The sequence below is a fragment of the Anaerococcus sp. NML200574 genome (assembly GCF_026131665.1).
Lineage (GTDB): Bacteria > Bacillota > Clostridia > Tissierellales > Peptoniphilaceae > Anaerococcus > Anaerococcus kampingae.
In genome coordinates this window covers 1-54,625 of sequence record NZ_JAMXSM010000011.1, presented here as the reverse complement: position 1 = coordinate 54,625, position 54,625 = coordinate 1, and the positions used below count along the sequence as shown (strand labels likewise).

General features: G+C 34.6%; 50 protein-coding genes. 40 read left to right on the top strand and 10 right to left on the bottom strand.

All coding sequences use genetic code 11. From position 1 onward, the window contains the following. The first annotated feature begins 170 nt into the window (after positions 1-170). The 6 genes from NH286_RS06290 (at position 171) to NH286_RS06265 (ending at position 6,944) form a co-directional block, all read left to right on the top strand. The gene (locus NH286_RS06290; protein WP_106459924.1) at positions 171-620 is read left to right on the top strand and encodes a hypothetical protein; all 450 of its coding nucleotides are present in this window, start codon (positions 171-173) and stop codon (positions 618-620) included. 45 nt (positions 621-665) lie between these two features. Further along, a complete protein-coding gene (locus NH286_RS06285; protein WP_265237659.1) occupies positions 666-1,937 on the top strand; it encodes a serine hydrolase in 1,272 nt (423 codons plus the stop codon). A 13-nt stretch (positions 1,938-1,950) separates the two neighbouring features. Beyond that, on the top strand, positions 1,951-2,868 hold the full coding sequence (locus NH286_RS06280) for an RluA family pseudouridine synthase (protein WP_265237657.1): 918 nt from the start codon (positions 1,951-1,953) through the stop codon (positions 2,866-2,868). 70 nt (positions 2,869-2,938) lie between these two features. After that, entirely contained in the window at positions 2,939-4,468 is a 1,530-nt protein-coding gene (locus tag NH286_RS06275) for a YifB family Mg chelatase-like AAA ATPase (RefSeq protein ID WP_265237655.1), read from the top strand. After that, positions 4,468-5,643: a GspE/PulE family protein gene (locus NH286_RS06270; RefSeq protein ID WP_265213029.1), complete on the top strand. Its 1,176-nt coding sequence runs from the start codon at positions 4,468-4,470 to the stop codon at positions 5,641-5,643. Before NH286_RS06275 ends, NH286_RS06270 begins: the two co-directional genes overlap by 1 nt. Before the next feature lie 8 nt (positions 5,644-5,651). Further along, positions 5,652-6,944 carry a S41 family peptidase gene (locus NH286_RS06265; RefSeq protein WP_265237653.1) on the top strand — a complete coding sequence of 431 codons (1,293 nt, stop codon included), beginning with the start codon at positions 5,652-5,654 and terminating at the stop codon, positions 6,942-6,944. A 32-nt stretch (positions 6,945-6,976) separates the two neighbouring features. On the opposite strand, the gene NH286_RS06260 is transcribed toward NH286_RS06265, so the two are convergent. Continuing rightward, positions 6,977-7,864 (bottom strand): ABC transporter ATP-binding protein, encoded by an 888-nt coding sequence (locus NH286_RS06260; RefSeq protein WP_265237651.1) that lies wholly within the window; start codon positions 7,862-7,864, stop codon positions 6,977-6,979. 115 nt (positions 7,865-7,979) lie between these two features. On the opposite strand from NH286_RS06260, the gene NH286_RS06255 reads away from it, so the two are divergent. The 7 genes from NH286_RS06255 to NH286_RS06225 all read left to right on the top strand — a co-directional run bounded on the left by NH286_RS06255 (position 7,980) and on the right by NH286_RS06225 (position 18,828). Then, complete coding sequence (locus tag NH286_RS06255) at positions 7,980-8,321, top strand: hypothetical protein (RefSeq protein WP_106459931.1); 342 nt, start codon at positions 7,980-7,982, stop codon at positions 8,319-8,321. 44 nt (positions 8,322-8,365) lie between these two features. Continuing rightward, positions 8,366-10,873, top strand: coding sequence for a hypothetical protein (locus NH286_RS06250; RefSeq protein WP_265237648.1), 2,508 nt, complete (start codon positions 8,366-8,368; stop codon positions 10,871-10,873). Between the two features lie 98 nt (positions 10,874-10,971). Further along, positions 10,972-11,667: an isoprenyl transferase gene (locus NH286_RS06245; RefSeq protein WP_265237646.1), complete on the top strand. Its 696-nt coding sequence runs from the start codon at positions 10,972-10,974 to the stop codon at positions 11,665-11,667. Beyond that, positions 11,664-12,443, top strand: coding sequence for a phosphatidate cytidylyltransferase (locus tag NH286_RS06240; RefSeq protein ID WP_265237644.1), 780 nt, complete (start codon positions 11,664-11,666; stop codon positions 12,441-12,443). Before NH286_RS06245 ends, NH286_RS06240 begins: the two co-directional genes overlap by 4 nt. 9 nt (positions 12,444-12,452) lie before the next feature. Beyond that, positions 12,453-13,469 (top strand): RIP metalloprotease RseP, encoded by a 1,017-nt coding sequence (rseP, locus tag NH286_RS06235; protein ID WP_321160850.1) that lies wholly within the window; start codon positions 12,453-12,455, stop codon positions 13,467-13,469. Positions 13,470-13,481: 12 nt separating this feature from the next. Beyond that, the gene (gene ispG, locus NH286_RS06230) at positions 13,482-14,540 is read left to right on the top strand and encodes a flavodoxin-dependent (E)-4-hydroxy-3-methylbut-2-enyl-diphosphate synthase (protein WP_265237640.1); all 1,059 of its coding nucleotides are present in this window, start codon (positions 13,482-13,484) and stop codon (positions 14,538-14,540) included. After that, a complete protein-coding gene (locus NH286_RS06225; protein WP_265237637.1) occupies positions 14,530-18,828 on the top strand; it encodes a PolC-type DNA polymerase III in 4,299 nt (1,432 codons plus the stop codon). The genes ispG and NH286_RS06225 overlap by 11 nt, the downstream gene beginning before the upstream one ends. 46 nt (positions 18,829-18,874) lie before the next feature. Here NH286_RS06225 and NH286_RS06220 read toward each other — a convergent pair whose 3' ends face one another. Next, complete coding sequence (locus NH286_RS06220; RefSeq protein ID WP_265237635.1) at positions 18,875-20,170, bottom strand: sensor histidine kinase; 1,296 nt, start codon at positions 20,168-20,170, stop codon at positions 18,875-18,877. After that, a complete protein-coding gene (locus NH286_RS06215; protein ID WP_265213048.1) occupies positions 20,171-20,866 on the bottom strand; it encodes a response regulator transcription factor in 696 nt (231 codons plus the stop codon). It lies immediately after the preceding gene. A 127-nt stretch (positions 20,867-20,993) separates the two neighbouring features. On the opposite strand from NH286_RS06215, the gene NH286_RS06210 reads away from it, so the two are divergent. The 3 genes from NH286_RS06210 to NH286_RS06200 are packed head-to-tail and all read left to right on the top strand — an operon-like array spanning position 20,994 to position 23,354. Beyond that, a complete protein-coding gene (locus NH286_RS06210) occupies positions 20,994-21,887 on the top strand; it encodes an ABC transporter ATP-binding protein (protein WP_265237634.1) in 894 nt (297 codons plus the stop codon). A gap of 1 nt (position 21,888) precedes the next feature. Next, positions 21,889-22,641 (top strand): ABC transporter permease, encoded by a 753-nt coding sequence (locus NH286_RS06205; RefSeq protein ID WP_265214560.1) that lies wholly within the window; start codon positions 21,889-21,891, stop codon positions 22,639-22,641. Between the two features lie 8 nt (positions 22,642-22,649). Then, complete coding sequence (locus NH286_RS06200; RefSeq protein ID WP_265237633.1) at positions 22,650-23,354, top strand: ABC transporter permease; 705 nt, start codon at positions 22,650-22,652, stop codon at positions 23,352-23,354. 64 nt (positions 23,355-23,418) lie between these two features. Here the strand turns inward: NH286_RS06200 and NH286_RS06195 are convergent, their stop codons facing one another. From NH286_RS06195 to NH286_RS06170, 6 genes are all read right to left on the bottom strand, one after another. After that, positions 23,419-25,656 carry an FtsX-like permease family protein gene (locus NH286_RS06195; RefSeq protein ID WP_265237632.1) on the bottom strand — a complete coding sequence of 746 codons (2,238 nt, stop codon included), beginning with the start codon at positions 25,654-25,656 and terminating at the stop codon, positions 23,419-23,421. Beyond that, on the bottom strand, positions 25,656-26,351 hold the full coding sequence (locus NH286_RS06190) for an ABC transporter ATP-binding protein (protein WP_106459944.1): 696 nt from the start codon (positions 26,349-26,351) through the stop codon (positions 25,656-25,658). The genes NH286_RS06195 and NH286_RS06190 overlap by 1 nt, the downstream gene beginning before the upstream one ends. A 176-nt stretch (positions 26,352-26,527) precedes the next feature. Continuing rightward, a complete protein-coding gene (locus tag NH286_RS06185; protein ID WP_265237631.1) occupies positions 26,528-28,219 on the bottom strand; it encodes a vWA domain-containing protein in 1,692 nt (563 codons plus the stop codon). Further along, entirely contained in the window at positions 28,212-29,096 is an 885-nt protein-coding gene (locus NH286_RS06180; protein WP_265237630.1) for an AAA family ATPase, read from the bottom strand. The genes NH286_RS06185 and NH286_RS06180 overlap by 8 nt, the downstream gene beginning before the upstream one ends. 1 nt (position 29,097) lies before the next feature. Then, entirely contained in the window at positions 29,098-29,412 is a 315-nt protein-coding gene (locus tag NH286_RS06175; protein WP_265237629.1) for a hypothetical protein, read from the bottom strand. A 53-nt stretch (positions 29,413-29,465) separates the two neighbouring features. Beyond that, positions 29,466-30,920 (bottom strand): carbon starvation protein A, encoded by a 1,455-nt coding sequence (locus NH286_RS06170; RefSeq protein WP_265214574.1) that lies wholly within the window; start codon positions 30,918-30,920, stop codon positions 29,466-29,468. A gap of 254 nt (positions 30,921-31,174) precedes the next feature. On the opposite strand from NH286_RS06170, the gene rimP reads away from it, so the two are divergent. The 13 genes from rimP (at position 31,175) to recA (ending at position 45,100) form a co-directional block, all read left to right on the top strand. Continuing rightward, the gene (rimP, locus tag NH286_RS06165) at positions 31,175-31,618 is read left to right on the top strand and encodes a ribosome maturation factor RimP (RefSeq protein ID WP_265214576.1); all 444 of its coding nucleotides are present in this window, start codon (positions 31,175-31,177) and stop codon (positions 31,616-31,618) included. An 11-nt stretch (positions 31,619-31,629) separates the two neighbouring features. Further along, positions 31,630-32,895 carry a transcription termination factor NusA gene (nusA, locus tag NH286_RS06160; protein ID WP_265237628.1) on the top strand — a complete coding sequence of 422 codons (1,266 nt, stop codon included), beginning with the start codon at positions 31,630-31,632 and terminating at the stop codon, positions 32,893-32,895. A 55-nt stretch (positions 32,896-32,950) separates the two neighbouring features. Continuing rightward, entirely contained in the window at positions 32,951-33,217 is a 267-nt protein-coding gene (gene rnpM, locus NH286_RS06155; protein ID WP_106459951.1) for an RNase P modulator RnpM, read from the top strand. A gap of 9 nt (positions 33,218-33,226) precedes the next feature. Then, complete coding sequence (gene infB / locus NH286_RS06150) at positions 33,227-35,368, top strand: translation initiation factor IF-2 (protein WP_265214580.1); 2,142 nt, start codon at positions 33,227-33,229, stop codon at positions 35,366-35,368. 3 nt (positions 35,369-35,371) lie between these two features. Then, positions 35,372-35,755: a 30S ribosome-binding factor RbfA gene (gene rbfA / locus NH286_RS06145; protein ID WP_106459953.1), complete on the top strand. Its 384-nt coding sequence runs from the start codon at positions 35,372-35,374 to the stop codon at positions 35,753-35,755. Further along, positions 35,736-36,701, top strand: a complete 966-nt coding sequence (locus NH286_RS06140; protein WP_265237627.1) for a DHH family phosphoesterase — start codon at positions 35,736-35,738, stop codon at positions 36,699-36,701. Before rbfA ends, NH286_RS06140 begins: the two co-directional genes overlap by 20 nt. Further along, positions 36,698-37,582 (top strand): tRNA pseudouridine(55) synthase TruB, encoded by an 885-nt coding sequence (gene truB / locus NH286_RS06135; protein ID WP_265214583.1) that lies wholly within the window; start codon positions 36,698-36,700, stop codon positions 37,580-37,582. Before NH286_RS06140 ends, truB begins: the two co-directional genes overlap by 4 nt. Then, positions 37,572-38,516: a bifunctional riboflavin kinase/FAD synthetase gene (locus NH286_RS06130; protein ID WP_265214585.1), complete on the top strand. Its 945-nt coding sequence runs from the start codon at positions 37,572-37,574 to the stop codon at positions 38,514-38,516. The genes truB and NH286_RS06130 overlap by 11 nt, the downstream gene beginning before the upstream one ends. Before the next feature lie 106 nt (positions 38,517-38,622). Then, positions 38,623-38,886: a 30S ribosomal protein S15 gene (rpsO, locus tag NH286_RS06125; protein ID WP_199792137.1), complete on the top strand. Its 264-nt coding sequence runs from the start codon at positions 38,623-38,625 to the stop codon at positions 38,884-38,886. A 41-nt stretch (positions 38,887-38,927) separates the two neighbouring features. Further along, positions 38,928-41,075, top strand: coding sequence for a polyribonucleotide nucleotidyltransferase (locus NH286_RS06120; protein ID WP_265237626.1), 2,148 nt, complete (start codon positions 38,928-38,930; stop codon positions 41,073-41,075). A gap of 75 nt (positions 41,076-41,150) precedes the next feature. Continuing rightward, positions 41,151-43,418 carry a DNA translocase FtsK gene (locus tag NH286_RS06115; RefSeq protein ID WP_265237625.1) on the top strand — a complete coding sequence of 756 codons (2,268 nt, stop codon included), beginning with the start codon at positions 41,151-41,153 and terminating at the stop codon, positions 43,416-43,418. Continuing rightward, positions 43,418-43,948 carry a CDP-diacylglycerol--glycerol-3-phosphate 3-phosphatidyltransferase gene (gene pgsA, locus NH286_RS06110; RefSeq protein ID WP_265237624.1) on the top strand — a complete coding sequence of 177 codons (531 nt, stop codon included), beginning with the start codon at positions 43,418-43,420 and terminating at the stop codon, positions 43,946-43,948. Before NH286_RS06115 ends, pgsA begins: the two co-directional genes overlap by 1 nt. A 93-nt stretch (positions 43,949-44,041) precedes the next feature. Continuing rightward, the gene (recA, locus tag NH286_RS06105; RefSeq protein ID WP_265237623.1) at positions 44,042-45,100 is read left to right on the top strand and encodes a recombinase RecA; all 1,059 of its coding nucleotides are present in this window, start codon (positions 44,042-44,044) and stop codon (positions 45,098-45,100) included. 45 nt (positions 45,101-45,145) lie between these two features. Here recA and NH286_RS06100 read toward each other — a convergent pair whose 3' ends face one another. Beyond that, positions 45,146-46,180, bottom strand: coding sequence for a DNA polymerase IV (locus tag NH286_RS06100; protein WP_265237622.1), 1,035 nt, complete (start codon positions 46,178-46,180; stop codon positions 45,146-45,148). Between the two features lie 71 nt (positions 46,181-46,251). Here NH286_RS06100 and NH286_RS06095 point away from each other — a divergent pair, with 71 nt between their 5' ends. From NH286_RS06095 to NH286_RS06045, 11 genes are all read left to right on the top strand, one after another. Next, positions 46,252-46,500 (top strand): RNA-binding S4 domain-containing protein, encoded by a 249-nt coding sequence (locus tag NH286_RS06095; RefSeq protein WP_106459963.1) that lies wholly within the window; start codon positions 46,252-46,254, stop codon positions 46,498-46,500. After that, on the top strand, positions 46,490-46,981 hold the full coding sequence (locus NH286_RS06090; protein WP_265237621.1) for an FtsB family cell division protein: 492 nt from the start codon (positions 46,490-46,492) through the stop codon (positions 46,979-46,981). Before NH286_RS06095 ends, NH286_RS06090 begins: the two co-directional genes overlap by 11 nt. Beyond that, entirely contained in the window at positions 46,965-48,326 is a 1,362-nt protein-coding gene (gene tilS / locus NH286_RS06085) for a tRNA lysidine(34) synthetase TilS (protein WP_265237620.1), read from the top strand. Before NH286_RS06090 ends, tilS begins: the two co-directional genes overlap by 17 nt. After that, positions 48,316-48,885 (top strand): hypoxanthine phosphoribosyltransferase, encoded by a 570-nt coding sequence (gene hpt / locus NH286_RS06080; RefSeq protein WP_265237661.1) that lies wholly within the window; start codon positions 48,316-48,318, stop codon positions 48,883-48,885. Before tilS ends, hpt begins: the two co-directional genes overlap by 11 nt. A 39-nt stretch (positions 48,886-48,924) precedes the next feature. Further along, positions 48,925-49,416, top strand: a complete 492-nt coding sequence (locus tag NH286_RS06075; protein WP_106459967.1) for a DUF986 family protein — start codon at positions 48,925-48,927, stop codon at positions 49,414-49,416. 61 nt (positions 49,417-49,477) lie between these two features. Then, positions 49,478-50,269, top strand: coding sequence for a type III pantothenate kinase (locus NH286_RS06070; protein ID WP_265237619.1), 792 nt, complete (start codon positions 49,478-49,480; stop codon positions 50,267-50,269). Next, the gene (gene dusB / locus NH286_RS06065; RefSeq protein ID WP_265237618.1) at positions 50,247-51,245 is read left to right on the top strand and encodes a tRNA dihydrouridine synthase DusB; all 999 of its coding nucleotides are present in this window, start codon (positions 50,247-50,249) and stop codon (positions 51,243-51,245) included. Before NH286_RS06070 ends, dusB begins: the two co-directional genes overlap by 23 nt. Continuing rightward, complete coding sequence (gene greA / locus NH286_RS06060; protein WP_106459970.1) at positions 51,214-51,687, top strand: transcription elongation factor GreA; 474 nt, start codon at positions 51,214-51,216, stop codon at positions 51,685-51,687. Before dusB ends, greA begins: the two co-directional genes overlap by 32 nt. A 9-nt stretch (positions 51,688-51,696) precedes the next feature. Further along, positions 51,697-53,610 carry a lysine--tRNA ligase gene (gene lysS / locus NH286_RS06055; protein ID WP_265237617.1) on the top strand — a complete coding sequence of 638 codons (1,914 nt, stop codon included), beginning with the start codon at positions 51,697-51,699 and terminating at the stop codon, positions 53,608-53,610. A gap of 63 nt (positions 53,611-53,673) precedes the next feature. Continuing rightward, positions 53,674-53,955, top strand: a complete 282-nt coding sequence (locus NH286_RS06050) for a CD1845 family protein (protein WP_039880650.1) — start codon at positions 53,674-53,676, stop codon at positions 53,953-53,955. Between the two features lie 84 nt (positions 53,956-54,039). Next, on the top strand, positions 54,040-54,625 hold a 586-nt coding region (locus tag NH286_RS06045), incomplete at its 3' end, for a replication initiator protein A (protein WP_265237616.1).

Below are 54,625 nucleotides of genomic sequence, written 5' to 3'. Positions count from 1 at the left end.
AACAACAATAGCTAAAACAAGCCGATTGTAACCGGCTTATTTGCCATGCTCAAATTTAAACTCTAATTAACAAGGAGAAAAGTAAAATTAATTTGCTTTTCTACTTGACTTTTGTTAGCAGGTTTTTTTGCTTATTTACGATAAAGTTATCTTAAAAGAAGGGATAGGCAATGAAAAAATCACTTAAAATTTTTATAATAATATTTATAAGCATCATTGGTCTAATTGCGATTTTCAACCTAGCTTTAAATATACTTAGGGAAAATTCTCAGCTTAAAGACCTAAAAGAAATAGGAGATAGGTTGTCTTCTTATAAGTTAGAATATTATAGTGAGCGTGGCTTTGGAAATGATAGGGAGGATGTATATTCCTTTAGCCTAAAAGATGCAGATGATATAAAAGATTTTAAGGAAGTTAATGAATTTTTTGAAAAACGCTATGAAAATCTCACTGACCTTATAAAAAGAGAAAATCCTGACCACCATATCCTCAATGACCTTGAGAAATTTAGGCAAAATTACGATATTTATTATATGGACCTAGATCTAATGAGTGAAGAAAAATTATATTTTTATTCTCCAAAGACTAATAAGGGCTTCCTAATTATTTTCACTATCTAGACTTTGATAAGCATAATGTGATAAGATTAGTAATAAGGAGAATATATGAAAAAGATTTTAAAACTAAGTCTACTAATACTGGGACTTTTTATAAGTTTTGGGACAAGGGCCTTTGCAGATGAAAATACTTTAAAAAATGACATTTACGATGCAATATATAAAAACATTGATGGAAAGCTTACTTATGACATAAATATAAAATCAATCGGTGGAGAAAGTGATGTTGATATAAGGATGTCAAATGCTGATACGCCTTATCTTCCATCAGCATCGACTATAAAAATTTTCATAGGTCTTGCCATGAGAGATGCCATATATGATGGAGATTTTTCTTATACTGATGATATAAAAGAAGACCTTGACCTAGCCTTAAGAAATTCAGATAATGATGCAACAAACCGCCTCATAGAAAAATTAGGTTTTGATAGGATAAATAGAGCGATTTTTAAATATACTTTGTCAGATAAAACTAGGCTTAATAGGCTAATGCTTGGCCAAGGAGATGAAAATATAACAAACTCTAAGGACCTAACTAAGGGACTCATTGAAATTTATAAGTCAAATGATGAAATATCTAAAGATATGATAAAATCAATGGAAGATTCATCATCAAAAAGAGTAAAGCTTTTAAAAGATATAAATCCAAGCTTATATTGCCTAAACAAAACAGGCGAGCTAAAAAATATTGAAAATGACTTAGCCCTTATAAATACTGTCAAATCTAGCTTTATCATAAGCCTGTTGACAGAAGATAGGGCAAATCTTGGTCGTGATATGCAAATAAAGCTCATAAATAACTTAGGTTTAGAAATAACAGAGGCCTTCGTTAATTATGATAAGGATATGACTCTTCTTAAGGAGCATAAAGAAAGAGCAGAGATTTCTAGGATGGATACGACAGAGAAGAAACTTGCCTATGCAATTTATAAAAATCAGATAAGTTATGATGCAGCAAGCCTTTTATTAAAGACAAATTCTGTTGATAATATTAGAGAAAATTTAGAAAGATCAAACAAGAAATCAGAATATTTAGTAATAAGAGCAAGTGATAGCCTCGCCAAGCTTACAAAAAATAAAATAGAAAGTAAGGATGATAGGACCCTTAACCTCATAAGACTTATTTATACAGACAAGGAAGATATTAGCCAAATAAATACCAGCCTTGCCTTAGCCTTTTATAACAACAACAGGAGCCTAGAAGCTGCAAAGACTCTTCTAGAAAAATCTCCAAGGGCAAGTCTTGATATTAGGTCAAAGTTATTGGCTAATATCAAAAACTCAGAAGAAATGGTAGAAAAAGCCAAAAAAATCCTATAGAAAAGAAATAAACATGATATTAATTGCAGATGATACGATAAGAGTAGATAAGTATATATCCGACGAACTTGATGAAATACCAAGGGAGAAGATAAAAGACTTTATCAAGGATAAGCTTATACTAGTAAATGAAAATCAAATAAAACCATCTTTCAAGCTAAAAGAGGGCGATGAAATCTTTATCGACGATAGCCTATTTGAAGTACCTGAATTAATAGCAGAAGACATCCCCCTAGATGTGGTCTATGAAAATGATGACTTTGCAGTCATTAATAAGCAAAAAAATCTCATAGTCCATCCGGCAGGATCAATTGTGACTGGAACCCTTGTAAACGCCTTGCTTTTTAAGTATGGCTATGAAAACCTCTCCCACATAGGTGGCGAAGATAGGCCAGGCATTGTTCACAGGCTTGATAAGGATACGACTGGACTTATGGTAATTGCCAAAAATAACGACTCCTACCGCTACCTTAAAAATCTTTTCGAGACTAGAAAGGTCAGAAAGGAATATTTGGCTATAGTCTTTGGCAATTTTAGGGAAAAATCAGCCAGGATAGAAAATTTTATGGGCAGAGACCCCCACAATAGGAGAAAGATGGCGGTTTTAAATTTAGGGAGAAAAGCCATATCTGAATATGAGGTCCTAAGCGAAGTCGAGGGATTTTCCCTAGTTAGGGTTCATATAATAACAGGCAGGACCCATCAAATAAGGGTCCATATGACAGATATCAACCATCCCCTCCTAGGAGATCCAGTCTATGGCAATTTCAAGCACAAATTTAACCTAGACCATCCACTTCTTCACTGCACCTACCTTGCCTTTGAAGATAAAAATGGAGAAAAATTAGAATTTAAGCAAAGGCCACCAGAAGAATTTATGAAGTATCTAAATATTTTAGGCCTTGATGAAGAGAAGATAAAAGTTGAGTGAAAGCTCAGCTTTTTTAAATGCTTAAAAGTCTTAAATTTTATGATATAATTATATAAGACAGGGGGTTAATATGTATTCAAAAACTAATACAACTTCACTAATTGGCCTTGAAGGGAGATTGGTGGAGGTTGAAAGCGATATAACAAGCGGCTTGCCAAAATTTAATATAGTCGGCCTGCCAGATTCATCGATAAATGAAGCCAAGGATAGGGTCAGGGTTGCCCTAATAAATTCCGGCTACAAATTTCCAGCTGGAAGGATTACCATAAATTTATCACCAGCTGACTTAAAAAAGGAAGGCACACAACTAGATTTGCCTATTGCCATTTCCCTCCTAAGCTCTATGGGCATCATTGAAAGGATAAATGATGACCTTATCTTTCTTGGAGAACTTTCTCTAGATGGGAGAATTATGCCAATTAGGGGAGCTCTTGCCATGGTTATTTCTATGAGAGAAAAGGGCTTTAATAAATTTATAATTCCTTACGAAAATAAGGATGAATGTGCCATTATCTCTGATATAGAAGTCTATCCTTTTATGAAGTTAGAAGAAATTGTCGGCTTTCTAAATGGAGATATTAGCAAAAGTCCCTATAAGATAAATCCAGCCCTGCTTGAAGATAAGGTATCCTATGACTATGATTTTAAGGATCTTAAGGGCCAGGAAAATCTCAAACGTGCCCTCCAAATAGCAGCTGCTGGAGGCCATAACCTACTCATGATAGGAGCTCCAGGATCTGGAAAGACCTTCTCAGCCAAGCATTTACCAACAATTCTTCCAGATATGAGCTTTGAAGAAAGGGTGGAGGTTACAAAAATTTATTCTATAATGGGACTTCTTGATAGCGGTCATCTTGTAAATGAAAGACCTTTTAGGGCACCCCACCACTCATCAAGCCAGGTAGCCCTCATAGGTGGCGGCCATTCGGTGCCAAAGCCTGGTGAGATAACCCTAGCCCATAGGGGAGTTTTGTTTTTGGATGAGTTTCCAGAATACCAGAAAAATGTTATCGAAGCTTTGAGAGAACCCCTAGAAAACAAGGAAATAAACGTGGCCCGCGCCCAGGCTAGTGTCAAATATCCTTCAGATTTTATCCTAATTGCAGCCATGAACCCATGTCCATGCGGCAATTATGGCAATCCACTTAAGGAATGCACTTGCTCCATCAATGAGATTAGAAGATATTTAAATAAGATTTCTTCCCCAATCTTAGATAGGATCGACATCCACATAGAGATAAAACCTGTCAAATACGATGATCTAAGGGGAGATACTAAGTCCAAATCATCAGCTGAGTTAAAAAGTGAGGTGGTAAGGGCAAGGGAAATTCAAAGTGCTCGATACAAGGACGAAAAAATAAAGACCAACGCCCTGCTTTCAACCAGACAGATGAAAAAATATATCAAACTAAGTCCAGACGTTGAAAAAATCGGTCAAGTGGCCTTTAACAAATATAATTTTTCGGTAAGAAGCTATAACAAAATTCTTAAGATGGCTAGAACAATAGCAGATCTTGAAGCAAGCCCAGAAATCACCCAAAAGCACCTCTTAGAAGCCATTAGATACAGGTCCTTGGATGATAAGTATTGGAGCGTATAATGCCTGACCAAAGAAAGATTTTATCCGATATAGATGGCTTTATCAACGATTTATTAAGCCATGCTATAAGGGAAAATGCATCTGATATCCATATCCAACAAGAAGAAACTTATGGCAAGATTAGATTAAGGATAGATGGGATTTTGTTTGATATAATGAGGATTAATAAGACAAATGCCGAAATGCTTATATCAAAAATAAAAGTGGAAGCCAAGATGGATATTTCAGAAAAACGTCTCCCACAAGATGGGGCATTAAAGCTAGAGAATTTTGAAAACATCGACTTTAGGATATCAACCCTTGCCACAGTCAATGGTGAAAAGTTAGTCCTAAGAATCCTTTCCTTAGAAAGATTTAAAAATAGGGCAAGGCTTCTAGGCTTTTCTGATAATTCTAAGGAAAAATTACAAAAGGCAATTAGTAAAAAAAGCGGCATGGTCCTAATAAGCGGGCCAACAGGCTCAGGCAAGTCCACCTCCCTCTACGGCCTACTAGAAAGCCTAAATACAGAGGAAGTAAACATAGTTTCAATTGAAGACCCAGTTGAATATAAGATAGAAAATATAAATCAAATATCAGTAAAGGAAAAAATCGGCTTAACCTATCCCAAAATTTTGAGAGCTATCCTCCGCCAAGATCCGGACATAATAATGATAGGCGAGATAAGAGATAAGGAGACAGCAGCCATAGCTATAAGGGCGGCCATAACTGGTCATTTAGTCGTGAGCACAACTCACACGACTGATGCCCTCTCAGCCTTAGTAAGACTAAAAGACTTAGGAGTAGAGGAATTTCTCATAAGATCGGCCATAAATGCACTGGCCAGCCAAAGGCTAGTCAGAAAATTATGCACCTGCAAAAAATCCGACACCATGACAGACTTCGAATATGAACTAGTAAGCAAATACCTAAGGGTGGATAGAAATAAAAAAATCTACAGACCTGTAGGCTGCCTAAAATGCAAAAAAGGCTATATAGAACGCCAGGCAGTAGAAGAAGTAATCCTAATAGATGATGAATTCAAAGAAATACTTAAAAACTACGGCCTAGAATCAAAGGAACTAAAGGATAAGCTAAAAAAAGAAAAGTTTAGACCTATGATAACAAATGGCCTAATCCAAGTAATGGAAGGTGATACTTCTTTTGAGGAAGTGTTATCCGTCCTTGATTATTGAGGGAAAATATGAAAAAATTAAAAATAATTATGGGCCTTTTGGCTTCAATAATAATAGGAATTTCCCTATCTTTCTTATTAAGAAGTAAAGAAATTCATTTTGATTATGAAGTTGATGCTAAATATTATTCTAAAGACCAAAGTCCTTTTGAAAATGACTTTGATTATGCTTTTGACACCTTAGAAAACTACTATGCCCTTTTTTATAGAAATGGAACCTATGATTTTTTGGAAAGGCGAAGTGACTATAAGAAAGAAATAGAAAACATAAGTACCGATAGGGAATTTTTTGACAGGATGAATAAGATTTTAGAAGACTTGGGTGATGGTCATACCAATCTATTAGATAGTGAAGAATCTTATGACATGAAAGCGACCTTTGTCTTATCCAATAAGGAGGCAGAAGGAAAAGTAAATGTTGATTTGATAAATTATTTGTTTGGGACAAAAATATCACGTTTCTTCGATAAAGTTTTTAAAGAATCTAGGGCTGCTACAAAAAATCTAATTACCCAAGACATAAATAAGGACATAGCCTACTTAAAAATTAGGGCAATGATTGACCCAGGTACAGCTGATTTTGAGGAGGATTTGGAGCTTTTGAAAACTTACTTAAAAAAATCAAAAAATAAAAAGGCTTTAATTATTGATCTTAGAGGCAATGGTGGGGGCAATTCTGCTTATACAGATAGCTATTTGTATCCGATGATTTTAGGGAAAAGAGATTTTAAAGATAGCCATGAGTATATCCTATTTAGGTCAGATGAGGTCTTTAAGTATGATCCCCAATATCCGGAATTAAAGGATTCCATAAAGAAAATTAAGGAGTCAGATTTTAAATATTTAGAAGATAATATTCCTTTTCTTAAGAAAGATAAGAAGATGATAGATAATATCAGAAAAAATTACACCCACATAATCTTTAATCCGGGTCTTGAAAATGCTGGCGAATTTGGAGATGAATATAAATTTAATGGCAATCTCTATCTTTTGATAGATGAAGATGTTTATTCATCAGGCCAAATAGCAGCCCACTTTTTTAGGGATAATAAGCTAGGAACAATTATAGGGGAAAAGACAGGAGGAGATGGTATAGGGACAACACCAGCCATGGTAAAACTCCCAAACACTAAATACATCCTAAGATTCTCCCACGAGCTTGGCTTTAGGGAAACAGAATCGATGGAAGAATCAACCTACACCATCCCAGATATAGATATTCCTAAAAAAGATCAATCAGAAATTCCTTCTAATGATGGGTGCGTCAAAAAAGTGATAGAAATAGAAGCTCAAAAAAATTAGCCCACAAAATTAAAATAGTCTGTGGGCTTTTTTTACTTTATGGCAAAAATTTCCTTGTACCTATCCTCAGCACCCAGCTTACTTGTTTGAAATTTGTTTATTTCAAGATTTGACCTTGTAAGGATATTCATAAAATCTATATACTTATCTTCTGCCATATTTATTTCAAGAATACTTCTTTCAGGATTTTCCACAAATTTGAATTTTTCATTCCTTTCCAAGATGTTTTTAAAGACTGTAAGATTTTCATGATTTTTAAATCCTAACAATACTTTTAATTTCTTAAAATCATTAATATTTTCATAAATAAGTCCACCATCTTTTATAAAGAGGATATCATTTGTAACCTGGTCTATTTCTAGTAGAGAGTGTGATGATATTATTAGGGTCTTACCATTTTTATGAAGGTCTGTAATAATATGTCTTGTTTTTAGGATGCTTGTAGGGTCTAGGCCATTAAGAGGTTCATCCATTATAATAAGGTCAGCATCCGGCATTATAGCCATGGCAAGGAGGAGGTGTTGTTTCATACCTAGAGAATAGGAGGCAACTTGCTTGTCGATATAAGAGCCAATATCTAAAAAATCAATCACATAGGAAATTCTATTTTCATCAAGCTTATGGCTTTCTTTTATAAATTTCAGATGGTCAAGACCAGTCAGATAGGGATATAGTATCGTATTATCTTTAAGGATTGACATTTTTTGAAAAACATCAGGCTTTTTATTGGAAATGCCAAAAATATTTATCTTCCCCTTATATGGTATAAGGTTTCCTATACAATTTATGAGGGTAGACTTACCTGCGCCATTTGGACCTACTAGGCCTAGGATTGTAGGCTTTTCTAAATCAAAAGAAATGTTTTTTAAAACCTTGTTTTTGCCATAAGATTTTTCTAAATTTTTAATAGATAGGATCATAAACCCTCCTTTACAAATCCTAATACGTTAGTATAGTAATAATATATCGTATTATTATCTTTTGTCAATATTTATCTCGTAGATAGGTCTATGCCCTACACAATTAGGAGAGATTATGAATAAAATAAGAAAAATAATAATGATTGTACTAATGTTTGCATTATTACCTTTAGTAAATGTTAATGCTGAAACTGAAGTTAAAAAAGATACAGAATTTACAACAGGTTATAAAGCTGAAAAAGCTTATAGGTCAAAAATAGTTAGAGCAATGACACGTATGGCTCCTGATAAAGTCTATTATAAAAAACTTGAAGGAAACTATCTTTATGAAGGCTGGCTTTACTATGAAAGCTTTATTGGTATAGAGGAGAGCAGTGGATTAGGGTTATTTGTATATGGCGGCTATGTAAATGCTTACCCAAAGAATGATGTAATGAATTTGACCGTTGATAGATAGTTAGATTAAGGGCATAGACTTTTCTAATATAGGAAGGAAAAATTATGAAATTTGAATTTAAAAAGCTAATAAAAAATAAAATTTTCCTTATTTTTATCCTTGCTAGTCTTATCTTTGCCCTTTTTATCTCTTTTATCAAAAAAGCAGATATTGATTATTTTTTAATTGACGGTTTGGAAGATGTGAATGTACTTGACAGGGTATTAGAAAAGGATAATAATCTTTGCTTTAAACTTTCTGATACCTATCCACCCACTACGGTTTGGCAAGGAGTGACAGATGATTTTAATAAAGATTACCAAAAGATTGTTGGCCAAATTGATTATGATGAAATGGTTCTTTCAAGTGATGAATATCTAGGGGAAAATCCTCCTATTATGAGAGCATCATTTTTCGAGGATATCTTAAATTTTATTGATAAGTATAAGCTTAAGACAAGCCCTCTAAATGAGCAAAGATTAATATTCTTAAGGGATTTTTATAAAAATATTGAAAATAAAGACTTAAGTCCAGATTCATTTATAAAAAATATAAGAAAGTCAAGTCAAAATATTTTTTATTCTAATATCAAAATATATTTCGGCTTAGTTCCTGTCCTGTTAATAAGCCTATTTGTAGGTGCAAGCCTTAGTAGGGATTATGAAAATGGTCAGGCCTTTTTAAAATTAACTTCTATCAAGAAAAGGATTTGGATTTTGCTTGATAAGCTTAGCTTAGGACTTTTTCTAGCTTTTATATATTTTCTTACAATTGTACTAACATCATTTTTAATAGGTAAAATCAAGGGGGATTATGATTGGATTTTTACCTTACCAATAGGAAGTTTTGGGGAAAATCAAAACCAGGTTGTTTTTGCTGGATTTCTATGGAAAACTTTTCTTATCTTTATGGCAAGAGTGTTTTTCTTTAGTAGTGCCTTTATAAGCCTGGGACTCATTTTTAAAAATACCAATATTTTCCTAGAAACTGCGGTATTTATTAGTGGAATTTTGGGTGCTTTGACTGAATTTGCTGAAAAATTACAGAATATCTATAATCCATTTTATTTTTCCTATTATGATTTTATTCTCGGCAGCAAAAAATTAATGGGGAATATAAAAGGAAGGGTCGATTTTTCTTACCAAAGCCCAAGTTTTAAATTAAGCCTTATAGGAATTTATCTAATTTTCGGGATATTATTTTTGATAATTGCTTATGGTTTTATAAAATTTGCTAAGGGAAAGATTGGTAGAAACAAAATTAAAAAAGAAAGAATAAAGGTTAAGGATTTACTTTCTTTTGAAAAACTTAAAATAAAATCTTTTAGCAAAAATACAGGCCTAAGCTTCACTCTTATCGCACTTATATTACTAATTTTCTCTATAAATCTAAGGTCAAAAATGACAAGCAAAGATTTTTATGCTTATAAAAATACCTTTATGAAGATTGCCATGATAAGAGATGGGGCAAATTTTATTGAAAACTCTAATACAAGTGATAAAGGTGAGGATCCCAACATAGCTTCTAAGGCAGAGGCCTATATGGATAAGCTTAATGACTTGGATAAGCTAAAGGAAGCTTCTGATTCGGAAAATTTTTATAAAATTTTGTCAAAAGCTAGCTTATTTGCTGAAAGTCTTGGTGATGAATTAAACCCAAATCTTACTGATGAGCACTTTAAGGTTTCTGAGGGAAATTTGATAAATGGAAAGATATCTGAGTTTTCAAAACAAGCCAGCCATAGTTTCAGAAAAGAGCTAATAAGTAGAGATATCAAGCCTATGAATTTAATTTATGATAGGAGCCTCACTTATTATGATAAGTTAAAAGATAAAAGGGTTTTGGATGCTGCTATAAAGGCTCAGATACCTAAGGATACTTCTTCCTTTATCTTATTTTTAAAGCTTATAAATGAATATAAACTTCCTATCCTTCTTATAATGATATGCGTATTTATCTATGGAGGGGCTTATAAGTATGAATTTATAAATGAAAATTCCTATGATTTATTAAGGACCCAGCCTCTTGATTTAAGAAAAGTCTATGATAAAAAGTTTCTAGCAAGCCTTTCTTTTTGCCTTAAATTTTTACTAGTGACAAGCCTTGTGATTGTAATTATGGGGATTTTGAATGACCCTAGGAAAACTTTAAATTTTCCTATTTTAAAATATTTAGGAAGGGTAGCTAATCCAAATCTTGCCATAGACTATTCAAAGGATTTTACCTATATTTCTCTTGGTAGATACCTATTAGATACGATGATCTTAAGCCTATCTTTGCTAATGTTTTTGCTAAGTCTTGTTCAATTGCTAAGCCTTATTGTTAAAGATATGTTTAAAACCTATATAGCCCTAGCTTTTATAATTTTTGTGATGTTTTTAATTTTATACTTGTTTAGGTCCTATTCATATTTAAATCCTCTAACTTATTTCTTAGCTGAAGAAATTGTTGATGGCAGCCTAAGTGTAAAATATGGTATAATTCATTTTGATAGCTATATAGGATCGATTTACCTTATTTTGTTGGGAGTTTTAATCTATGTAATAGGAAGGAAATTAGCAAGGATAATTTGATAATAAGTTGGCAGCTTTTATATAAGGCTGCCCTTATTTTTTATAGAAAATTAGCCAGTCTTTGAGTATAATGTCTAAAGAAATTTAAGAGAGGACTTATGACTGAATTAAAAATACCATCCCATCTTGCTATCATTCTTGATGGCAATGGAAGATGGGCTAAGAAACAAAATAGGCCTAGGACCTTCGGCCATAAGGAAGGTGCGGAAAATGTGATTAGGATTGCAAGGTCTGCCAAGAAGTTTGGCATTAAGACTTTGACTCTTTATGCATTTTCTACAGAAAATTGGAAAAGACCCGCTAGTGAGGTCGGATTTTTGATGGATTTGCTTATTAAATTTGTAAAATCCAAACTTGATGAACTTATTGCAGAAGATTGTAAGCTTAATTTCTTGGGAGATATTTCTAAGCTTCCAGAAAAAACAAGAGAAGCTTGCCTTTATGCCTTGGATAAAACCAAGGATAACAAGTCTCTGCTTATAAATATTGCCCTTAATTATGGGGGTAGGGATGAGCTTGTCCATGCATTTAGAGAAATTATGGCCAAGGGATATGGTCCTGATGATATTACAGAAGAGATGATTTCTGATAATTTATATACATCAGGTCAATCTGACCCAGACCTTTTGATTAGACCTGGCGGTGAGCTTAGGCTTTCTAATTTTCTAATCTATCAGATGGCTTATACAGAGCTTTATTTTACAGATGTTTTGTGGCCAGATTTTACTGAGGATGATTTAAGGGAGGCAATCCTTGAATTTACTAGAAGAGATAGAAGATATGGTGGCTTATGATTAAGTTTTTAAACAGGGCCTTTGGTGGTGCTGTAATTTTAACACTTTTGATTTTAATAACTTATTTGGGCAGGATTCCCCTTGCTCTTGGGGTGGCAGCTTTTTCTTATATAGCCCTTCATGAGATGGATAAGGCCCTTAGTAAAATTAAACTTCGCCTACCTATGAAGTGCCTTTATTTTACAAATGGAATAATCATGCTTGCTGCCTTTATAAATAATTCTGATATTTATATAGCTTCGATTGTGGTTTCGGTTTTGTATTTATTTATGTACATCATCCTAACTGGCCACTACAGCCTTTATGATGGCTTTGCTGCAGCCTTTGTCATGCTCTATGTATCATTTTTGATCTCTCACATCCTAAGGATAAAGAATGTGTCCTATGTGTGGATGCTATATATTACAGCTTGGGGATCTGATACCTTTGCCTATCTTGTTGGCAGCATATTTGGTAAACACAAGATGGAATGGATGGCTCACATTAGCCCAAATAAGACTATTGAAGGGTCAATTGGAGGAATTGTTGGAGCTACGATTTTAAATATTGTCTATTGCCATGAATTTGGCCTTGACACTTATGTTAGAGAGATAGTTATTTTTACAATTATTGCTGCGATTATGTCACAAATAGGGGACTTGATTGCATCTTATATTAAAAGACAAACTGGAATTAAAGATTTTGGTAACCTAATACCAGGCCATGGTGGCATCCTTGATAGGTTTGATTCTATCATGTTTATTGCCCCTGTCCTTTATCTTTTTTCTAGGATTTAAGGAGAATTGATGAGAATATTAATAGCGGTAGTACTATTTTTGCTACTAATTGTATTTCACGAGTTTGGTCACTTCCTTGTGGCCAAGCTTTCTGGAATCAAGGTAAATGAGTTTGCAGTGGGCATGGGGCCCCTTATTTTTTCTAAAGAAAAGGGAGAGACCCTTTATTCTTTAAGGCTAATCCCAATTGGCGGCTACTGTGCCATGGAAGGTGAGGATGAAGAATCGCCAGACCCTAGATCTTTTGATAGGGCACCAGCTTCTAAGAGATTTCTTACAATCCTAGCTGGCCCTGTAGCTAACCTTATTATAGCTATCCTAGTCTTTATGACTGTGGGCCTTATGGCAGGGATAATTACTACTTCAATAGGGGATTTCACAGAAAATTCACCAGCTAAAGAAGCAGGCATGGAAGTAGGAGATCAGATAAGAAAAGTTGGAGATAAGGATATCAAAGATTTTACTGATATTTCCGCAGGAATTGCTGAATTTTATAAGGATAAGGATTATGATAAGCCTATCACAGTTCAGTATTATAGGGAAAGTTCAGATAGTCTTACAGCTGTAGATTTGAAGGTAGAAGTCAAAGATGATTCTGCCTATATTGGTATAATGCCAGCAAGAAAGAGGCCAGGATTTTTTGAAGCGATAGGCCTTGGTTTTAGTGAAACTTGGAAAAATATCAAGATGATTTTTACAGTTCTTGGTAGACTATTTACAGGAAAAATTGCCCTAGGAGCCCTATCAGGTCCAATTGGAGTCCTAAAGGAAATGGGCAACCAAGCCAATAACGGCCTTGCCAATCTCTTATACTTTTTAGGTTATATTTCTGTTAACCTAGCAGTTTTTAACCTACTTCCAATACCAGCCCTTGACGGGTCAAAGCTTTTGACAAGTGGGATAGAGATATTGACAGGCAAGAAAATAAACAAAAAAATCGAAGAGAGAATCACCATAGTTGGATTTATCCTCCTAATGGGACTTATAATTTTGGTAAGCATAAAAGATATAATTAATTTATTTTAAAAGGAAGGCAAAATGAGAAGACAAACTAGGAAAATTTTTGTAGGAGATGTTGCTATTGGAGGCGACTCTCCTATTTCTATCCAATCAATGACAACAGCAAAAACATCCGATGTAGATGCAGTAGTAAAGCAAATCAGGGCCCTTGAGGCTGAAGGATGCGATATATCTCGCTCAGCCATCAATACCATAGAAGATGCTAAGGCCATCAGAAAAATTAAGGAAGCAACAAATATTCCTTTTGTAGCAGATATACAATTTGATTACAAGCTTGCTCTAGCAGCTGTAGAAAATGGCTGTGATTGCCTAAGATATAATCCAGGCAATATTGGAGGTAAGGATAAGGTAGCTCTTTTAGTTGAAGAATGCAAGAAACGCTCAATCCCAATAAGGATTGGGGTAAACTCAGGTTCTGTTTCAAGAGAAATTGTCGATCGCTTTGGGGGAGTTAATAAGGATTCCCTTGTGGCAAGTGCCCTTGAAGAGGTTAAAATCCTTGAAGAGATGGATTTCCACGATATAAAAATATCTGTAAAATCATCTGATGTAAATACCATGATAGATGCCTATAGGCTCTTATCTTCAAAGGTTGACTACCCACTTCACCTAGGAGTAACAGAGGCAGGACCTCTTTATCAAGCCCTTGTCAAATCATCAATTGGTATAGGTTCTTTATTAAAAGATGGGATTGGCGATACGCTTAGGGTTTCAATCACAGGTGATATTGTAGAAGAAGTTAAGGCTGGCAAGGCAATTCTTAAGGCCCTAGGCCTAAGGCGAGATGGGCTTGATATAGTATCTTGTCCAACTTGCTCAAGAACTACCGTAGACCTTCCAAATATTGTTGCAGAAGTTGAAGAAAAATCAAAGGGCCTTAAGGTAAATGCTAAGGTTGCAATCATGGGTTGTCCAGTAAATGGACCTGGAGAATCAAAGGAAGCTGACTATGGAATTTCTGCAGCAAATGGCATGGGATTCTTGTTTAAAGATGGAAAGACCATCAAGAAAGTAAAGGAAGAAGAAATAGTCGATACCCTAATAGAAGTTTTGAAAGAAAAGCAAGATGAGAATTGACCTGGGCTCTTTAATAAAAGTTGAAAAAGAAATTTTTTATATAATTGAAGCGACCTATTACAAAAAAGAAAATAGGCTCCACCTTTTGATAGAAAGCGAAGACCCACTTTTAAGCAACAAAGAGGAAGACCTAAGAGAATATTTTTCTGACATGGACCTTTCTATAAGCTATAAAAAAATAGAGATAGAAGAGCCCCATGAATTAGAAAATATAAATGAAGATCTTCCTGAAAATTTAGGGGATAATTACGATTCGTTTGCGGATGATTTTGAAGAAGAAATTGACTATATGGATATACCTCCTGATGAAGACTTAAAGCCTAGTAAGGATGATGTGACAAGTGATGATTTTCAAAATATTGACCGAGGACCTGAAAAAGTAGAAAATGAGCCTTGCAAGTCAAATAAGGAAGAAAGTTTTTCTCAAGAAGAAAAAACTGAAACGGAAGAAATTCCTCAAAAGGAAGAAAATCCTAATGAACAAGACTCGGCAGAAGACCTAAAAAAAGCTAAGGAAGCCAAGCTCCAAAGGCAAATTGCCAATGCAATTTCTATCCAAAACTCGGCCAAGGAAAAAATCCAAAATCAAAAGCCAGCAGAGGATGGTCTAAATTTTGGTAGAAAACAAAAGTTAGATCCTATAAATATAGAAGATCTCTATGATAAAAAGGGCATGGCAAATGGCCTAATAGGAAGGATCTTTGGTCTTTCATGCTTTGAGACTAAAAATGGATATTTCATCTACACCTTTGACCTTGAAGATAAGACTGATGCTATATCTTGTAAGATTTTTGCCAATAAAAATAACAATTATAAGCTAGAAGGCCTTAAGGATGGGATGGCAGTCCAGGTTGAAGGAACTCTTAACTTTGATGACTTTGCCAAGGAAGATGTCTTTACCATTAATTCTGTAAGGGAGGCTCTGATTGGTAAGAAAGTTGACCTAGCAGCTGACAAGCGTTTTGAGCTCCAGCTTCACACCAAATATACCAACCTCGATGGTTTTGTGGATGATGGAGACCTTTTAGGCACTCTTACAGACTGGGGCTGGGATACAATAGGTATAACCGATACAGAAAATCTCCAAGTCCTACCAAATATCTATGACAAGTATAAATCAAAAGGTATCAAGGTTTTGCCAGGTGCAGAGCTTTTGATGGTAGAAGATGATCTTAGGATTCTTACGAATTTATCAGAAAAGGATCCGGCAGATTTTAAAAAGCTTGAAGAAGGATCCTTCGTAGTCTTTGATATCGAGACAACAGGTCTTTTAAGATATAGGGATGCCATTACAGAGATTGGTGCAGTTAGGGTTGAAAATGGAGAAATAACCGAGACTTACAACCAGCTAATAAACCCTGAAAGGATGTTACCTGAAAAAATTATAGAGATAACAGGCATAACAGATGCCATGCTTGCCGATAAGCCAAAGATAGATGAGGTCTTGCCAGGATTTTTAGAATTTTGTGGGGATGCAATCCTAGTTGGTCAAAATACTGACTTTGATGTTGGATTTATTAGGGTCAATGCCCAAAGATTAGGACTTAAATTTGACCCAGTCTACCTAGACACCTTGCCAATGGCTAGGGCACTTTTTGATGATATGGGCAAGTTCTCCCTAGATAAAATAGCTAGAAAGCTTGAAATCCCAGCTTTTAACCACCACAGGGCAAGCGATGATGCTAGGGCTACAGCCCAAATTTTTATCAAGATGTTTGAGATGATTACTAAAGAAGAGGGCATAAGCCTTCTAAATATCAATTCTCTAACGACTAATTATCCAAAGGCCAAGCACAAAACCTATTCAGTCTTAGCCTATGCCAAGGATAAGATAGGTCTTAAAAATCTCTACCAACTAATTTCAGAATCAAGGATGAACCATATAGCAAATGGTGAAGCGAGGACTCCTTTATCTACGATACTAAAATATAGGGAGGGCCTAATTTTAGGCTCTGGTGGATCTGAAGGAATCCTTGTCGATTATCTAATAAATCAAAGGTCTGACAGGGATATAGAAAAATATCTAGGGCTCTTTGATTTCTACCAGGTTGAACCCCTATCTATCTATGAAGACATGATAGAAAGTGGGAAAATAGATACCAAAGACCAGGTAAGGTCCATAAATGAAAAGATAATTGCCTATGGAAATCGCGATAAAAAGCTTGTAGCAGCAACCGGTGGGGTAAGATACCTAAATCCAAGGGACTATAAGCTTAGAAATATCCTAAAGAAGGGTTCCTTCTTCTTCTATAAGGAAAATCGTCCCCTATATTATCTAAGAACTACAGATGAGATGCTTAGGGAATTTGCTTATTTGGGTGATAAAATTTCTTATGACCTTGTCATCGCAAATCCTAAAAAAATTGCAGATCAGATTGAAGATTTAAGGCCAATTCCACCTGGCACCTTCCCTCCAAAAATCGAGGGGTCTGAAGAGATGCTTAGGGAAACTTGTTTTAGAAAGGCCCATTCAATCTATGGAGACAAGCTACCAGAAATTGTCGAGGCAAGGCTTGAAAAAGAGCTTAACTCCATTATTTCAAATGGATATGCGGTCCTTTATATCATAGCCCAAAAGCTAGTTAAAAAATCTAATGACGATGGCTACCTTGTAGGATCTAGGGGATCGGTTGGTTCATCATTTGCAGCAACCATGGCTGATATCACAGAGGTAAATCCACTTTGCCCTCACTATGTGTGCCCAAATTGCAAGCACTCAGAGTTTTTCCCAGAAGACCTCTTGGGTTCTGGTATAGATTATCCAGATAAAGCTTGTCCAGAATGCGGGGCAGAGATGAAAAAAGATGGGCACAACATACCTTTTGAGGTATTTTTGGGTTTTGAAGGAGATAAGGAACCAGATATAGACTTAAACTTCGCTGGTGAATACCAACCTACAATCCACAAATATACCGAAGAGCTCTTTGGTAGGGGCCATGTATTTAGGGCAGGAACAATTGGCAAAATCCAGGACAATACAGCCTTTGGCTATATCAAAAAATACATGGAAGAAAATAACCTAAACCTAACCAATGCTCAGATTAGAAGCTTTCAGAGGGGGCTAAAGGATGTCAAAAGGTCAACTGGCCAGCACCCGGGCGGCCTTATAGTTGTGCCAAATGATATAGATGTTTTTGATATAACCCCAATCCAGTATCCAGCAGACGATCCGAGGGGAGATATAAGGACCACCCACTTCCCATATTCAGTAATGGAAGAAACCCTCCTTAAGCTTGACCTTCTAGGTCACGATGTGCCTTCAATTATAAGGGCCCTCCAGGATTTAACAGATACAGATCCTTTAAATATAAAGATGGATGATAGTAATGTCATGAAGATATTTTCATCTACAGAGCCTCTTAAGATTAAGCACGACTTTTCAAATAATGACATAGGAACTCTTGGCATACCTGAGTTTGGAACAAACTTTGTAAGGGGCATGTTAAAGGATACCTATCCTAAGAAATTTTCAGAGATGGCTAGGATTTCTGGTCTCTCCCACGGAACAGACGTGTGGCTTAACAATGCCCAAGACCTTGTAAAATCAAATACCGCATCCTTTGACGAAATAATTTCAACTAGGGATGATATCATGAATGCCTTAATCACTGAAGGCCTTGATAAGAAAAAATCCTTCCAAATCATGGAAAGGGTCCGTAAGGGCAAGGGCCTTGATGACGAGACTATTGCCTATATGAAGGAAAATGGGGTCAAGGATTGGTATGTGGAATCTTGCCTAAAGATAAAATATCTTTTCCCAAAGGCCCACGCCGTTGCCTATTGTCTGATGTCTTATAGGATAGCCTACTACAAGGTTTATTACCCAGAAGCCTTTTATGCTTCATATTTTAATTCCAAGCTAAATGACTTCTCCTATTCGACAATCCTATCTGGCTTTGATGCTGTAAGGTTAGCTCTTGATTCCTACAAGGATAGGTTTGACCTTACCCAAAGGGACAATGCCATAAAGACAGTCTTAGAAGTAGCTGAAGAGATGCATGCTAGGGAGATAAAAATCAAAAAGGCTGATATCTACAAGTCAGATGCTAGGAAGTTCTTGATAGAAGATGGGGCAATTCTACCACCACTTGCGGCAGTGGATGATGTAAGTGAAGCCATGGCAAAGGACATAGTAGAAGAGCGTGAAAAGGGCAATTTTATATCAATAGAAGATCTAAGGTCTAGAACTTGCCTAAATAAAAACGCCATCAAAAGCCTAAAAGACTTGGGAATCATAGATGGTATCCAAGAAGAAAATCAAATGAGCCTATTTGATGGCTTGTTCTAAAATAAAAAAGCTGACCCCAAAACTATTTTAGGGCCAGCTTTTTTATTTATTCTATATGGTAAAAGATAAAAGATATCTCAAGGCCAGGCTTTTTATTTTCAATAAGAAAAGCACCGTCATGCAATTCGGCGATTTGTTTTGAAATAAAAATCCCCAAACCATGTTTGGTTATATTGGTCAAATCTTCCTCATTAATTCTCCTAATAAGGTCATAAGAAATACCGCTACCTTGATCACTTATTGTAATAATCAGCTTACCATCAGGATTTGTGAGCCTGACAAGAATCTCCCCTTCTGTATAAGAAAGTGAATTTTTTAGGATATTTTCAAGCATTCTATAAAATAAATTCTCATCCATTCTTATTTTTAAATCGCTCACTTCTAGCTTATTTTCAAAAATAATTTCCCTATCAGGATTCTCATTTAGCTTATCGACAATTACTTTTCTAATAATTTTGACAGGATTTTTAGACTTAAAGTCTTTTTTGTCAATATTTGAAAGGGACATGGTAAGGTTTAGGCCTTCTAGGATATTTGAAATTTTTAGGACTTGGTCTTGGATATTTTGGATATCGAGGTCATTTTTATTGTTTTTGCTAACTTCCCAGGAAATCTTAGCAAGAGGAGTTCTTACATCGTGGCTAAGACCCCTAATCCACTTGCCTTGAGCAATTTTTAGATTGTTGAACTTTTCATTAGCCTTGTTTACAGAAACAGCAAGATCTTTCAAGTCTCCATATTCATCTAGCCTTTCAAAATCATCTTCGTAGAGCCTATCAAGAGCCTTTTGAAAGGGGAGGGTATTTTTTAAGATATTTTTGATATCAATCATATAAAAAATATAGACAAGGGCTAAAAACAAAATTACAAATCCTATAAAGAGTTTTACATTAAATATTAGGTTCTTATAATTGTAATAATTAAAGGGAAACTTGTCTAAGGAATTTTTAGGATAGGCAAAAATTATCAGCCCATCGTCTAGGATGTAGGTAAATACGGGATAATCAGCTAGATAATATCTTGTAAAGCCTGCCACATCAGTGATTTCAAATTTATCCTTGACTTCCTTTGGCTTGGAAAAAGATTCTATGACCTTCCCATACTTATTTATTCTTATAGCCCAAATATCATTTTCTTTAAGGAATTCCTTATTTGTATCATTAAGGTAGGTCCTAGTTTTATTAGTTTCTACATAAGAAAAAACATCGTTAGGATTTGGGTATTTATTGTTAAGCCTGTAGTTTAGGTAGAGGAAGGTCATAAATAAAAATATTAGGAAAAATAGCAAGACCAATATTCTGATTACAATTTTCTTAAATCTTTTTAAAATATAGTCAAACATCTAATCCTCTTTAACAAGCTTATAACCAAGGCCTTTTATGGTTATCAAAATCTTTGGCTCTCTAGGATTATCCTCAAGCTTTTCCCTTAGCCTATAGATGTGGGTTATTAGAGTGTTTTCATAACCATAGGAATCTTCCCAAATATGATCTAAAATCCTATCTATAGAGACAATCATATTTATATTTTCAGATAAATAGGCTAGGATTTTGTATTGGGTGGCTGTAAGGGCGATTTCCTCGCCATTTTTGATGAGGACACCCTTGGACATATCAAAAATTACCTTGCCTAAATTTATTTTATCAACAGATTTAACTTTTTTACTTCTTCTTAAGATAGCATCTACTCTCCAAAGGAGCTCTTCAGGGAAGAAGGGCTTGACTAGATAGTCATCGGCTTTATTTTCAAAGCCTTCTTTTCTGTCATCAAGGCCATCTAGGGCAGATAAAATTATAACAGCCATGTCTGAAGTCTTTCTAATTTCCCTTAACAAATCAAAACCACTCCCATCTGGAAGCATCAAGTCTAAAACAACCAGGTCAATTTTTAAATTTGAAATTTTAAATCTAGCTTCCTTTAAGTTTTTGGCAGTATAAACTTTTTTAAATCCCTTATCCTTCAAAAAATTATATAAATTTTCTAGTAAGGTCTTTTCATCATCAACCACTAATATTGAAAAATTACTCCTTATATCCATCTAAGCCTCCTTGTTATCCTTATTATACACCAGACTCGAGCTTTATTTGCTTTTGTGATGTAAAAGTGACCTAACTAAAACTTTATCTTTATCAGGTCTTGGTATTATGGTTTTAGGAGGAATGATTATGAAAAAAATACTTGAAGTTAAAAATTTACAAAAATCATATAACAATAAAAAGGTCTTAGATATCGACTCTTTAGAAATTGAAGAAGGTGCAATTTATGGCCTAATAGGAAAAAATGGAGCAGGAAAATCTACTTTAATGAAGAGTATCTTGGGTCTTGTCAAAAAAGATGGAGGCCTTGTTAAGGTTTTTGGTCAGGAAGTAAATCCTAAGAACCAAAAAGATTTAAACAAAAATCTAGGTGCTTTAATCGAAAATCCATCCTTTTATGACCACCTAACAGGCTATGAAAATCTTGAAATAATATGTAAGCTTAAGGGGATAAAAATAGAGGAAATCCCAAAAACCTTAGCTATGGTTGGCCTTAATAATGTAGGCAAAAAGAAAGCAAGAGAATATTCACTTGGTATGAAGCAAAGACTAGGCATTGCTATGGCCTTAATCGGAAGCCCTAAGCTTTTAATCCTTGATGAGCCGATAAATGGTCTTGACCCTCAAGGAATAGAGGAGATGAGGAACTTATTTAAAAATCTTGTCAAAAACACTTCTACAAGCATCTTGATATCTTCACACATTCTTGATGAAATGGAAAAAATAGCTACTCACATAGGAATCCTGATAAATGGAAATTTGACCTATAATGGAAGCCTAGAAGATTATAGGAAGCTTCATCCACCATTTATATCCTTACTAACTTCAGATAATAAGAAGGCCCTAGGGCTTTTGGGTCTTGGTCAAGATAGGATGATGGATAAAAAAATTATTTTAGGTAAGATTTCAAATCAAGACATAGGAGATATTGTAAATTTCCTCCATGGCAAGGTTGATATTTACAGGATAGAGGAAGAAAAAGAAAGTCTTGAAAAGCTATTTATAGAAGAAAGTAGGTCATAAGATGGCAAACTTAGAAAGAAAAAAATATAAAAGGCTTGGAATAAATTTCTTGATGCTAATAGTATTTTTAGGGCAGATGTTAATAGTCCTAGGAGCAAGTTTTAATAAGTCTTTTCCTCAAAGCTCTTATCCACTGGCTTACATTTTAGACACCTATTTATTTATTTCTTTGCTGATAAATCCAATACTAATATCATCATTAGTAAAAAAAGTAATAGAGATTGAAGAAAAAAATAAGATGTGGCAAATGCAGATAATCCTTGGAGAAAAAGTTGATTCCATACTTTTTGATAAATTTAAGATTTTAGCTTTAAGGCTAGTTTTCTTACAAATAATAGAAGGACTAGTATTTTTAAGCCTAGCAAAAAGATCAGCTAATTTTAATTTTAGCGGTGACATGGCCTTAAGGTTTGTACTTGTAAACCTAACAGCCCTTATAATAAATTTATTTTTCGTAAGTTTATTTATGATTATAGAAATGAAGAGTAAAAAAGTCTACACCCTATCATTTTTATCAATAATAGGAGGCCTTACCGGCATAATAACAATGCTTAGTTCAGAAACTTTATCTTTTGTAAATCCCTTTGCCTGGATGGCAAGTCTACTAAATATTTCTTATGTAAATGAGGGAGGTAAATTTATCCAGGTATTAAATCCGATAAATTTCTATACGCTAATCATTTCCCTAATATTTCTACTAGGAAGTCTTTATTATTTAAAATCCATGAAATCTTATAGCTTATACAAGGACTAGGAGGAAAAATGTTAAAATTAGAGATTAAGAAAATAAAATTTGTAAATATCTTGCTAGTAAGCTTAATAATTCCTTTACTAGCCAATGCCTTTGGTCTTATAAATTATTTGGGGAATAAAGGTGCCTTAACTAATCAGTGGCAATCTTTGTGGACACAAGTAAGTTTGTTTTACTTTTCCTTTTTCTACATCCCCTTAATTGCAATAATAATTGCAAGCCTATGGGCAACAGAACACAAGGCGAGCCTTAAATTTATAAGGCTAAGCCCAAAGAAAAATATAGACTTTGTAATAGCTAAGTTAGGTCTAGCCTTTATCCTAGTAAGCCTTTGTCAAATATATTTCCTAGGTCTATTTTACCTTTCTGGCAAATTCATAGCAGGCTTTGCAAGTATTGACTTTAGCATATATCTTTACTATATGATCCTGTCCATACTTTTATCCCTTCCTATAATTGGGATATTTGGAGCCCTTGCTATAAGGATTAGGTCCTTTGGGATAATAGTCCTCTTATCAACTATCTTTACAATCTTTGGCTTTGCCACAGCCTTTAAGTCTTTAAAAATTGTAGGACTTAGCTTTTTGGCAATTGAAGCCAATAATTTAAGATATATCGGTATCAATGATTTGGCCTTATTAGCTCTTTTTGGCCTTGGGGAGATAATTATTTCCCTATACCTATCTGATAAATTTTTAAAATTTGAAAATAAATGATTTCAAAATAAAACTGCCCTCCTTAAGGAAATTTAGGGGGCAGTTTCATATTTTTCACAATTCTTTATCCATTAATAACTTTTAATTCCTTAACCATATCAATTTTTGAAATCTTAATCTTTTCCAGTAGTTGAACTATTATAAATATAATTAGGCTTAGAGCGATTGCTTTTATGAAGTTAGATAGGGGAATATTTACTTCTACATAGGCATCTAGTTTAGTAAGGGCATAGCTTGTCATGAGTCTAATTAAAAAGTCCATGACAGGTATCATTACGATTTCAAATAATATAAGGATTAGAAAAATAGGATTAGTATAAATAGCCGCATTTTCTTTATCTCTTATTCCAAAAACTTTAAGATAGGATATATTTGTCTTAGATTTATCTATTATTAGGCTTGTTACAAGATAAGAAATTATTAGGTAAAAAGCTAGGGAAATAAATAGCAGACTATCAAAGACTCCGCCAAAGGAATCTAGGAAATGAGTCATAAATTTATTCATTTCTTTTTTATCAATTTCGTTAACCAAGAGATTTTTGTCGATATTTAGGATTTTATCAGACCCATAGGCATTAAAATATTCCTTTTCTTGACCTATTATTTTATTTAAGTCCTCTCTTTTACCTATGATTTGGAATTTAGTATTGTTTTTTTCTATAGCTTTTACCTTTAATTTTACTTTTTTATTATTGAAGTTTTCTACAGCCTTGATTTCATCATCTATTTTTAGTTTATATACCTTAGCAAGACCATTTGAAATTATTATATCATTAGGACTAAGGTCTTTTATATTTAGGTCCTTATATTTAGAATCAGGATCTACTCCCAGACATTGGATTTTTTTCATATTAAAATCTGCTAACTCAAAACTCATCATAGAGATTTTATCGGCTTTGATGTTTGGATCAGGAGCTTTTATGATGTAAGTATGTTCGTATTTCATCGAATCCTTCACTTTTTGTGCATAATCTGTAAAGACAGGTTTAACTCCTAGAGAATAAATTAAAAGTATATTTGCTAGGCCTATTCCAAAGATTAGACTAATAATATTTGCTTTATTTGCAAGTAAAACTCTAATTCTAAACTTGTTAATGAAGGAGAACTTATCAAGTTTTATCCTCATTTTTGCTTTAGGTGATTTTATTGTATTTCTAAGAAAGTCAATAACCTTGCCTTTAAGTGCCTTTCCAATTACAAGGTAATTGATTATTAAATATATCAAAAGTGGGATAAGACTTGTAAGGAAAAATGACCTTAAGTTAAATGAAACTACAAATTTTGGCAGGTCATAGGACTTGTAATAAAGATCTGTATAGGTCTTGTATGTATGGCTATAGGCGATTAAATTACCGATAAGGGATGAGATTAAGCTAATGAAGATTGGCATTAGCATATAGTTTTTTTCTAGCTCTCGTTTTTTATAGCCTGAAGCAAGTAGGGTACCAATTATTGGAGCTTCTTCTTCAATCATACTTTTAACCTGGATTGCACTTATAAAGGCAATGGCTAAAACCAAAACTACCATAATTGCAGTCATCATAGGCACATCGCCACCCATATCTTCTATGAAATATCTAATGCAGTGATTATCATAGTTTAATAGAGCATCAATAACCATATTTTTTTGATTAACAATTTTAATGATATCTTTCTGCTTATCTCTAGCCTTAGACTTTGGTAAATTTTCTTGGTCTTTGTAGGAATATTGGTAAGAAATTTGTTTAGATAAATCTTTTAGTCCATCTTTGCAAACAAGACCTACACCAAAATAGCCTGTATCCATTACTATGTCGGAGTTATTTTTAAGAAGGGTTGAATAATCAGGAAGTGCTATAAGACCAACTATATTAAAACTTTTTCCTTCAAGTTTAACCGTATCTCCTACTTGTATTTTATTTGCCCTGGCATAGTTTGCAGAGATAGCTAATTCATTTTTATCCTTAGCCAGCCTTCCATCTAGTATAGATGGAATATTTATCCTATCTCTATTTTCAAAAACTCTTATTTTTTTATTATCAGTAGATTTGGCGTTAACATAAAAATTTTCATAAAGACTGATATTTTTAGTTTCTATTTTTGTTTTTGTATCTTCATCTAATTTTTCAAGGCATGTAAAGTTACCATCTTCGACCTTTCCATTTTCTATAAGTTTGTAATAGATTTTTTTTGTTGAATCTTGTGCTATAAAAAATGATGAAGAAAAAATTATTATAAAGCAAAGAGCAAGGAAAATCGGCAAGACTCTTGATGGGTGAAAGTAAATTTGCCTGTAGGCTCTTTTATAAATTGGGTTTTTCATTACCAGGTTACATCCTTTGCTAGAATTTTTTCATCATTTTTAAGGTAAGATTTAACCTTGCCATCGTGGATTTTTAGAATATAATCGCACATTTTGCTTATCTGAACGTTGTGGCTAGCAATAAGAATTGTTGATTTATATTCCTTGTTCATTTTTTCAATCAAATTCAAAACGTCTTTTGCACTTTCATAATCAAGGGCGCCTGTAGGCTCATCACAGATTAAAATCTGTGGACTTTTGATGAGGGCTCTAGCAATCGAGGTTCTTTGGGCCTGCCCACCTGATATTTCATTAGGATATTTGTATAATTGATCCTTTATTCCCAAATCTTCAACAAGCTTATCTATATCAAGGGGATTTTTTGCTAAATACTTGCCTAATTCAATATTTTCTAATACATTTAAGTCGCTGATTAGGTTGTAAAATTGAAAAACAAAACCTAACTTATCTCTTCTATAGGATTCCAAATCTTTCTTGGTCATATTAGAAAGGTTTTCCCCATAGATATCAACTTGGCCTGAATCAATTGTTTCAATACCACCTATAATATTAAGTAGGGTAGACTTGCCTGAGCCTGAAGGTCCTAAAATACAAATTATTTTACCATCTTCAATTTCAAGGTCAATATTTTTTAAAACGTCAATTTTCGATTGGCCTTGCCCATAACTTTTACATAAATTTTTAATTTTTATCATAAGACCTCCTTTGAATATGATAATCTTTATCATAATTATATCACCATTGGAATATCCCTACAATATGTAAATATATATTTTTTAATTAAGAATTTTTCGACTAAAAAAGCTATTAAATTTTACCATGTATATATAAACCGGAAAGGTTTATATGATAAGGCATTTAATTTAATAGCTTATTTTTCTACTTTTGATATTTGTTTTTTGATAAATTTGCCGGCAGCAGACGATATTCCAGCTGGATCATCTATTTTTATAAAATTGTTGCGATAAAGGACTTTAGCATTGTCTAGCTTATTGCCATTTATGATAGCCGCTATACTAAGGCCCTTTTTTCTTAGATAGGCCAAACTTTTTTTGGTATCATCAAGGGCAGGCTCTTCTTGGTAGGGTTTATTTAACTTAAAGCCATCGCTAATTAAAGGTTTTAGGTCTTGGGGATTGGCATCTGTTAGTATTAGGCTTAGGGTGTTTTTGATATCCTTATCTAAAATTGCCCTGTAGGCCCTAAAGATAAGGCCGTCCCTATTCCAACCCATGGCCTTAAAACGAAAGATTTTTTTCATCTCTGTTTTATCATCATAATCCTTGAGTATGGATAAAATAGTAAAGTCATTTACAGTTTGAAAGGCTATGACTCTGTTTAGGATATTATTATTTTCTAGAGATTTAGCTAAAATATAGGCTTCTATGGCAACCTCTGATTCCTTATCGAGGAGGGAGGCAGACCCATCTATTAGGAGATCTACCTTCATAGATGGATTAGCCTTGAGGGTATTTTTCATAAAAATTTTTGCCCTGTCTGTAATTTCTGCCTTGTAGGCAAGCCTTGGCACAAGCCTACCTCTTTGGCTTAGGTCTTGGTCAAGTGAGCTGGTTAGATTTAGTTTTAGCTTGATTTCCTTAGATAGGACAGAGATGGCCCTAGTATAGGATGCCTTATTAGCTTTAAATTTTAAAAGGTGTCTTGCTATGGTCTTTTTATTGAGGTCTTGGTCAAGGTCCTTGTCATTTTCGTCGATTCCCTTAGAAAAGAATAACTTTGACCTCTTGTGGCAACCTGTGCACAAATCCCTTTCAATGCCAAGTCTAATCTCTTCATCAAATATTGACTTGCCAAAAGTCTTTTTTATAAAATTTAGACTTGCCTTACGTTTTTTATTTCCATAAGCAAGGATTAGGCTAGCAAAGCCGTGAGATTTTTGTCCTTTGGCCTTAAAATCAGCTGGCATGTTTGATCTTTCAAGGCTAAGCATACCTGCATTTTCAAAAAGTGATATATTTAATGATGGAAGATTTTTAAGAATATTATTTTCCTTATATCCTAAATATTTTTCAAATAAATTTTTAACTCTAGCTTCTAGATTATCATTATTTGTATCTAATTTTAGCTTTAAAAGATTATATAGGTCCCTATCTTTTTTGGAAAGATTAGGATTTTTTATATTTAGGATCTCCTTCATTCTAATTTCTTCTAGGCGGTAGATTTGATTTTGCCTTAGGGCAAGGTTTCTCCTTTGCAAGTCATACCTATCATCTAGAAATTTTTCTGCATATGTCTTTCTAAGAGATTTTAAAACAGTCCTTTTGGATACTTCTTTATTATAGGCGAAGTCTTCTAAAATATAAATCAGGGCAAGGTCGTACTTATCCCTTTTAATATTATAGGCCCAAGAGTCAAAGAGCTTTTTAATTTCCTTATAACCTAGATATTTAATTGCAAGGCCAATTATTAAATTTAGGTAAAAGTCAGGGTTTCCATCTATATTTTCACCTATTATAAAATTGTCAAAGTCATAAGACTCTGCTCCTGCCCATTGGAGGTTGTTTATTCGGTTTTCATTTATCTCTTTGTTGTATTTATTCATTGGTCATATCTTTGTGATAAATATCATCCTTAAATCTTGCCTTTAGCAAATCTTCTATTAGACCTGCTTCATAGTCATCAAAGACCTTATTTACAAGACTTAGTCTCATAGCTTCCTTTAATTCAAGGCCTTCTTTAACTAGGTCAAGGCCATCAAACATTCCTCTTAAATCTGGAGCACTTTCAGAAATTTCGTGTGCCTCTGCCTTATCTTTTAGGTCCCTAAAAAGGTTTGCAAGATCTATAATGTAGGAATCTTTCAAATAAGGATAATGGGTTTTAATTAGGTATTTTAGGTCATCATCAGAAATTCTTGGCATCTTTATGATGACAAATCTTGATAAGAGGGCCTCATTTAGGTCGCGAGTTCCTTCGTAGCCGTAGTTCATGGTTGCTATAAAGCGAGTGGCAGGGTGTACTTTTATTAGCTTATAGCCAGGTACATCAATAATTCTTCTGTAATCTAGGACTGAGTGGAGGACTGCCATGGCTTCATTTTTTGCCATATTTATTTCATCAAGAACTGCAAAGCCTCCATGAGTACTTGCAAGACTTATAGGCCCTTCCCTAAAAATAACACTTCCTGATCTTAAGGTGTCATCTCCTATTAGGCTTGAGGCATCAAGGCTTAGGTGGAAGGAAACATTCCGCATAGGCCTATCAAAAAGATAGGCCAAATTTTCTGCAAGGACATTTTTGCCTGTGGATTTTTCACCAACAAGCAATATATTTTTACCAGAAAGTATGGCAGAAATTGCCTGGGTTAAGACCTTATTGCCCATATACCTAAATTTAGGATTAGGAAGCCTTGATTTAAGGTCATCTGCAAGAGGGTATTTGTTTTTAAAGTTTTCTATTTTTTTATTAATTTCATCCATTTTATCTCTCGATTGTGTTGATTTCATTTTTTATATAAAATTTTTTAAAAGATCCTAGGCCAAAGGCTGATATTTCAATTTCCTCATCGTCTTTTATAAAGGCATAGATATTAGGATTGACGTAAATTTCAATATTTTCATCCTCATATTTATGGTAGCTTTCAAGCTTGCCTACTTGCTTTGTGCTTACATCAAAATCTACAGTTCCAATTGTGCAGCAGGATTCCTTGCTATCTAGGTCAGGATTAATAAATAAGGCCTTAATGTCTTTTTTAGCTGCGAATTCTTTTCCTTTTTTATCTAATTTTATTTTCATAAGTCTCCTTCTTGTATAGAAAAAAGGTGGCCTAAGCCACCTTTAAATTTATCTTAGTCTAAAACTATTGATTCAATTCTAGATCTATTCTTCTTTCCACATCTTACTACAAACCATGCATAAGCAACGGTAATGACAGCTGCTATTGGATAAGCAATTGTGTAAGGTTGTCTAAATCCTATTGGGTCAGCATTGATTATAAATGAGAATACTATGAAGCAGTAGAACATACCTGGTATAAGTGTAATAAAGTAGTTTTTGTTATTATACATTAGGTAAATTGTTGCAACTGCTAGGGCAAAGATTGCTACGAATTGGTTAGTAAATCCGAAGTATCTCCAAAGAATGTTAAATCCATTAGGATTTGATTTTGCAAAGTATAGGATAGCTGATGCTGGAATAAATAGACAAGCAGCTAGACCAGCTCTTTTTGAACCATTTCTTTGGTCTATATTTAATTCTTCTGAAATTATTAGTCTTAGAGATCTAAATGCTGTATCACCTGATGTGATAGGAAGTGCGATTACACCTACTACTGCTAGTAGACCACCTATATTACCCATAAAGAATTTAGAAATATTACCAACCATGATTGTACCAGCTGTATCTAGTGGAGCTTCTCCTGTTGAGAAAAGAACCATAGCACCTGCTGCCCATATCATAGCTATAAAGCCTTCTGCTATCATTGTAGAATAGAAGGTTGCCCTTGCTTCTTTTTCACTTTTAACAGTTCTTGATACAAGGGTTACTTGTGAACCGTGGAAACCTGATAGGATACCACAAGCTACAGTAATGAAGAATGCTGGGATGAATTTTTGTCCCTTTGGATGTTGAGCTAGAAGTCCTTGACCTTCAAAGGATAGGTGAGCTGAACCTTTCATAAAGATACCGATTAAAACGCCAATAGCTGATATGATTAGGAAAGCACCAAAGATAGGGTAGATTCTGCCGATAAGCTTATCGATAGGCATTACTGTTGATAGGATATAATAAGCAAATATTACAGCATATATAATCCAAATTACAGTGCCTTCTGGTTCTTTACCAAGTACAAATTTAGCAATTAAGTCACCAGGTGTATAAACAAATACAACACCAGTTAGGAGTAAAAGAACAGCAATAACAATATTGTAGAATTTTCTAACTCCATCGCCTATGTATTTACCAACTAATTTTGGAACTTGGCTACCACCATTTCTCATTGAGATAAAGCCTGTCATGAAATCATGAACTGCACCTGCAATAACACAACCTACTGGAATAGCAATAAAGGCAATAGGTCCAAATAAGATACCTTGGATAGGTCCAAGAATAGGGCCTGTACCTGCTATGTTAAGTAAGTTGATAAGCCAGTTTTTAGCCTCACTCATTACTACAAAGTCGACACCGTCGGCTTTTTTAACTGCTGGAGTTTCTCTATCGTCAGGTTCTAGTTGACTTTCAACATATTTTGAATATAGAAATCCTCCTCCAAATAAAATTATAAGTCCAATAATAAATAATGTCATAATATCCTCCTTCATTTATTATCTTATATTTATTATAAAACATTATTTTTAAAAAAGCAATAGTCTATTGTAAAATGGACCTTACAATCATTTTCATAATAATATAGAATAATGTAATATAATTCATTAATGGTCTTATAAATTATGTATAATGAATAAATTAAAATATTGAAATCATCTTGATTTAAAGTATAATTATCTTAGTAAGAAGTGGGGCGCAAATTCCACTTTTTTTTAATGTTAGGGGGAGTGGTATGAATTTAACTGAAAAATTAAAAGAATTACTAAATGATGATATAGAAAATTTAGGCTATGAACTCGTTGATATAGAGTTTATAGGACCTAAGAATGAAAAGAGACTGATTTTCTATATATATAATGAAAGCGGCATAAACATAGACGACTGTGAAAAGGTAAGTACTTTTTTGGATGAGAAGCTAGATCAACTAGATTTAATTTCTACTTCATACTACTTAGAAGTATCCTCTCAAGACTTATCAAGGCCACTAAAGACTGACAGAGACCTGATTAGAAATATGAATGAGCTACTTAAGGTAAAACTTAAAGATGGCAGTGAGCTTATAGCCTTCACAAAAGAGGTCAATGCTGATAACATTTTATTTATAAGTCAAGATGACGAGGAAATTAAAATAGATAAGTCTGATATCAAAGAAATTAAAATTGAGATAGTATTTTAAAAGGAGAAGTTATGAACAAAGACTTTATGGCAGCCCTTGATGAGCTTTGTAAGGATAAAAATATTGAAAAAGATGTAATCCTTGAAGCCCTAGAAAAGGCGCTTGTAAAAAGTTATCAAAAGAATTATGACAATCAAGAAAATGTTGATGTAGTCATAGACCACGAAACGGGTGAGATAGGGGTATTTGCCCTAAGAGAAGTAGTTGATGAAGTAGAAGATAAGGTAAGCCAAATCAGTCTAAAAGATGCAAAAGAAGTAGACCCTACTCTTAGCATAGGTGATGTGGCCAGGATAAAACTTGTACCTAAAAACTTCGGCAGGGTTGCAGCCCAAACTGCAAGAAATATCGTAATACAAAAGATAAGAGATGCCCAAAGAGAAACCCTATTTGGAGATTATCTAGACAGAGAAAATGAGCTTATAACAGGCTCTATTCAAAGACAAGATAAATATAATGTCTATGTTAACCTCGATAAGATAGAAGGGATTGTTCCACTAAAAGAGCAAGTTCCTAATGAGGTCTATGCTCCAAATGAGAGAATGAAATTTCTTATAAAAGAAGTAAGAAACTCAGGAAAAGATCCTCAAATAGTTCTATCTAGAGCAAGCGAAAACCTAGTAGTAAGACTTTTTGAGCTAGAAGTACCTGAAATAACTGATGGTATAATAGAAATTTACTCTATAGCAAGAGAAGCTGGCTCTAGGACAAAGATGTCTGTATATTCAAATGACGAAACCATAGATGCTGTAGGAGCCTGCATTGGCTATAAGGGAGCTAGGGTAAATTCAATAGTAGAAAGTCTTCAAGGCGAAAAGATTGATATAATCAATTATTCAAAAGATGCAGAAACTTTCATATCAAATGCCCTATCACCTGCTGATATAATCAAAGTCCTAATAAATGAGAAAAATAGACAATCTCTTGTAGTAGTAGATGATAGCCAACTTTCACTTGCCATAGGCAAGGAAGGTCAAAACGCTAGACTTGCAGCAAGGCTTACAGGTTGGAAAATCGACATAAAATCAGAGTTAGAATTTGATAGCCTAAGCCAAGAAGAAATCGATGATATCTTAGGCTTAAATGATGAAGAAGAAATCATTGAAAATAATGATGAAGTAAGTGACGAGAGCCTAGCTGAATCTGCCGCAGATGCTGAAGAAGATATAGTAACAGAAGAAGCTAACACAGATTTAGAAGAATCTGATGAAGATGAGGCTGATGAGGAAGATTTTTTAGAAAATCTTGACCAGGCTGATGAAAGCCTTGAAAACTAGGCCTTATGCTAAAAACTTTATAAATGAATAATAAATATTCAATTTGAGGTTAAAAATGAAAAAAACTCGAAAGATACCACAGAGAAAATGTATAGTATGTGGTTCTCTAAAAGATAAAAAAGACCTTCTTAGAATAGTAAATAACAAAGAAGAAGGAATCTTGATAGATGAAAGTGGAAAAGTAAATGGAAGAGGCGCTTATGTATGCAAAGATGAAGCATGCCTAAAGGGCCTTAGAAAGTCTAATAAGCTAAACCAAGCCTTTAAAATGAAAATAGATGATGATATTTATGAGGAGTTAGAAGCTTATGAAGTAAAATGAGGTGATTAAATGGCTGACAAAATAAGAGTATACGAATTGGCTAAAGAAAATGGGATGGAATCAAAGGAAATGATTAAGATTTTAAACGAAGAGTTTAATCTAAATATCAAATCCCATATGTCAATGATTAGCGGAGAAGACCGCAAATTAATAAATGAATATCTTACAGAATTAAATGAAGATTCTTCAGAAGAAGCAGAAATAATTGATCAAAAGCCTAAGGCTAAGAAACCAGTTGAGAAGAAAAGGGAAAAGAAAAAGATTGACCCTAAGATGATAGCAAATGAAGACGACGAAGAAGCAAGACCAACTGGTAAGAATAGAAAAAAGAAAAATAAGAAGAGAAAATCAAAGAAAAATAATAGGCAAGAGAAAAATATGAAAGCTAAGAATGAATCAAGAATAGAAATACCAGAAACTGTAAATGTAAAAACTTTTGCAGATAAACTTGGAGAAAATCCAAATTCTGTAATAGGAAAACTTATAGGTCTTGGCATAATGGCAGGACTTAATGATCAAATAGACTTTGATACAGCAAATCTAATAGCTATGGATTTTGGCAAGGAAGTCTTTAAAGAAGAAGCTTATGATGCCCTAGAAGAGCAATCATACGACTTGGATTATGAAGATAAACCGGAAAATTTAGTGGAAAGACCACCAGTTGTATCAGTAATGGGTCACGTTGACCACGGCAAGACAAGTATACTAGATGCCATAAGAAATACATCTGTAACACGTGGAGAGGCTGGAGGAATAACCCAACATATAGGTGCTTACACCGTTGATGTAGATGGTAAGCAAATTTCCTTCCTAGATACACCAGGCCATGAAGCTTTTACAGAAATGAGAATGAGGGGAGCTCAGTCGACAGACGTAGCAATCCTAGTAGTAGCAGCAGATGATGGTGTAATGCCACAAACAATAGAAGCTATAAACCACGCTAAGGCTGCTGAGATTCCAATAATAGTAGCAATAAACAAAATAGATAAGGACACAGCAGATCAAAATAGGGTTATGCAAGGACTCATGGAACATGGCCTTGTACCTGAAGAATGGGGTGGAGATACCATCATGGTACCAGTATCAGCTCATACTGGCCAAGGTATAAAAGAACTTCTAGAAATGGTGCTTTTAGTAGCTGAAGTTAGAGAGCTTAAGGCAAATCCAAACAGGGCGGCAGTAGGCATAATAATAGAAGCAGAGCTTGATAAATCAAGAGGACCAGTAGCAACAGTTCTTGTTCAAAAAGGAACCCTTCATGCTGGAGATTATGTAGTAACAGGATCTTCATCAGGTAGGATAAGGGCAATGTTTAACTCAAAGGGTAAACCAATCAAAGAAGCTGGTCCATCAATACCTGCACAAATCCTAGGACTATCAGATGTAGCAGAAGCTGGAGATAAGATTTATGCTGTAGCTGATGAAAAAGTCGCACGTGAATATGCAGACAGGGCAGCAGAATTTAAACGTGAAGAGCGCCTAATAGCTAAGGCTAATACAAATCTAGAAGATATGTATTCAGACATAGCTGAAGGCGAACTAAAAGAGCTAAACATCATAGTTAAGACAGATGTAAAGGGTACTGTAGATGCGGTAAGCACATCCCTAACAAAACTATCAAATGAAGAAGTCAAAGTATCTGTAATAGCAGGAGCTGTAGGTGGTATAACCGAATCAGATATACTCCTTGCCCAAGCATCAAATGCTATAATCATAGGATTTAATGTAAGACCAACCCAAGGAGCCTTAGAAAGAGCAAAGGATAATAACATTGAAATTAGAACCTATAGCGTAATCTATGAAGCAATCGAAGATGTAGAAAAAGCTATAAATGGTATGCTCGAACCTGAATTTAAGGAAAATGTACTTGGTAGGGCAGAAGTAAGAGAAACCTTCAAAATACCAGGAGCAGGCACAATTGCAGGTGTAATGGTAACAAACGGCCTTGTAACAAGAAAATCTAAAATCAGACTTCTTAGAGATAATATCGTAGTATTTGATGGTGAAATCTCATCAATGAAGAGATTTAAAGATGATGCAAGTAAACTTCAAAGTGGCTATGAAGGCGGTATAGGTCTTGAAAGATTTAACGATGTTAAGGTAGGCGATGTAATGGAAGCCTACGAAATGGTTGAAGTAGAAAGAAGTTAATAGATGAATAGTAAAAGAACCGCAAGGATATCACAAGAAGTCAAAAGGGAAGTCTCTAAAATACTTAGAGATGACCTTTCTGATCCTAGACTATCAACTGAAGCAATGGTATCAATTACAGATGTAGAAGTAACAAATGACTTATCATATGCAGATGTTTATGTATCTGTTCTTGGAGATAGCAAAAATAAGGAAGATGCCATGCTGGCTCTAAACCAAGCAAAAGGCTACATCAAAATCCTAATAGGTGAGAGGATGAGATTAAGGTCCATGCCTGAATTTAGGTTTAAATTTGATGACTCAATCGAGCGTGGAGCTTATATGAATAAGCTAATTGAAGAAACAATCGCAAAGGATAAAAAAGCAAATGAAAATAGACAGGATTAGTAAAGAAAAATTAGAAGAATTTATCAAAATGGTAGATGAAGCAGAAACAATCGCTATAGCAAGCCATGTCAACCCAGATGGAGACAATCTGGGTTCAACCCTTGCCCTAAGAAGGTCCTTAGAATTATATGGCAAAGATGTTGAAGTGATCGCTATAGACACAATAGATGATTACCTACTCTTCCTACCAGAAATAGAAAATTATAAGGAAGCAAGCAGAGATTCTTATGATCTTTTCATAATAATGGACTGCTCAGAATTTGATAGGATAGGAAGTGCAACACCTATTGCTAGAGCTTCAAAGAAAACCATAGTAATAGACCACCACGTAGGCGGTAAAATCAATTGTGATTTAAACCTAATCTATGACACAGCGCCAGCAACATGCGAACTAGCTTATGAAATCATAGATAAGCTAGACCTACCAATGGATGAAACCATAGGAACATTACTATTTACAGGTCTTTGCACAGACACAGGTAGGTTTATGTATGCAAACATCAACGAATACACCTTTAATGTTGCTGGTAAGCTCATCACAGCAGGTGTAGACTATGAATATATCTACAGAAATCTTTACCAATCACAACCAGTAAAGGTAATGCAATTTCATAACGAAGTTATATCTACAGCTCAGTTTTTCGACAAAAAGGCCTTTGCTATTGCAAGCAAGGATTTAGTAGAAAAATACCATGTTCAAATGGGGGATGCTGAGTCAATTGTAAATAAACTAAGGGACCTAAAGGAAGTAGAAATATCCATGATAGTAAAAGAATATGATGATGGAGAATACAAGGTATCTTTAAGAAGTAAATTTGCCGATGTGTCAAAAGTTGCAAGAGATAATGGTGGCGGTGGCCACATAAAGGCAAGTGGATTTTCAATCTTTGATGATTCTTTAGAATCAGCAGCTGAGAAGGCTTTGGAGATATTAAAAGAAATATGAGTCTTAAGGGAATCCTTAACATAGACAAAGAAAAGGGCATATCATCAGCAAGGGTAGTGAGCCTTGTAAGGCGCGCTTTAGATATGAAAAAGGTAGGCCACACAGGTACCTTGGACCTTGAAGCAAGTGGAGTCCTTCCAATAGTAGTTGGCAAGGCAACCAGGGTATCAGACTATATGATGACCAAGGATAAGGTCTATAAGACAGACCTAATCCTTGGTATTAGGACAGATACCCTAGATGCAGCAGGAGAAGTAACAGCAAGGTCTGATAAACCAATAAATAAAGATGAATTTATAAAAGTAATGGATTCTTTTAAGGGTCAAATAGAACAAATACCACCTATGTATTCAGCTCTAAAAGTAGCTGGCAAAAAGCTTTACGACCTGGCCAGAGAAGGCATAGAAATAGAAAGAAAAATCCGTAAGGTAAAAATCTATGACATCAAGCTCTTATCCTTTGACTTTCCGAAGGCAAGTATAGAAGTTACCTGCTCAAAGGGTACTTATATAAGGACTTTGGTAGATGATATTGGAATAAGACTTGGGACTTTCGCCCATGTAGAAAACCTAGAGAGATCTAGGGTTGGCAAACTTGATATAAAAGATTCGATAAAGAGTGCAGATATTTTAGAAATTCCAAAAGAGGAACTAATCAAAAAACTAATTCCCCTAGATATAGCCCTTGACCATTTGGAAAGACTAGACATAGATAAAAAATATCTAGAAAATCTAATAAATGGGCAAAAAATCTTAACAAATAAGCAAATAGATGGGGAAATTAGGATTTATATAGACAATAATTTTATAGGCCTTGCGAAAATTGCAAGCGAAGATGGTAGAAATTTCCTAAAAATGGAGAAGGTATTTTATGAAAGATAAGATAAGAATATATGATTTAAATAGTGACTTGCCAGATCTTGAAAAAAAGGCGGTTGCCCTAGGTTATTTTGACGGAGTCCACCTGGGTCATCAAAAATTAATGGAAAAAAATATATACTTATCTAAAAAGTACGGTCTTACCCCATCTGTCTTACTCTTTAAAGAAGATGGTAAGAGGACTGTAAAAGATGAGGATAAATACCTATCAAGCCTAGAAGATAAGATTGAAATCCTATCAGAAATAGGAATAAAAACTTTCTGCCTGGTTAATTTTGACAAGACCTTTATGGAATTATCCCCTAGAGAATTTATCAAAACTGTGATAGCAGAAAAATTAAACGCAAAGGTTGTAATAGTTGGCAGTGATTACCGTTTTGGCTACAAGGCCAAGGGAACTATTGACACTCTTAGAGAATATGAAAATATCTATTCCTATAAGGCTGAAATTATTGATTTTGAACTAGAAGATGATAATAGTAAGATTTCATCAAAACATATCAGAGAGTTAGTAAAAGAAGGGGAAATTTCAAAGGCTAATAAGTATCTTGGAAGGTACTACAAGATTAGAGGGGAAGTAGTCCATGGCAAACACAGAGGCAGGACCCTAAATTTCCCAACAGCTAATTTAGAGCTTAACTTCCCTTATGTAATACCGAAAGATGGGGTCTATCTTACAAGAATACTTGTAAGAGATAAATATTATTATGCTCTTACAAATATTGGCTCAAATCCAACCTTTGAGACCAGCCAAGATAAGAAAATAGAATCTTATATCTATGATTTTAATCAGCATATATATGGGGAAAATATAAGCGTAGAATTTATAGAATTTTTCAGGCCTGATTTTAAATTTAACTCTGCTGAAGAATTAATAGAGCAGATGGATAAAGACAAGGCCCAAGGCTTAGAATATATAGAAAAACACCTAAAATAAGTTTACAAAAGAAAAATAGGGCGTATAATAGTATAGCTAGCTTTGCTGGGTATATGAAACCTCGACTAATACTCGGTAAGGCCAAATCAAATATACGGAGGAAATTATGAACGCAGAACAAAGACAAGAAATAATCAAAAACTACCAATTAGACGAAAAAGACACAGGCTCACCAGAAGTACAAATCGCTATCCTATCAAAAAGAATAGCTGACTTAACTGAGCACTTAAAAGCAAATAAAAAAGATCACTCTTCAAGACGTGGACTTTACAAGATGATTAGACGTAGAAGAGGTATGCTTACTTATCTAAGAGACAATGATATCGAAAGATATAGATCAATTGTTGAAAGACTTGGACTAAGAGGTTAATTGCTGGCGGGGATAACCCGCCTTATTTTATAGGAGATTAAATGATCAAAAATTACAACTACACTTCAAAAAACGGATACGAATTAGAAGTAACCATAGGTAAGTTTGCAGAACAAGCCAATGGAGCATGCTACATAAAAAGTGGAGACACCTCCCTTCTAGTAACAGCAGTAGCAAGTGAAAAACCTAGAGAAGGTATAGATTTCTTCCCACTTATTTGTGATTTCCAAGAAAAACTATACGCTGTAGGAAAGATTCCTGGGGGTTTTCTAAGAAGAGAGGGAAAGGCAAGCGATGGAGCAACTTTGATCGCTAGACAAATGGATAGGCCTCTTAGACCACTTTTCCCAGAAAATTACTACAATGACGTACAAGTTATAGCAACAGTCCTATCAATGGACCACGACCACCTTCCAGACCCACTAACAACAATAGGTGCATCAATTGCTCTAGGTATCTCAGATATACCATTTGACGGACCAGTTGGGGCTTGTATGGTTGGAAAAGTTGATGGCAAGCTAATAGTAAATCCAAAAGAAGAGGATAGAAAAAAATCTGACCTTGAGCTAACTGTAGCTGGTAAAAAAGGCGCAATCAACATGGTAGAAGCAGGAGCAAATGAGCTTGATGAAGCTGAGATGCTTGAAGCAATGCTACTTGCTTTAGAAGAAATAGGTGATATTTCTGACTTTATCCAAACAATCATAGATGACATTGGTAAGGAGAAAAAAGAAGTAGAAGCTCACGAAGAGATAGAACTTGATAGACTAATTTCAGAAAATTTTGAAGAAGAAATCAAAAACTCAATCAGAACAACAGATAAGACTGAAAGAGAAGATAACATCTTTAGGATAGAAGAAGAAGCTAAGGAGAAATTCCTTGAAGACTATCCAGAAAGTGAAGATGAAATTCATAGAAGAATAGATGATATCATGAAAAAAGAAGTAAGAAGAATGATATCAATCGATAAGATAAGACCTGATGGCAGAGACCTTACTGAAATTAGACCTCTATCTGCAGAAGTTGAAGTGCTTCCACGTGTACACGGCTCAGGCTTATTCCAAAGAGGCCAAACACAAGTTTTATCTGTAGTAACTCTAGGTTCTCCAGCAGATAGTCAAATAATTGATGGCCTAAATGTAGAAGATATACAAAAAAGATATATGCACCAATATAATTTCCCACCATTCTGTGTAGGAGATGTTAGACCATTAAGAGGACCAGGTAGACGTGAGATAGGTCACGGCCACCTAGCTGAAAGAGCCCTTGTCCCAGTATTACCAGATGAAAAAGACTTCCCTTACACAATAAGAGTCGTATCAGAAGTATTATCATCAAATGGTTCAAGCTCTCAAGCTTCAATCTGTGGTTCAACCCTTTCCCTAATGGATGCAGGTGTTCCAATCAAAAAGCCAGTAGCAGGTATTGCTATGGGTCTAATCAAGGAAGATGATTCTATATCAATTCTTACAGATATCCAAGGCCTAGAAGATCACCTTGGCGATATGGACTTTAAGGTAGCAGGTACTCGTGATGGTATCACAGCCCTACAAATGGATATGAAAATATCAGGTATAACAAAAGAAGTTCTTGAACAATCTCTAGCTGATGCAAAGGATGCTAGATTTAGAATCCTTGATGTCATAGAAAAAGCTATAGATAAGCCAAGAGCAGAACTTTCAGAATATGCACCAAGACTTTACACAATAGACATAGACCCAGATAAGGTGCGTGAAGTAATTGGTTCTGGTGGAAAGACCATAAATAAGATTATTGATGCAACAGGTGTAAAGATTGACACAGAAGATGATGGTCATATAACAGTAGCAAGTGATAATGGAGCAAGCGGTAAGAAGGCTATAGAGATGATAAAGGCAATAGTTACCGATCCAAAACCAGGAGATATATACGAAGGAAAAGTCGTAAGAATTATGAACTTTGGTGCCTTTGTTGAAATTGCTATCGGTAAGGAAGGTCTCTTACACATTTCACAAATTGCCCACCATAGAGTAGGCAAGGTTGAAGATGAACTAGCTATTGGCGATACAGTCAAAGTTAAGGTTACAGAAATTGACAGACAAGGTAGAATTAACCTTTCAAGAAAGGCCCTTTTAGAAAAGCCAGAAAAAGCTGAAGCCTGGCCAGTAGATGAATCACCTTATAAGAATGATAAAAAAGAACAAAACTAGTAATTAAAAAAATATACTGTCCTCTGGGCAGTTTATTTTTTGCCCTTATTACTATATAATAATAATGAGGTTAATATGACAAATAAAAATCAAGGAAGGGTAAGGAAGAAGTCATCTTCCAGAGCCCCTAACAAAAGTAAACAGAAAAAAATTAGAGAAAAAAATTTCAACCTAAAGACCTTTTCTATGGTTATGATGGGACTTGCGGTATTTTTATTTATCTTTATCATCTCATCAAACACAGGTTTTTTGGGAGATAGGATAGGCGATATATTTGCCAAGCTTTTTGGAAAACTTTCAATATTATTTCCACTTGGCTTATTTGTATCCTTTTTCATGGTTTATAAGGGAATATTTAAGCAAAACTTATCAAAGATGCTTCTAATTTATGGAATATTTCTATTAACCCTTGCCATCCTTTCTAAAGACTTTGTAAGAAATGAATTAGCCTGGTCTGTAGAATATTCTGCCTTCAAAAAAAGCCTAGGAGGTGGATGGTTTGGTGGATTAGTAGGATTCTATATTCTAAACTTTATCGGTCCACTTGGCCTATATATCCTTTATATAACACTTATAGGTTCATTTATAATAAATGTAAGTCCATATTCCTATAGGGAATTTTTCCTCAAAATTAGGGATGGCTTTATAATTCTAGGACTTGGCATCAAACACTTGACTATAAAGACTTATAATAAATTCAAGGTGTTTTTAGCTGATAAGAGAGAAGATAGGCAAATCCAAGCTAAGGAAGAACCAAGAAAAATTCCAAGGTTTGAAAAAAATCCTGATCAAGAACCACGAAAAGCTGTAAAAAGAAGAGTGGCTCAGAAAAAAGAGCCACAAGCTAAAAATATAGAAATAATCAATGATTACAAGTCTAAGCAGGTTGAATTTGCAGACCTTAATGAAGATTTAAAAAGAGAGTTTTCAAACTATTCTTATCCATCAGTTGATTTATTACATGACATTGACACGGATAAGGGAATTGATAATGACGAAATCAGAGAAAAGGCTGAAATAATCGAAGAAACCCTCGAATCCTTCGGCATAGAAGGAGAGGTTGTCCAAATAGATGTGGGACCAACAGTAACCTGCTATGAACTAAAACCACAAAGAGGGGTCAAGGTTTCAAAAATTGTAAATCTTGCAGATGACCTGTCCCTATCCCTTGCCACATCAGGCATAAGGATAGAAGCCCCAATACCTGGCAAATCCCACGTAGGAATAGAGGTGGCAAATGATACAAAGGAAATGGTTGGATTTAAGGAGATAATTTCATCAGCAAGCTTTATTAAAAGCAAGTCAGCCATACCTTTTGCTATGGGTAAGTCCATATCTGGTGAGGTAATTGTATCAGCAATTGAGAAGATGCCCCATCTTTTGGTATCAGGTGCTACAGGATCAGGTAAGTCTGTTTGTATCAATACTATAATCATGTCTATTCTATACAAGCATTCACCAGATGAGGTCAAACTTCTATTGATAGATCCAAAGGTTGTAGAATTATCAGTTTATAATGGGATTCCTCATTTGATAATGCCTGTTATAACTGATCCTAAAAAGGCTGCAAGTTCCTTGTTTTGGGCGATTTCTGAGATGGAAAAAAGGTATAAACTCTTTGAAGAGCACCATGTAAGGGATATAAAGGGTTATAAAAAGGCAAGCGAGACTGACGAATCTATGGAAAACCTACCTTATATAGTTGTTATAGTAGATGAGCTTTCAGATTTAATGATGACAGCTGCAAGTGAGGTAGAAGACTACATCACAAGGCTTGCTCAAAAATCCAGAGCCTGCGGTATACACCTTATTATAGCGACCCAAAGGCCAACAGTAGATGTAATAACTGGTACAATTAAGGCCAACATTCCATCAAGGATATCTTTTGCTGTAACAAGCCAAATAGATTCAAGGACAATCCTAGATGCCCAAGGAGCAGAAAAACTTCTAGGCAAGGGCGATATGCTATATCTATCATCTGATGCCATGAAACCTGTAAGAATCCAGGGAGCCTTCGTATCCGACGATGAAGTTTTAGATGTGGTTGACTTTATAAAAAATAATTCAAAGGCTGATTACAATGAAGAAGCCATTGAAAAGGTAGAAGAGAAGACCAACACCGAGGAGCTAGAAGATGAAGATGAGCTTTTAGATGAAGCTATAAGGCTAATTATCGAGGATAATACAGCAAGTGTATCCATGCTTCAAAGAAAGCTTAAAATCGGCTATGCAAGAGCTGGTAGGATAATTGATCAATTAGAGCAAAAGGGACTTGTAGGGGGTTATGAAGGAAGCAAACCTCGCAAGGTCTTAGTTGATAGAACATATTTGGAGGAAGATTAATGAATATAGCAAATAAAGTAACTATGGTGAGGTTATTTTTAATACCAGTTTTTGTCCTAGTTTACTATTACTATGGCACATCCTATAATGTAGCAGCCATAATATTCATAATAGCATCCCTAACAGATGCCATTGATGGACACTTAGCAAGAAGTAGAAATCTAATTACAAACTTCGGTAAATTTGTAGATCCACTTGTAGATAAGGTATTAACTCTTGCAGCCTTTATAGTACTTGTAGAAAGTAAAATAATTCCCGCTTGGGCAGTAATAATAATTGTAGCAAGAGAGCTAATAATTACAGGTTTTAGGACTCTTGCAGCTGATATGGGTATAACCATAGCGGCAAGTGTATGGGGCAAGGCCAAGACTATAAGCCAGATGGTATCCTTAGTCCTCTTGCTTCTAGAAAGTGAATTTACCCATATGATTGGAATATACGTATTTTACCTAGCAGTAATCCTTACAATTATATCTGGCCTTGACTATATAATTAAAAATAAAAAGGTTCTAGACCTAGAAAATATTTAGAAAAACTATATTTTTTACAAAAAAACTTTAATAAAGAAAAAATAAGTATATAATAGTACTAACGATTAGACATTTAATGTATAAGGAGAAAATATGGATAAAGAAAAACAAAAAGCTCTGGACCAAGCTTTTAAGCAAATAGAGAAAAAATACGGAAAAGGTTCTGTAATGAAGATGGGAGATGCTCCTAAGATTGAAATTGAAGCAATACCAACTGGAGCTATCAACCTTGATATAGGTCTTGGTATAGGTGGTCTTCCACGTGGTAGGGTAATAGAAATCTATGGACCAGAATCATCTGGTAAGACAACCCTAGCCCTTCACGTAATAGCTGAAGCCCAAAAGCTTGGCGATACTTGTGCCTTTGTCGATGCTGAACATGCCCTAGATGCTGAATATGCTGCAAATCTTGGTGTAGATATAGATAATCTTATCATGAGTCAGCCAGATACAGGTGAGGCAGGTCTTGATATAGCTGAAAGCCTTGTAAGAAGTGGGGCGGTTGGCCTAATTGTAATAGACTCTGTAGCAGCTCTAGTACCAAAGGCAGAAATCGAAGGTGAAATGGGAGATAGCCATATGGGTCTACAAGCTAGACTTATGAGCCAGGCCCTAAGAAGACTTACAGGTATCATTGCCAAATCGAATACTACAGTTATTTTTATTAACCAATTAAGAGAAAAAATTGGAGTAATGTTTGGAAGTCCTGAGACAACAACAGGCGGTCGTGCCCTTAAATTCTATTCATCAGTAAGACTTGATATAAGAAGGATAAAGACCATCACCGAGGGAGATAACTCAATTGGATCTCGTACAAGGGTAAAAATTGTTAAAAACAAGGTAGCACCACCATTTAAGGTAGTAGAATTTGATATAATGTATGGTAAGGGAATCTCCAAAGAAGGAGTACTCCTAGATACTGCGGTAGATTTAGATATAATAGACAAGGCAGGATCATGGTTCTCCTACGGTGACCAAAAACTTGGCCAAGGTAGGGAAAATATAAAGAAAATGCTAGAAGATGATCCAGAATTTGTCAAAGAAATCGATGCTAAGGTAAGAGCGGCCTTCAAAAAGGACGCAAAAGCTGAAGACTCATCAGAAGAAGCCGAAGAAGATAAACAAGAATCATTACTTGAAGATAAAGAATAAAAGAAAAAGCCAAGTCATCCACAAGATGGATTAGACTTGGTTTTTTTATAAAAAAGTAAGTTGGTCAATATCCCTATCTGATAAATTTGAAAGGGAAATACCGATAAGCCTTAGATATTCACCTTCAAAAACCTCATCAAAAAGACTTATCGCTTCATTGTAAATATCACTTGCCTTATAAATGGGCTCCTGAAGTGTATAAGACCTGGTTCTATTTTTAAAATACTCATCTTTAAGTTTGATAGAAACGGTCTTAGCTTGGATTTTCTTATCATCCATCTCTTTTTCAATGAGACTTGCAATTTTTTTAAGATAGGATTTAAGGAGGATTTTATCATTGGTATTCTTACTTAGGGTCCTCTCCTTGCCGATAGACTTTCTAAGTCTTGAAACTTCAATTGGTCTATCATCAATTCCCCTAATTACATGGTAAATATAATCCCCACCCTTGCCAAAAAGGTCTTCTAAAAAGACCCTATCAAGTTTTAGAAGGTCACAAACCTTATAAATCCCAATTTGATTAAGCTTGGAAGCTGCTTTCTTACCAATGCCGTGTACTTTGCCTACAGCAAGATCTGGTAAAATTTTATCAGCTTCTTCTTTATCAATATACTTTATTCCAAAAGGTTTATTCCAGTCAGAACCGAGCTTGGCAAGAAACTTATTATAGGAAATACCGATGGAAATTGGAATGCCAGTCTTATCTATGATTTCCTTTTGTAAGTCCTTGGCAAAGGAAATTGGGTCATCCAAATAAATTTGTATATAGGCCTCATCTATTGAAACTTGCTCGTAGATTCTAGAATAGGACCTAATTATACCAAAGACCTCCCTGGACTTTTTCCTGTAATAATCATGGTCAACAGGGACAAGCTTAAGGTCAGGGCAAAGGTCCCTTGCAATAAAAACAGGCATAGCAGAGTGGATGCCATATTTCCTTGCCATGTAATTGGCAGTCGTAATGATAGACTTATTTGTAAGGCCACCCACAGCCATAGGAATATTTTTAAGTTTTGGATTTCTAAGCTCCTCGCAGGATGCGTAAAAAGCATCGCAGTCGATGTGAAATATGTACTTCATACCTATACTATACTAATTTTTGGCTAAATACCTATTATTGAATAAGATATAAGAAAAAGTACAGTTATGTTATGAGAGTAGATAAATTTTTAAAGAATTCAAGAATAATTAAAAGAAGACAAGTAGCAAAAGAAGCTTGTGAAAACGAGAGAGTAAAGATTAACGATAAAATAGCAAAGCCAGGCAGTGAGGTAGAAATAGGCGATATAATTGAAATAACCTTCGGTAAATCTGTCTTAAAGGCAAAAGTTCTAAGCCTGATAGAAGGAGCTAAGAAAAATAATGCCGAGAGCATGTATGAGGTAATAGATGGCGAATAATAGGAGAAAGGCTAGGAAAAATTCCTACCTTAAGCAAAGAGGCAAGAAGAATAAGAGGTTTTTGCTAACAGCCTTTGGTCTTGTGATTTTTTCTGTAATTGGCTTTTATTTTTTAAATTCAAATTTAAATGCTGATATGAAAAAACTCGACCAAGATATAGTTTCTAGCAAGAAAAAGCTTGAAAATGTCAAAAAAGAAATCAATAGCCTAAATAAAGACTACGAAAATAGGAATACTGACCAATTTAAGGAAAAAGTCGCCAAGGAAAAGCTAGGTATGGTCAAGAAATCTGAAGTCAAGGAAGAAAATTCAGGCGTAATCAATAAAATTGATCAAAATGATAATAAAGAAGGTCAAGAAAATAATGAAAAAGTAGAAAACCCTGACCAAGGCCAGGGAGTAGATCCTAATAATGAAGTAGAAAGCCAAGAAAATACAGAAACTAAAGAGAATACAGAAACAAATGAAAATGGAAGATAGGTTTTTAGAAACTATTAGAAAACATCAGCTAATAGAAAAAGGCGACACGATAATTGTTGGAGCAAGCGGTGGACCAGATAGTCAATTTTTAATCTATATGCTAGATAAACTTAGAAAAGAAATTGACTTTGACATTGTCCTTGCCCATCTTAACCACCTCCATAGGAAAGAGGCCGCAAAGGATGAAGACCTTGTAAGAAATACAGCAAAAAATCTTGGCCTTAAATTTTTCTCAGAAGCAAGGTCTATGGATGATTTAGCAAAGAAAGAGAAAATTTCATCAGAAGATGCAGGTCGCAGGCTGAGATATGATTTTTTCAACCGCTTAGCAGGAAAATTTCCGCATTCAAAGATTGCAGTTGCCCATAATAAGGATGATCAAGCAGAAACTGTCCTTATGAGGATAGTAAGAGGAACAGGCTTAGATGGCTTAAAGGCTATGGCTTATAGGTCTGGAAATATTATAAGGCCAATTCTAGATATTAAGAAGAAAGATATTTTAACTTATTTAGGCCAAAATAACATCCCCTACGCAATAGACCACACCAATTTTGAAGCTGACTACACTAGAAATAAGATAAGGCTAGAAGTAATTCCACTTCTAGAGGAGATAAATCCTAGATTTATTGACCAAGCCGCAAGGCTAAGCGACCTTGCCAAGGATGACCTTACAATCATAGATGATACTATAGGAGAGATTTATGATAAAATATGTGATAGGTCAGTTAGGGCAATAAAATTTAGAAAAAATGATTTTGAAAGTTTAAGAAAGCCCTACCAAAATAGGCTCATAAGACTTGGGATTGAAAAGTTAAAAGGGACTATCAAGGATATTTCAAAAGATAATATAGATGAATTTTTATCTCTAATTACTCTTGCCAATGGCAAGGAAATAATAAAAGATGATCTAAGATTTAGAAAGTCTTACGACTATTATATTTTAGAAGATGCCAAGGACTTTAAAAATGAAAGCGTCTATGATTTATACGCCGAAGATGAGATTGACTTTGATGGTAAAATCATAAAATCAAGTATAATTAATAGTAAGACTTACACAAGGGATAGATCAAAGGCTTACTTTGATTATGATAAGCTTAAATTTCCCCTAAAAGTTAGAACTAGGCGAAATGGCGATAAGTTTATACCCTTAGGAAGTAAATCTAATAAGAAGCTTAAGGACTTTTTTATCGACCAAAAGATAGATAGGGCTAAAAGAGATAGACTGCCAATAATTTTATCGGATGATAAGATTATATGGATAACAGGTCTAAGGATGAGCGGAGAATTTAAGGTCACAGACCTTACGAGCAAAATACTACAAATCGAGGTATATGATGAAGATTGACAGCAATGATCTTATAGAGAAAGTACTCATTGATGAAGAAAGTTTGAACAAAAAGATAAGAAAATTAGCTAATACTCTAAATGAACATTACGCAGACAAGGACGAACTAATTCTAATTTGCATCCTAAAGGGATCAGTGATGTTTGTAAGCGAGCTAGCTAAATATCTAAATGTAGAATGTAAGATGGAATTTATGTCAGTTTCATCCTATGCTGACAATACCTATTCTTCAGGCAATGTTAAAATCTTAATGGATTTAGACATGGATATAAAGGATAAGGAAGTACTTATTATAGAAGATATAATAGATACTGGCTACACCCTAAAGAAGGTCAAGGAGAACCTTCTTCAAAGAGGTCCAAAGGATTTAAAGATTATAACACTTTTAGACAAACCCGAAAGGCGTGAAGTTGACTTAAAATCTGACTGGGTTGGCTTTAAGATACCAAATGAATTTGTGGTAGGTTTTGGACTTGACTATAACCAATTATATAGGAATCTTCCTTATATCGGCGTAGTTAAAAGATCAGTATACGAAGACATAGAAGAGATGAAATAGGTCGCTTGGCCTATTTTATTTTGAAAGAAAGGAGAATATATGGGAAGTTTTGACAATATGATACTAATTTTATACGGGGTAATAACAGTATTTTTTATCTACAGGATTTTTAAGCAACAAAGAGATAAAAAGCATCTGGGTAGTGATATAAAGTCCTTCAAAAGACCAATATCAAGCATGGAAGCAATTTTATTTTCAATTTTAATCGTTACAGCTATAGTAAATCTTTACCAAGGTTATAAGGTATCAAATAAAAACTCCATGATGGTAGCTTCCATAATGATAGTTCTTGCTCTAGTATTTGCAATTTATTCAACCACAAAGCTTTATATAGCAGATAACGGTATGCTAATAAATACAGGCTTTGTAAGCTTTAAGGAACTTAAAAAATGGGGCTTTGACCAAGAAAGAGGAGACCTTGTTATGGCTATCAAAAAAGATGGCAATACAAATAGGGAATCCACAAAGGTAAGAAAAGAAGATATAGAAGAGATAAACGACCTAATAAGAAAGCATAAATTAGGCAAATAATCTTGAAAAAACGTCTAAAAACCGTATCATATAAGAGTTAAACAAGTAAAAAGGGGATTATATGTTACTGGTTATAGATATTGGCAACACAAACACTGTAATAGGTGTCTATGATGATGAAAATTTAAAGGCTAGATTTAGAGTGGCAACTGACTTGAAAAGCACCAGCGATCAATTAGTTGCTACTTTATTTAATATGTTTATGATTCATGGCTTTGATATAAAAAATATCAACGACACAATCATATCATGCGTAGTACCAGATGTGCTCTACAATTGGCAATCTGCAAATAGGAAGCTATTTGACAAGGAAGCTAAGGTAGTAGATCATACTACCTACACAGGAATAAGCATAGCCTACGAAAATCCAACAGAGGTTGGGGCTGACAGGATAGTAGATGCAGTGGCAGCCTATGAAAAATACGGCGGTCCATCCATAGTAGTGGATATGGGTACAGCCATAACCTTAGATGTTATAACAGGTGATGGTAAGTATCTTGGTGGATCAATTGCCCCTGGCATAAGGATTGCCCAAGATGGATTATTTGGAAAAACAGCTAAGCTACCAAAAATAGAGCTTAAACAACCAACCACAGCCATCACAGAATCAACATCAGAAGCCATCAACGCAGGAATTGTAATAGGTTATATAGGAATGATTGATAAGTTAATAGAGACAATAGAAGATGAAATCATAGAAAGGCTTGATATCAAAAGAGAAGATATCAATGTCATAGCTACTGGTGGATTTTCAGAATTAATTTCTCAATCAAGTAAATATATAGAAACCATAGAACCAGATTTGATGCTTAAAGGGCTTAAAATAATCTATGACAGAAATATTAACAGATAAAAAAATAATGCTAGCTCCCCTGGCAGGAGTCACAGATACAGCCTTTAGGATAATATGTGAAAGGCATGGGGTAGATAAGACCTTTACTGAAATGGTATCAGTCAATGCCCTAGTCTATGACAACAAGGCCACAGAGGATATCATGTACATATCAGATTTAGAAAAAAAGGCCAACATTCAAATATTTGGTTCTGATATAGACAAGATAAAAAAGGTAGTTGAGGAAAAAATAAATCCCCTTAAAAATATTGAGGAAATATCCTTTAATATGGGCTGCCCAGCTCCAAAGATTTTTAATAATGGCGAAGGATCAGCCCTTCTAAAAGATCCTAGAAAAGTTTATCAGATTACAAAGGCGCTTAGAGAAGCGACTGATAAGAAGATAAATATCAAATATAGGCTTGGTGTAGATGATGACCATATAAATTATCTAGAAAATGGTAAGGCCATGGAAGAGGCAGGAGCTGACTATCTAATCCTTCATGGAAGGACTAGGAAAGCCATGTATTCAGGAAAGGCCGACTGGCATGCTATTGGAAAGCTTAAAGAAGCTGTAAAAATACCGGTAATTGCAAATGGTGACTGCTTCAGCGTAGAAGATTTTATAGAAATTATTGATACAACAAAAGCTGATGGGGTCATGCTTGCCAGAGGTGCAATGGGTAATCCGTTTATATTTTCTTATATAAAAGACTATATAAAAACTGGATCTTACACAAAAGCAAGTTTTGATGATATAATAAATCAGATAAAAGACCACTACGAACTTGCCCTAAGATTTAAGGATGAAAGACTTGTAATAAATCAAATGCGCAAGCATGTTGGCTGGTATATAAAAGGCTTATATGAGTCTTGCGAATACAGAGATAGGGTAAATAAGATATGTACAAGCAAGGAAATTTTTGACCTGCTTGACGAATATAAAGAAAAATTAGGTGAATATAATGACAGAGAAAAAAGAAGTAATATTAACTAAAGAAAAATTAGAAAAATTAGAAGATGAACTAGAGTATTTAAAAACCAAAAAGCGTCCAGAAATGGCAGAAAAAATCAAGATTGCTAGAAGCTTTGGAGACCTTTCAGAAAATGCTGACTACGATGAAGCAAAAAATGAACAGGGTGAAGTAGAATCTAGGATAATGAAAATTGAGGATATGATCAGAAATGCCAAAACTATCGAAGTAGTAGAAAACTCTGATATAGTTGGAGTAGGAAATACTGTAAGGCTTTTTGATGAAGAATTTGAAGAAGAAGTAGAATACAAGATAGTAGGAACGGCTGAATCAAATCCTCTTGAAGGATATATTTCAAACGAATCACCAGTTGGAGAAGCTATTATTGGCCATAAGGTTGGCGATAGGGTAGAAGTTGAAACTCCAAATGGTAAAATGTATTTTGTAATTAAAGGTATTAAATAAGGAGAGAAAATGGCTGATAACACACAAGATTTAAATGAAATGCTTCAGATCAGAAGAGAAAAGCTCCATGATCTAAAAGAAGAAGGCAAAGACCCACACAGAATAGTTAATTTTAAAAACAGAACAGACTCAAAAGAAATCAAGGATAACTTTGATAAATATGAAGATCAAACTGTAAGAGTAGCCGGTAGAATTCTTGCCAAAAGAGGCCACGGAAACATGAGCTTTATGGATGTGCAAGATGAATCTGGCAGAATTCAAGTAGTAAATAGAAAAAATGTTATCGGCGATGACTTCAAATATGTCAAAAAATACGATATCGGTGATATAATCGGTGTTGAAGGAAAGGTATTTAAAACCAACCAAGGTGAAATATCAATAGAAGTAGCAAAAAGTGACCTTTTAACCAAGGCCCTACAAATGCTACCAGAAAAATGGCACGGCCTAAAGGACCCAGATCTTAGATATAGACAAAGATATGTAGACCTAATAGTAAATCCTGAAGTAAAGGATGTATTCATGCAAAGGTCAAAAATCATATCAGCAATCAGAGAATTCTTAGATAATAGGGGCTTCTTAGAAGTTGAAACTCCAATCCTAAATACAATCGCAGGTGGAGCTACAGCTCGTCCATTTATCACCCACCACAACACCCTAGATATTGATATGTACCTAAGAATAGCAAACGAGCTTTACCTAAAAAGACTTATCGTTGGTGGCTTTGATAGAGTATATGAAATAGGCAGGATGTTTAGAAATGAAGGAATGGATGCAACCCATAACCCTGAATATACCGCTATGGAATTATACCAAGCCTACGGCGACTATGAAGACATGATGGAAATCACTGAAAACATGGTTGAATTCATTGCTAAAAAGGTAAAGGGCACAACTGTTGTTGAATTTGATGGCCAAGAAATAGAACTAAAGGCACCATGGAAGAGAATTCCAATGATAGAAGCTGTTAAGGAATATTCTGGTGTAGACTTTAACGAAATTAAAACTGACGAAGAAGCAATAGCTATCGCCAAGGAAAAGGGTGTAGAAGTTAAGGAAACAAGGGGAGAAATTATAGCAGAATTCTTCGATGCTTATGTAGAAGAAAACCTAATCCAACCTACTTTCATAACTGATTACCCAGTAGAAATCTCACCACTAGCTAAAAGAAAGAACGACGACAGAAGCCTAACCTATAGATTTGAGGCCTTTATTTCTGGAGCAGAAATAGGCAACGCATTCTCAGAGCTAAATGATGCTGAAGACCAAAAGGAAAGATTCCTAGACCAAGTTAGAAAAAGAGAAGCTGGCGATGATGAAGCCCAAATGATGGACTATGACTTCGTAAATGCCCTAGAAGTAGGACTTCCTCCAACAGGTGGACTTGGAATTGGTATCGACAGACTAATAATGATCTTAACAGGCCAACACTCAATTAGAGACGTCCTACTATTCCCAACAATGAAGCCAATAGGCTTAGAAAAGGCAGAAAATGGGGGTTTGTCAAAAGAAACTTACGAAACTTACGACAAACTTACGACAGAAAAAATCGACTTATCAAAAGTAAAAGTAGAGCCATTATTTGAAGATATGGTTGATTTTGATACATTCTCAAAGTCTGATTTTAGAGTTGTAAAAGTTAAAAACTGCGAAGAAGTTCCAAAGTCAAAAAAACTTTTGAAATTTACATTAGATGATGGTTCTGAAAAAGAAAGAGTTATTTTATCTGGTATTAAGGAATATTACAGCGCAGAGAGCTTAATTGGAAAGACACTGCTTGCGATTTGTAATCTTCCTCCTCGTAAGATGATGGGAATCGACTCAGAAGGTATGATTATATCTGCAATTTGCGAGTACGACGGAGAAGAAAAACTTAACTTAATAATGTTGGATGATAATATTCCAGCAGGATCAAAATTATATTAAAGGACACGCTAATTATGAAACTGGGGTTTGTTATGAATCCCAGTTTAATTTTTAGGGGTATGTATGAGATGGATAATTAGAATAATTTTATTACCGATAAGATTAGTGTTGAGTTTGCTCATAGCTTTTTTAACCTTCATATTAAGTTTGAGTACTGCGTTGTTAAGCGTAGTTTCTACTTTAATTTTTATAATTGGATTAGCTAGCATATTTCAAGGAGACAAGCAAATTGTAATTGAAGCACTAATATTAGCATTTTTATTTAGTCCATTTGGATTACCTAAATTAGGTATATATGTTATTGGATTATTAGAATTATTAAACTATACAATAAAATCAATTTAAAGAAAAATAAATATTAGACAATCGTAGACGATAGAAAGTAATAATTCTGTCGTCTTTTTGTTATTTCAAAGAAAGGAGGTAAGAATGAATTTTGATTATTTTTATAATAGGCAATCTGAGATGTATAACTTCATTAGGTTACCTATGGTATTAATGGAAGATGAGATTTTTGAGAGCATTTCTATTGAAGCTAAAGTTTTGTATTCATATATGCTTAATCGAATGGGTCTTTCATATAAAAATGGCTGGATAGATGAAGATGGAAAAGTCTTTATTTACTACACAATGGATGCTATTAAAGAGCAATTTAACTGTGCTAATGATAAAGCCTTAAAGATTATAAATGAGCTTGATATAAAATCAGGAATTGGATTGATAGAAAAGAAAAGACAAGGACTTGGAAAACCAAATAGGATATATGTTAAAGATTTTATGAGTGTTTTCTCCGATTCAAATAATAGAAATCCAGATTTCCGAAAAGCAGAAGTCCAGACTTCCGATAATCGGAATTCAAGAACTCCTAATAACAGACTTCAAGATTTCCGAAAATCGGAAGGTAACTATAACAATATTAGTAATAATGAGTTAAGAAAGAATGATTTTAGTAAGGGACAAAAGCCTTATGGAATATATAAAAACATATTTTTGACTGATGAAGAATACAAGGACT

Bases quoted from the DNA above. Each gene is read 5' to 3' on its own strand.
- NH286_RS06090 (WP_265237621.1), top strand. From the start codon at position 46,490: ATGGCGAATAATAGGAGAAAGGCTAGGAAAAATTCCTACCTTAAGCAA.
- NH286_RS06140 (WP_265237627.1), top strand. From the start codon at position 35,736: ATGAAAATAGACAGGATTAGTAAAGAAAAATTAGAAGAATTTATCAAA.
- NH286_RS06200 (WP_265237633.1), top strand. From the start codon at position 22,650: ATGTTAAAATTAGAGATTAAGAAAATAAAATTTGTAAATATCTTGCTA.
- NH286_RS06255 (WP_106459931.1), top strand. From the start codon at position 7,980: ATGAATAAAATAAGAAAAATAATAATGATTGTACTAATGTTTGCATTA.
- pgsA (WP_265237624.1), top strand. From the start codon at position 43,418: ATGAATATAGCAAATAAAGTAACTATGGTGAGGTTATTTTTAATACCA.
- NH286_RS06275 (WP_265237655.1), top strand. From the start codon at position 2,939: ATGTATTCAAAAACTAATACAACTTCACTAATTGGCCTTGAAGGGAGA.
- truB (WP_265214583.1), top strand. From the start codon at position 36,698: ATGAGTCTTAAGGGAATCCTTAACATAGACAAAGAAAAGGGCATATCA.
- dusB (WP_265237618.1), top strand. From the start codon at position 50,247: ATGACAGAAATATTAACAGATAAAAAAATAATGCTAGCTCCCCTGGCA.
- rnpM (WP_106459951.1), top strand. From the start codon at position 32,951: ATGAAAAAAACTCGAAAGATACCACAGAGAAAATGTATAGTATGTGGT.
- NH286_RS06265 (WP_265237653.1), top strand. From the start codon at position 5,652: ATGAAAAAATTAAAAATAATTATGGGCCTTTTGGCTTCAATAATAATA.
- NH286_RS06180 (WP_265237630.1), bottom strand. From the start codon at position 29,096: ATGGATGAAATTAATAAAAAAATAGAAAACTTTAAAAACAAATACCCT.
- NH286_RS06220 (WP_265237635.1), bottom strand. From the start codon at position 20,170: ATGTTTGACTATATTTTAAAAAGATTTAAGAAAATTGTAATCAGAATA.
- NH286_RS06075 (WP_106459967.1), top strand. From the start codon at position 48,925: ATGGGAAGTTTTGACAATATGATACTAATTTTATACGGGGTAATAACA.
- NH286_RS06115 (WP_265237625.1), top strand. From the start codon at position 41,151: ATGACAAATAAAAATCAAGGAAGGGTAAGGAAGAAGTCATCTTCCAGA.
- rimP (WP_265214576.1), top strand. From the start codon at position 31,175: ATGAATTTAACTGAAAAATTAAAAGAATTACTAAATGATGATATAGAA.
- NH286_RS06185 (WP_265237631.1), bottom strand. From the start codon at position 28,219: ATGAATAAATACAACAAAGAGATAAATGAAAACCGAATAAACAACCTC.
- recA (WP_265237623.1), top strand. From the start codon at position 44,042: ATGGATAAAGAAAAACAAAAAGCTCTGGACCAAGCTTTTAAGCAAATA.
- rseP (WP_321160850.1), top strand. From the start codon at position 12,453: ATGAGAATATTAATAGCGGTAGTACTATTTTTGCTACTAATTGTATTT.
- NH286_RS06100 (WP_265237622.1), bottom strand. From the start codon at position 46,180: ATGAAGTACATATTTCACATCGACTGCGATGCTTTTTACGCATCCTGC.
- NH286_RS06280 (WP_265237657.1), top strand. From the start codon at position 1,951: ATGATATTAATTGCAGATGATACGATAAGAGTAGATAAGTATATATCC.
- tilS (WP_265237620.1), top strand. From the start codon at position 46,965: ATGAAAATGGAAGATAGGTTTTTAGAAACTATTAGAAAACATCAGCTA.
- NH286_RS06190 (WP_106459944.1), bottom strand. From the start codon at position 26,351: ATGATAAAAATTAAAAATTTATGTAAAAGTTATGGGCAAGGCCAATCG.
- NH286_RS06225 (WP_265237637.1), top strand. From the start codon at position 14,530: ATGAGAATTGACCTGGGCTCTTTAATAAAAGTTGAAAAAGAAATTTTT.
- NH286_RS06245 (WP_265237646.1), top strand. From the start codon at position 10,972: ATGACTGAATTAAAAATACCATCCCATCTTGCTATCATTCTTGATGGC.
- ispG (WP_265237640.1), top strand. From the start codon at position 13,482: ATGAGAAGACAAACTAGGAAAATTTTTGTAGGAGATGTTGCTATTGGA.
- NH286_RS06210 (WP_265237634.1), top strand. From the start codon at position 20,994: ATGAAAAAAATACTTGAAGTTAAAAATTTACAAAAATCATATAACAAT.
- NH286_RS06050 (WP_039880650.1), top strand. From the start codon at position 53,674: ATGAGATGGATAATTAGAATAATTTTATTACCGATAAGATTAGTGTTG.
- NH286_RS06170 (WP_265214574.1), bottom strand. From the start codon at position 30,920: ATGACATTATTTATTATTGGACTTATAATTTTATTTGGAGGAGGATTT.
- lysS (WP_265237617.1), top strand. From the start codon at position 51,697: ATGGCTGATAACACACAAGATTTAAATGAAATGCTTCAGATCAGAAGA.
- NH286_RS06270 (WP_265213029.1), top strand. From the start codon at position 4,468: ATGCCTGACCAAAGAAAGATTTTATCCGATATAGATGGCTTTATCAAC.
- NH286_RS06205 (WP_265214560.1), top strand. From the start codon at position 21,889: ATGGCAAACTTAGAAAGAAAAAAATATAAAAGGCTTGGAATAAATTTC.
- NH286_RS06215 (WP_265213048.1), bottom strand. From the start codon at position 20,866: ATGGATATAAGGAGTAATTTTTCAATATTAGTGGTTGATGATGAAAAG.
- NH286_RS06250 (WP_265237648.1), top strand. From the start codon at position 8,366: ATGAAATTTGAATTTAAAAAGCTAATAAAAAATAAAATTTTCCTTATT.
- greA (WP_106459970.1), top strand. From the start codon at position 51,214: ATGACAGAGAAAAAAGAAGTAATATTAACTAAAGAAAAATTAGAAAAA.
- NH286_RS06290 (WP_106459924.1), top strand. From the start codon at position 171: ATGAAAAAATCACTTAAAATTTTTATAATAATATTTATAAGCATCATT.
- nusA (WP_265237628.1), top strand. From the start codon at position 31,630: ATGAACAAAGACTTTATGGCAGCCCTTGATGAGCTTTGTAAGGATAAA.
- rbfA (WP_106459953.1), top strand. From the start codon at position 35,372: ATGAATAGTAAAAGAACCGCAAGGATATCACAAGAAGTCAAAAGGGAA.
- infB (WP_265214580.1), top strand. From the start codon at position 33,227: ATGGCTGACAAAATAAGAGTATACGAATTGGCTAAAGAAAATGGGATG.
- NH286_RS06195 (WP_265237632.1), bottom strand. From the start codon at position 25,656: ATGAAAAACCCAATTTATAAAAGAGCCTACAGGCAAATTTACTTTCAC.
- hpt (WP_265237661.1), top strand. From the start codon at position 48,316: ATGAAGATTGACAGCAATGATCTTATAGAGAAAGTACTCATTGATGAA.
- NH286_RS06130 (WP_265214585.1), top strand. From the start codon at position 37,572: ATGAAAGATAAGATAAGAATATATGATTTAAATAGTGACTTGCCAGAT.
- NH286_RS06285 (WP_265237659.1), top strand. From the start codon at position 666: ATGAAAAAGATTTTAAAACTAAGTCTACTAATACTGGGACTTTTTATA.
- NH286_RS06095 (WP_106459963.1), top strand. From the start codon at position 46,252: ATGAGAGTAGATAAATTTTTAAAGAATTCAAGAATAATTAAAAGAAGA.
- NH286_RS06070 (WP_265237619.1), top strand. From the start codon at position 49,478: ATGTTACTGGTTATAGATATTGGCAACACAAACACTGTAATAGGTGTC.
- NH286_RS06240 (WP_265237644.1), top strand. From the start codon at position 11,664: ATGATTAAGTTTTTAAACAGGGCCTTTGGTGGTGCTGTAATTTTAACA.
- NH286_RS06260 (WP_265237651.1), bottom strand. From the start codon at position 7,864: ATGATCCTATCTATTAAAAATTTAGAAAAATCTTATGGCAAAAACAAG.
- NH286_RS06120 (WP_265237626.1), top strand. From the start codon at position 38,928: ATGATCAAAAATTACAACTACACTTCAAAAAACGGATACGAATTAGAA.
- NH286_RS06175 (WP_265237629.1), bottom strand. From the start codon at position 29,412: ATGAAAATAAAATTAGATAAAAAAGGAAAAGAATTCGCAGCTAAAAAA.
- rpsO (WP_199792137.1), top strand. From the start codon at position 38,623: ATGAACGCAGAACAAAGACAAGAAATAATCAAAAACTACCAATTAGAC.